Raw genomic sequence first — 52,550 nt, forward strand, 5'->3', positions numbered from 1 at the left:
GGGCATGACGAAGCGCGAGTTCCTGGAGCGCCACTCCGAGCCGACGTCCGTCCGCTTCCACGTCATGGACCTGGACGACTTCCTGATCGAGCCGCTGCCGAACCATCTCTTCACCCGGGACACCTCGGCCTGGATCTACGACGGTGTGTCCATCAACGCGATGCGCTGGCCGGCCCGGCAGCGCGAGACCGTCCACTTCGAGGCGATCTACAAGCACCATCCGCTCTTCAAGAGCCCGCAGGCGGGTGCCTTCCACCACTGGTCGGAGGGCCAGCACGACTACCCCTCCACCATCGAGGGCGGCGACGTCCTGGTCATCGGGAACGGCGCCGTCCTGATCGGGATGAGCGAGCGCACCACCCCGCAGGCCGTGGAGATGCTCGCCCGCGGGCTCTTCGAGGCAGGCTCGGCCACCACCATCGTGGCACTCGACATGCCCAAGCACCGGGCGTTCATGCACCTCGACACCGTGATGACCATGGTCGATGGCGAGACCTTCACGCAGTACGCCGGGCTCGGCATGCTCCGCTCGTACACCATCGAACCGGGCGTCGGCGAGCGCGAGTTGAAGGTCACCGACCACCCTCCGGAGCACATGCACCGGGCCATAGCGGCCGCGCTGGGCCTCGACGGCATCCGGGTGCTGACCGCCGTCCAGGACGTGCACGCGGCGCAGCGCGAGCAGTGGGACGACGGCTGCAATGTGCTGGCGGTCGAGCCCGGCGTCGTCGTGGCCTACGAGCGCAACGTCACCACCAACACCCACCTGCGCAAGGAGGGCATCGAGGTCATCGAGATCAAGGGCAGCGAACTGGGCAGGGGACGGGGTGGCCCCCGGTGCATGAGCTGCCCGGTCGAACGCGACGCTGTATAGTGATGCGTTCATACGCATATACTTCCATCACTCGCCCCGCATGCATACGCGACCGACCCAGGAGCAGCCACCATGGCGACAGACCTCGTAGGCCGCCACCTCCTCAAGGAGCTGGACTTCACCGCCGAGGAGTTCCGCGGCCTGATCGACCTCGCCGCCGAGCTCAAGGCCGCCAAGAAGGCCGGCACCGAGGTGCCGCGGCTGCGCGGCAAGAACATCGCGCTGATCTTCGAGAAGACCTCCACCCGCACGCGCTGCTCGTTCGAGGTCGCCGCCGCCGACCAGGGTGCGTCGACGACGTACCTCGACCCCTCCGGCTCGCAGATGGGGCACAAGGAGTCGGTGAAGGACACGGCGCGGGTGCTGGGCCGGATGTTCGACGGGATCGAGTACCGCGGGGACAGTCAGGCCGCCGTCGAGGAGCTGGCCGCGTACGCCGGCGTCCCCGTCTTCAACGGGCTCACCGACGACTGGCACCCCACCCAGATGCTCGCCGACGTACTCACCATGACCGAGCACTGCGCCAAGCCCCTGGAGCGGATGGCTTTCGCCTATCTGGGTGACGCCCGCTTCAACATGGGCAACTCCTACCTGGTCACCGGCGCCCTGCTCGGCATGGACGTACGCATCGTCGCGCCCAAGGCGTACTGGCCGGCCGAGGAGATCGTCGCGCAGGCCCGCAAGGCCGCCGAACTGAGCGGCGCGCGCGTCACCCTCACCGAGGACGTCGCCGAAGGCGTCCTGGGCGCCGACTTCGTCGCCACCGACGTCTGGGTGTCGATGGGGGAGCCCAAGGAGGTCTGGGGCGAGCGCATCGAGGCCCTCGCTCCGTACGCCGTGACCATGGACGTACTGCGCGCCACCGGAAACGCGGACGTGAAGTTCCTGCACTGCCTGCCGGCCTTCCACGACCTCGGCACCAAGGTCGGCCGCGAGATCCACGAGCGGTACGGCCTCACGGAACTGGAAGTCACCGACGAGGTCTTCGAATCGGCGCACTCGGTCGTCTTCGACGAGGCCGAGAACCGCATGCACACGATCAAGGCGGTGCTGGTCGCCACCCTGGCGGGGGGCGGCGGCGACGCCGAGTAGCTCCGCCCCGTCGGTACGGGGCGGGCCGCGGTCGTGCGCCTCGGTCTGGTGGCCGGTCTCGGGCGCCCCCCCGTGGCGGTGTCCGCGCGAGCCTCGGTCGCCGGATGACCGCGATGGTGTGCGGCAAAGGCGACGCGCCACGAGCGGGGGACACCGCATCCTGCGGCGTAATGCATGCCTCGGCCGGTATCGCGTCCTCATGACGACAGTCACATAGGGGTGATACCTTCGAGTGGCAGGCACCTGCCGCACGGTTGAAGGAGGCCCCGCCCCCATGAGCCCCTTTCCCAGCTCAGCACCGCGCACGCAGCAGTGGCACCACCTGCGGCTGACCATCGAGGACGGCGTCGCCACCGTCACCCTCGCCCGGCCGGAGAAACTCAACGCCCTCACCTTCGGCGCGTACGCCGATCTGCGCGACCTCCTCGCCGAGCTGGCCCGCGAGCGCGCCGTGCGCGCCCTCGTCCTCGGCGGCGAGGGCCGCGGGTTCTGCTCCGGCGGCGACGTCGACGAGATCATCGGCGCCACACTCGCCATGGACACCGCCCAGCTCCTCGACTTCAACCGGATGACCGGGCAGGTCGTACGGGCGCTGCGCGAATGCCCCTTCCCCGTGATCGCCGCCGTGCACGGGGTGGCCGCGGGCGCGGGCGCCGTCCTGGCCCTCGCCGCCGACTTCCGGATCGCCGACCCCTCCGCCCGCTTCGCCTTCCTCTTCACCAAGGTCGGCCTGTCGGGCGGCGACATGGGCGCGGCGTATCTGCTGCCGCGTGTCGTCGGGCTCGGGCACGCGACGAGGCTGCTGATGCTCGGCGAGCCGGTGCGGGCCCCCGAGGCGGAGCGGATCGGCCTGATCAGCGAGATGACGGACGAGGGGCTGGCCGACGCCCGCGCCGCCGAGCTGGCCCGCCGCCTGGCCGACGGCCCGGCCCTGGCGTACGCCCAGACGAAAGCGCTGCTCACCGCCGAGCTCGACATGCCGCTCGCCGCGGCCGTCGAACTGGACGCCGCCACGCAGGCGCTGCTGATGAACGGCGACGACTACGCGGAGTTCCACGCGGCGTTCACCGAGAAGCGCGTCCCGAAGTGGCGGGGGCGTTAGCGATGCGGCGCACGCACGGACAGGACCCCGAACAGGACCCCGAACAGGGCCCCGAACCGGGCCCCGATCAAAACACCGGACAGGGCCTCGATTCCCGGCAGCCCGGCGAGTCTCCGCAGGTCTCCCGGCCGTTGCGGGTCGCGGTTGTCGGTGGTGGGCCGGGTGGGCTCTACGCCGCCGCGCTTCTCAAACGGCTCGATCCCGCACGCGAGATAACCGTCTGGGAACGAGGCGCCCCCGATGACACCTTCGGCTTCGGGGTCGTCCTCTCCGACGAGACCCTCGGCGGCATCCAGCACGCCGACCCCGTCGTCTACCGCGCGCTCCAGGAGGAGTTCGTGCGGTGGGACGACATCGACATCGTCCACCGCGGCCTGACCCTGACCTCCGGCGGCCACGGTTTCGCCGCCCTCGGCCGCCGCCGGCTCCTGGAGGTCCTGCACGAGCGCTGCCGCTCGCTCGGCGTCGGCCTGCGCGTCCGCGAGGAAGCACCGCCCGCCGCCGAGCTCTCCGCGGCGTACGACCTCGTCATCGCCGCCGACGGCGTGCACAGCCTCACCCGCGCGGCGTACGCCGATGTCTTCGGCCCCCGCATCACCACTCACCGCTGCCGCTACATCTGGCTCGCCGCCGACTTCGCCTTCGACGCCTTCCGCTTCGAGATCGCGGAGACCGAACACGGCGTCATGCAACTGCACGGCTACCCCTACGCGAAGAACGCGTCGACCGTCATCGTCGAGATGCGCGAGGAGGTGTGGCGGGCCGCCGGTCTCGACCGCTGCGACGAGACCGAATCGACCGAGCGCTGCGCCAGAATCTTCGCCGACGCGCTGGGCGGGCGGGCCCTGCGCGGCAACGCTGTGTCTTCTGGGGGGATGCCCCCCAGGCCCCCCTCGTCCTGGATCGCGTTCCGTACCGTCGTCAACGACCGCTGGAGTTACGGCAATACGGTCCTGCTCGGTGACGCCGCCCACACCGCCCACTTCTCCATCGGCTCGGGAACCAAGCTCGCCGTCGAGGACGCCCTGGCGCTGGCCGCGTGCATCGAGGAGCAGCCCGGCCTGCCGGCCGCCCTCGCCGCGTACGAGAGTGAGCGCCGCCCCGTAGTAGCGTCCACGCAGCGCGCGGCCGCCGCCAGCCTGCGCTGGTTCGAGGAGCTCGCCACGTATCTCGACCAGCCGCCACGGCAGTTCGCCTTCAACCTGCTCACCCGGAGCCGACGCGTCACCCACGACAACCTGCGGCTGCGCGACCCCGGTTTCACCGGCGCCGTCGAGGAGGAGTTCGGCTGCCCGTCCGGTACGCCGCCGATGTTCACTCCCTTCCGGCTGCGCGGCCTGACCCTGCGCAACCGGGTCGTTGTCTCACCCATGGACATGTACTCGGCGGTCGACGGCGTACCCGGTGACTTCCACCTCGTCCACCTGGGCGCACGTGCCCTCGGGGGAGCGGGGCTGGTCATGACCGAGATGGTGTGCGTCAGTCCGGAGGGCCGCATCACCCCCGGCTGCGCCGGCCTCTACTCCGCCGAACAGGCCGCCGCGTGGCGTCGGGTGACTGATTTCGTCCACGAACAGTCACCGGGTGCGGCCGTCGGTGTGCAGCTCGGGCACTCGGGGCGCAAGGGCTCGACGCGGCTGATGTGGGACGGCATCGACCAGCCGCTGGAGGACGGGAACTGGCCCGTCGCGGCCGCGTCCGCGCTGCCGTACCGGGCCGGCGTCAACCAGGTGCCGCGCGAGCTCGACGTGGACGGACTCGCCCGTATCCGCGAACAGTTCGTGTCGGCGGCGAGGCGCGCGGCCGACTGCGGCTTCGACCTCCTCGAACTGCACTGCGCACACGGCTACTTGCTCTCCGGCTTCCTCTCCCCTCTCACCAACCAACGGACGGATGGCTACGGCGGTTCCCTCGCCGGGCGGCTGCGGTTCCCCCTGGAGGTCTTCGACGCGGTACGCGGCGTCTGGCCGGACGACAGGCCAATGACCGTCCGGATCTCGGCCACGGACTGGGCGCAGGGCGGTACGACGGTCGAGGACGCGATCGAGATCGCGCGCGCGTTCGCCGCGCGCGGGGCCGACGCGATCGACGTGTCGACCGGGCAGGTCGTCGCGGACGAGGCGCCTGAGTACGGGCGTTCCTACCAGGCGCCGTACGCGGACCGCATCCGTAACGTGCTGGGTGTGCCGGTGATCGCGGTGGGTGCGATCTCGTCCTGGGACGACGTGAATTCGCTGCTGCTGGCGGGGCGTGCGGATCTTTGCGCGCTGGCGCGTCCGCACCTGTACGACCCGCACTGGACGCTGCACGCGGCGGCCGAGCAGGGGTACGCGGGACCGGGGGCGCGGTGGCCCCTCCCCTACCGCGCGGGGAGCCGCACGCCCCCGACGGGGCAGACCGACGCGCCGAAGCCGCGGCTCAGTCTGGGGTGAGAGGGCCGGCCCTGCGGGACTTTTCCCCACCCCGCCCCTTCCCACTGTGACACTTCGCGGCCCCGCCACGTGAGCGGCGCTGCCCCGAACCCCGGTCCAAGCGCCGGACAGGCTGCAAGGGGTAGGTGGGGTGGGGAAATGGTCCGCCGGAGGCGGCCCCTGTCGGTTACCCCGTCGGTGCGATTTCCACCCGGTCCGCCACCGCGTGGTAGCCGATGCGCTGGTACACGCCGTTGCTCGTCGGGTTCGCGAGGTCGGTGAAGAGCAGTACCTCATCCGCCCCCGCATCCCGCGCAGCTCCGCTCACCGCCGCCGTGACCGCCGCCGCGTACCCGCGCCCCCGCCACCGCGGCGGCGTATAGACCGGCGCCACCCGCACCGTGCCCGCTGCCGGGCGGGAGACGCCTGCCATCGACACCGGGACGCCGTCGTGCTCCCACAGCGTCAGGCCGCCGTACGCGATACGGTCCTCGACCGCCCGCCCGGCGCCGGGGCCGGGATGACCGGCCTCCCGGCGGAAAGCGTCCACCCACTCCGTCAACAGCACCCGGTCGGCCGTAGTCGCCACTCGCGCGCGGCCCGGCGGCGCGGGGTCCGGCGGGGTCAACTCGGCGAGTCTGTACAGGCGTTGCTCGGTCACGGTCGTGGCTTCCACGCCCGTACGCCGCCACTCCGCCGCCAGCGCCCGCGCCGTGCCCCGCTCCGCGCTGACCGCCGGGCCGCCGAGCCCGACGCACGCCTGGGCCAGCGGCCCCACCGCCTCCGCCGGTACGGTCCCCACCAGCACCGCATGCGGCGGCGTCCACAGCAGCGCCCCCTCCACGCCGCCGTCCGCGCCACGCCACCAGCCGTACCGCGGGGTGCCTTCGCCGTACGCGTCGCGGCCACGCCGCCGCAGCGTGTCTGCGACGGTCAGCAGCAGCGTGTTCTCCACGGGCCGCGCGGCGACGGCGGCGCCCGCGGCGGCCAGGTACTCGTCGAGGTCTTCGGTGAACGTCCAGGTGAAGTTGCGGGTCATGCCACATGCTGCCGCGCGGTGTCCGACCCCGTCACCCGGATTTCCGTACGAACTCCGCCCCCGCGTCCCGCAACCGCGCGTGGAGGTCGGCGAACACCGCCGCCGAGCGTGCGCCGGGCCAGTCCGACGGCAGCAGCTCGGTCGGCAGGCCGGGATCGGCGTACGGGAGGCGGCGCCAGGAGTCGAGCGCCAGGAGGTAGTCCCGGTAGGCGTGCTCCGGGTCCGGCGGCGGTGGGCCGCCGGGCCCCGCCCCAAGCTTCTCCCGCGCCACCCAGGACCGCAGCACCGGCTCGTGCAGGTCGAGGAACTGCTCGTGCTGCTTGGCGATCGCCGTCAGGTCCCACCAGCGCGCCACCGCCTCCTGTGTCGCCGCGAAGCCGAGGTGCTCCCCGCGGAACAGATCGACGTACGGGGAGAGCTGGAGGCGCTCCATCGTGTGGCGGGTCTCCTCGTACAGCCGCGCGGGCGCGATCCATACGCCCGGCGCCGCCGACCCGAAGCCGAGGCGGGCGAGGCGGGAGCGCAGTACGTGCCGCTTGGCGCGTTCGGACTCGGGGACCGAGAAGACCGCGATCACCCAGCCGTCGGACAGACGTGGTGCGGGGTGTTCGTAGATGCGGCGGTCGCCGTCGTCGAGGAGCTGCTGGGCGTCGTCGGACAGCGCGTACCCGGCGGCGCCCTCCGGCGTACGGGCGGCGACGAGCAGGCCGCGGCGTTTGAGCCGGGACACCGACGAGCGCACCGACGGCGCGTCGACTCCGACGGCGGCCAGCAGCCGGATGAGCTCGGCCACCGGCATGGGCTCCCCGCCTCCGCCGGGAGTGCGTCCGTACGCGCCGTAGAGGGAGACGATCAGGGAACGGGGGGTGTGCTGCTCGGCCACGTGATCACTCTACGGCCGTCACTCCGCGCCCGCCCGCAGCCGGAAGCGCTGGAGCTTGCCGGTCGGCGTGCGGGGGAGGGCGTCGAGGAAGACGATGTCGCGCGGGCACTTGTACGGCGCCAGCTCGGCCTTGACGAAGTCGCGCAGCAGGGCCGTGGTCGCCTCGCCACGCACCACCCCGTCGCGCAGCACGGCGTACGCCACGACGACCTGGCCACGCAGTGCGTCGGGCCGGCCCACGACCGCCGCCTCCACCACGTCCGGATGGCGCAGCAGCGCCTCCTCGACCTCGGGGCCCGCGATGTTGTACCCCGCCGAGATGATCATGTCGTCGGCGCGGGCGACGTAGCGGAAGTACCCGTCGGGGTCGCGCACGTACGTGTCGCCGGTGAGGTTCCAGCCGCCGCGCGCGTACTGCGTCTGACGGTCGTCCGCGAGGTAGCGGCAGCCCACCGGACCGCGCACCGCCAGCAGCCCGGGCTCGCCGTCGGGCACCGGCCGGCCCGACGCGTCGACCACCCGCGCCTCCCAGCCCGGCACGGGCACCCCCGTGGTCCCCGGCCTGACCGCCTCGTCCGCCGCCGAGATGAAGATGTGCAGCAGCTCGGTCGCGCCGATGCCGTTGATGAGGCGTAACCCGGTGCGCTCGTACCAGGCCTGCCAGGTCGCGGCGGGCAGATTCTCACCCGCCGAGACGCAGCGGCGCAGGGCGCTCAGGTCGTACCCGCCCAGGTCGTCCAGCATCGCGCGGTACGCCGTCGGCGCGGTGAAGAGCACCGACACCCGGTGCCGGGCCACGGCGGGAAGCAGCTGCTTGGGTCCCGCCTGTTCGAGCAGCAGCGCCGACGCGCCCGCCCGCATCGGGAAGATCACCAGGCCGCCCAGCCCGAAGGTGAAACCCAGCGGTGGACTGCCCGTGAACACGTCGTCGGGCTCCGGTTTGAGCACATGGCGCGAGAAGGTGTCGGCTATGGCCAGCACGTCCCGGTGGAAGTGCATGCAGCCCTTGGGGCGCCCCGTCGTCCCCGAGGTGAAGGCGATCAGCGCGACATCGTCGGCGGACGTCTGCACGGCGGCGTATCGCGACGGCTTGCCGGCCGCCGCCCGCAGCAGGTCGTCGGGTGCGTCACCGCCGTACGCCGTGATGTGCAGGCCCGGCACCTCGGCCTTCACGAGGTCGTCGACGGCCCGTACGTCGCACAGGGCGTGGCCGACCCGCGCGATCTCGCACATGGTCGCCAGCTCGGACGCCCGCTGCTGCGCCAGCACCGTCACCGCCACCGCGCCCGCCTTCATCACCGCGAGCCAGCAGGCCGCCAGCCAGGGTGTGGTGGGCCCGCGCAGCAGGACGCGGTTGCCGGGAACGACGCCCAGGTCGGTGGTGAGGACGTGCGCGATGCGGTCGGCGCGGCCGAGCAGTTCGCCGTACGTCCAGACCTCACCGGCAGCGGTACGGAAGACGGGCCGGTCGGGGCCGAAGCGTTCGACCGTACGGTCCAAGAGCTCCGCCCCGCAGTTGAGCCGGTCGGGATAGCGCAGCTCCGGACGGTCCAAGAGCAGCTGCGGCCACTGATGAGCGGGCGGAAGCTGGTCGCGGGGAAAGGTATCGATGTGCGCTGAGGTCTTCAGCTCCATGACGGGATCGCCCCCTTGTCGCCTCTTGAGCGTATCGTTTGGGTGACGGCAGTCAACGGTTCGCGATAAGAGCGGGGTGCGAGGACATGACGGGATTCGCGCTGGACCCTCAACAGCAGGCGTGGTGCGAGCGACTTCGCACCCTGGCTGCGGACCATCTGCGCCCTCTCGCCGAGAAGGGGGAACGGGGCAGGGTGAACCGCCCGTTGGTCGCCGCCCTCGGGGAACACGGGCTGATTGCCCGTCTGTTCGACTCGGGGGCCCTGGACCTGTGCCTGATGCGTGAATCGCTCGCCCGTGCCTGCACCGAGGCCGAGACCGCCCTCGCCCTGCAAGGGCTCGGAGCAAGTCCCGTGGCCAGGGCGGGCACCGGCGAACAGCGGGCGCGGTGGCTGCCCGAGGTGACCGCGGGGCGTGCGATCGCCGCCTTCGCGCTCAGTGAGCCGGGCGCGGGATCGGACGCCGCGGCGCTGGCGCTCAAGACCGTACCGGAGGGTGACGGATGGCGCCTGTCCGGTGAGAAGCTCTGGATCTCCAACGCGCCGGAGGCCGACTTCTACACCGTGTTCGCCCTGACCACCGAGGGCGCGGGGGCCCGCGGCGTCACCGCGTTCCTGGTCCCCGCCGGCCGCCCCGGCCTGACCGGCACACCGCTCGACATGCTCTCGCCGCACCCCATCGGCGCGCTCGCCTTCGACGGCGTACCCGTCACCCGCGCCGATGTGATCGGCGAGGTGGACCGCGGCTTCCGCGTCGCGATGGATACCCTCAACCTCTTCCGCCCCAGCGTCGGCGCCTTCGCCGTCGGCATGGCGCAGGCCGCCCTCGACGCCGCCCTCGATCACACCGCGAACCGCACCGCCTTCGGCGGGCTGCTCAAGGACCTCCAGTCGGTGGCCCACCAGGTCGCCGAGATGGCGACCCGCACGGAGGCCGCGCGCCTGCTCGTGTACGCCGCCGCCTCCGCGTACGACGCCGGCGCACCCGGTGTCCCGCGCCGCGCGGCGATGGCCAAACTCTTCGCCACCGAGACCGCCCAGTACGTCGTCGACGCCGCGGTCCAGCTGCACGGCGCCCGCGCCCTCCAGCGCGGCCACCTGCTCGAACACCTCTACCGCGAGGTGCGGGCGCCCCGCATCTACGAAGGCGCCACCGAGGTCCAGCGCACGATCATCGCGAAGGAGCTGTACCGATGAGCACGCACCGACCGCACCAGTTGCACCGTGTCAACCCGGCCGAGCTCTCCCCGCCCAGCGGCTTCTCGCACGCGGTCACCGCCACCGGCTCGCAACTGGTCTTCCTGGCGGGGCAGACCGCGCTCGACACGGACGGCAAGGTCGTCGGGGACACGCTCCCCGCCCAGTTCGAGAAGGCGCTCAGCAACCTCCTCACGGCGCTGCACGCCGCCGGGGGCGCCCCCGTCGACCTGGCCCGCGTCACCGTCTACGCCACCGATGTCGCCGAATACCGCGCCCACGCTCCCGAACTCGGCCGCATCTGGAGCCGGCTGGCGGGCCGCGACTACCCCGCCATGGCGGTGATCGGCGCGGTCCGCCTCTGGGACGAGCAGGCCATGGTCGAGCTGGACGGCGTGGCCGTGCTGCCCTGACTGGCGAACTCCTGGAACTCCTCCAGTCGTTGCTCGGAGCACCGGCCGTACGGCTATAGCCTCGCTCCCAGTCGAGAGGGAGGAACGACATGCCCGAGATCGAACTCACCGCGGGGACCATCGCCTACGAGGACACCGGCGGACCGGGCCCAGCCGTCGTCCTCCTCCACGGCCTGGTCCACGACGCGACGGTGTGGCGCAAGGTCGTCGCCGGCCTGCGCGCGGACCACCGCGTGATCGCTCCGACCCTGCCGTACGGCGCGCACCGCACACCCATGCGCCCGGACGTCCCGCTCACGCCGGACTCGGTCAATGACCTCGTCGCGGAGTTCCTCGACCGACTCGATCTGGCGGACGTCATCCTCGTCGAGAATGACTGCGGGCGGGCTCAGACCGTCGCGGCCAAGCACCCCGGACGGCTCGCCGGGCTCGTCCTCACGTCCTGCGAAGCCTTCGACAACTACCCGCCCGGCGTACCCGGCAAGTTGATCGCCCTCGCCTGCAAGGTGCCGGGCGGGATCACCGTCCTCGCCCGTACGCTCGCCCTGCGGCCGCTGCGCCGCCTGCCTGTGGGGCTCGGTGCGCTCACCAAGCGGCCCGTACCCGACGAGATCCTTGACGGCTGGCTGAGGCCGCTCCTGACCGATCCCGCCATCCGCGCCGACTTCCGCCGCTACAACCAGGGCGTACGCAGGACGGAGCTGCTCGAAGCGGTCGACGGAATGCGGAAGTTCGACAAGCCGGCCCCGGTGGTGTGGGCGACGGAGGACCGCATGATGCCGCGTGCCCATGGCCGCAGGCTGGCCGACGTACTGCCGCAGGGACGGCTCGTCGAGATCGAGGACAGCTGCACGCTGATCGCCGAGGACCAGCCAGAGGCGCTGTGCGCGGTCCTGCGGGACTTCATCGCCGAAACGCGCTGAATCCTCCCCTCCGCCGGGCACGGCCGGGTCCGGCGGAGGGAAGGTACGCCGGCGGCTACTTCTTCCCGCTCGCGAGCTTCCCGAAGGTCAGCCCCGTGCCCGCCAGATCCGCTCTGATTCCCTCGCGCTCCACGGTGATGGCGCGCAGTCTGAGATCGCCCGGTGTCCTGGGCAGCCGGAAGGACAGCGACAGCTGCTCGGACAGCTCCGGCGGCCGCAGGTTCAGCAGCGCGCCGATCAGGTCGGGGTCGATGCCGGCCTTCTCCAGCAGCCAGGGGTGGTCCATGACCACGTCGACCAGGTTGAGCTTCATCAGCCGCTGTACGAAACGCGGCGACCCCGTGAGTGCGTTCAGGTCCTTCTCGCTGCGCAGTGCCCGCTCGACCCACTCCTGCGGTACGCCGAGCCGGTCGACCACCGCCGGAACCGCCAGCAGCGCCTTGATGTGCGCGCCTTCACGGCTGATCCGGGCGGCGGCGTCGGGGTGCAGCCGCAGGCCCGAGTGCGCGCGGTCCCTGCCCGGCCGGTAGGTGACAAGGCCCGGTATGTCGAGCCGCATGTGATCGACGGTGGTGGACACCGCCTGGTCGCCGTCGCGGCGTATGTGCGCCAGGGCCTGTACGCGGACCTCGGTGCCGGCGACGGGCAGGGAGCCCGCCACCCGGACCTGGCTGTCGCCGTCCTTGGTGAACGTCGCTTGCGAGGCGCCCAGTTCACGGCCCAGGTCGTCGAAGGACAGCAGTACGTCACCGTCCACGCTGCCGATGACAGCGCCCTGGACCGACGACGGGAGGCTGCCGACGACACGTATGTCCTTGGCGGTGGCCCGTACTTCGGCGAGGGAGACCCGGGCGGCTGCGACGTCGGGAACGCTCACCTCGACCTCGTCGAGGCGCCGGCCGGCGACCTGGGTGAGGAAGGGGAAGCCGTGGATCTCGACCTCGGGCGCCGCCGCGAGCCCGAGCGACTGCTGGAGCGTCTCCTCGGCCTTGTCCTGCGCGTACAGCACCGCGAAGCGGTCGCAGGCCAGCAGGAGGGAGGCGCACACCAGGCCGGTGACAGCCAGTTTCAGTACGACGGGGACAGCGGCCAGCCGGCTCCGGCCGCGGTGGTTGGGCGGCTTCCAGTCGTCGGCATCGTCGGCGTCGTCGGTGATTTCGGCGTCACCGTTCCGGATTCCGGAGGCGAGTCCGAGACCCAGCGGGTCGTCGTCGCCGACGGCCTGCGGGTGGTCGTCACCATCGGCCCAGTCCGGCTCCGGTGGGGCGAGCAGGGCCAGTTCGTCGTAGGGATTGGGCGGATGTGAGGCTATGCGTGTGGGGGGTCGCATCGGATCATCCCACCATGCGAACCGCCCTCGAACGCAAGCTCGATGGACGCTACCTCCATATTTGGCCATGTATATGGCCGGGATCGAGAGACTTCCGATGAACAGCGCCTGGTTCGAACGCCCCAGCCTGGCCGGTCGTTACGTGCGACTGGAGCCGCTGACCACCGACCACGCCGAAGGGCTCTTCGAGGCGCTCAAGGACCCCTCCGTCTGGACATGGCTGTCCAAGAAGCAGCCCGCCGACGCCGCCGGGATGCGGACGATCATCGAGGGGCTGCTGGCGAAACAGGAGCGGGGCGACAGCGTCGCGCTCGCGCAGATCGACGTCGCGACCGGGGAGGTGGCCGGTTCCACCTCGTACTACGAGATCGAGCCCACCGACCGGGGCATCGCCATCGGCTCGACCTGGCTCGGCAGCCGGTTCCAGCGCACCGGCGTCAACACCGAGGCCAAGCTGCTGCTCCTGGGCCGCGCCTTCGACGACCTCGGCGCCCGACGCGTCACCTGGCACACCGACCACCGCAACGAGCGCTCGCAGCGGGCCATCGAACGCCTCGGCGCGCAGCGCGAGGGCGTACTGCGCTGCCACCGGACCAGGCCGGACGGCACCATGCGCGACACCGTCGTCTACTCGATGCTCGCCGACGAGTGGCCGGCCGCCCGGGACGCGCTGCGCGCACGGCTGGAACGGGCCGCGGGGGACGCGGGGCCTGCGGGGTCTGCGGGCGGCGCGGTCAGGTCTTGATCGACTGGTGGCGGGCGTACCCCCGTTTTACGGTCGTCTAGTGGGCGGAACCGTCCACGAGACCGTCTCGCGGGGGCGCGGTGCGCCATGACGACTTCGCAACCGAGATCCAGTGCGCGGATCAACGCCGGGGACAAGGGCGGCGGGAACGGCATGGCGCTTTTCGTCATCGCCTCGTGCCAGCTGATGGTGGTCCTCGACATCACCATCGTGAACATCGCTCTGCCCCACATCCAGAGCTCGCTGGACTTTTCCACCACCGGCCTCTCCTGGGTCGTCAACGCCTACACACTCACCTTCGGCGGCCTGCTGCTCCTCGGCGGCCGTTTCGGCGACATCCTCGGCCGCCGCCGGGTCTTCGTCTTCGGCGTACTGCTCTTCGTCCTGGCCTCGCTGCTCGGCGGTCTGGCCCAGAACTCCGGCCAGCTCCTCGCGGCGCGCGCCCTCCAGGGCGTCGGCGGCGCCATAGCCTCACCGACCGCCCTCGCCCTGATCACCACCACCTTCACCGAAGGCCCGGCGCGCAACCGGGCCTTCGGCGTCTTCGCCGCGGTCTCCGCGGGCGGCGGCGCGATCGGCCTGCTGGCGGGCGGCATGCTCGTCGAATGGCTCGACTGGCGCTGGGTCTTCTATGTGAACGTGCCGATCGGACTGCTGATGGTCCTCGCCACACCCCGCTACATCAAGGAGTCCGAGCGCCATCCCGGCCACTTCGACCTGACCGGTGCGCTGACCTCGACCCTCGGCATGGTGGCTCTGGTCTACGGCTTCATCCGCGCCGCGCAGGAAGGCTGGAGCGACGCGCTCACCCTCGCGTCGTTCGGCGCCGCGGTGCTGCTCCTGGCCGCCTTCGTCCTGACCGAGCGGCGCTCGAAGCAGCCGATCACCCCGCTGCACATGTTCGCGGACCGCAACCGCGCGGGCACGTACGGCGTCATGCTGAGCCTGGCCGCCGCGATCTTCGGCATGTTCTTCTTCCTCACGCTCTTCGTGCAGAACGTGCTGGACTTCAGCCCGCTCCAAGCCGGTCTCGCCTTCCTGCCGGTCAGCGCGGTCATCGCGGTGGGCGCGGGCATAGCCTCCCAGCTGCTGCCCAGGTACGGCCCGAAGCCCTTCATCGTGACCGGCGCGCTCCTCGCCGCGGCGGGCCTGTCCTGGCTGACCCTGACCGACATCCATTCGACGTATCTGGGCAGCATTCTGGGACCGATGCTGGTCTTCAGCCTCGGCATGGGCATGCAGTTCGTCTCGCTGACGCTGATGGCGGTCTCCGGGGTGGCCAGGCACGAGACCGGCGCCGCGTCCGGGCTGCTCAACGCCACGCAGCAGGTGGGCGGTTCGCTCGGTCTGTCCATCCTGGTCACCGTCTTCGGTACGGCCAGCCGCCACGAGGCCGAGGATCAGATCCCGGGTTTCATGGCCCGGGCCACCCCGGCGGAACGACAGATTTTCGAACGGAGCGGCCAACTCCCGCCGCCCTGGGGCGACGAGGTACTCACCTCCGGAGTCTCGGCCGCGTTCATCGTGGCGGCCGTCTTCACGGTGATCGCGGCGGTGATCGCCCTCCTCGCCATCCAGGTACGCCCGTCCGACCTCGAACGTCTCCAGGGCGGAGGCATTCCGGGCCACTGAACGTCACTTGCAGGCGGCCCTGAGGTCCTTCCGGTGCCCGGCAACCCAGGTGGCGAAGTCCTGCAGTTCGGGATTGAGGGCGCGCAGAGCCGCCAGATCCCTGGCCGCGGTGATGCGGCTCTCGCAGTCGGCGTAGTACTGGAACATGTTGCCTGATTCCTCGGCGCCGGGGAATCCGAGTGCGCGGAAGGCGTCCGGAGTCAGCGGGCGGTACGCCACCGGCTCGCCGACAGCCTCCGTGAGGATCTCGGCCATGTGGGCGATGGGCAGATGCTCGCCCGCGATGCTGACAGTGGCGCTGACCATGTCGCCGCCGTGCTTGAGGACGGCCAGTGCGATCTTGCCGATGTCGTCCACGGCAATACCGGCCAGCCTGCGGTCCCCCATCGGCAGGGACAGCTGCAGGACACCGTCCTTGCCGCGCTGCGGGGCGGCCGTGGAGAGAAGATTCTCCCAGAAGAACGTGCTCTTCAAAATGGTGGTGGGTACGCCCGCATCGCTGAAGTAGCTGTCCGCCTCGGCCTTTGCGTCGAAGTGCGGGACCTTGTAGGACCCCTGGAGCGTGGGCATACGGTCGTCGTCGAGTGGGATGCATTCGCGAGTGTCGTCCAGGCTGGACCAGACCGCGTGCTGCACTCCGACATGCCCGGCAGCACGCGCTGCCGCGGCCGCTTGAGTCTTCTCCCTTTCTCCGGACAGGTGCTCCCAGAAGTTCGTCATGACGAAGGCGCCGTAGGCGCCCTCCAGCGCCGGCCCCAGGCTCGACTCGTCGTCGAGATCGGCCCGCACCACCTCCGCCCCGAGCCGCTCCAGTTCCCTGGACGCGTCCGAAGCGGGGTTACGGGTGAGGGCTCGTACGGCGAAATCACCGTCCGGCTCTGACAGAACTGCCCGGGCCAGTCCGCCGCCCTGCGATCCGGTCGCACCGAACACCGCAATGATCTTCTTCTCGGCCATGACACCTCTTCCGCCGCGCTAAGTGATCTATTGCGCACGTACTGTTGCCGACCCTACGGTGAGCCGTTGGACCGCACAGGCGGTGAGCAGCCACACGGGTGTCAGCGCCGGCCTCCCGACGAACTCGTGCAGCACGCCTGACCGGCTCCGCCGCCTACAGGTCATGAGCGAGGAACCCGATCCTGCCTGCGGCTCGCAGCCAGTCCCGGGCCTCGATCAGGGCCGCCATCTTCTCGGCCTCGGTGAGACCTTCCCAGGACGGTGCGGTACCCCTGTGCCACACGGACTCATGGACGACCTGTTGGTGTGCCTTCGCGAGTGCGAGTACGCGCGGGTCCTCAAGTGCGACATCCTCCATTGCCCTGCTCCTTTCAGTGGGCGCGGATGCGGATGCGGTGAGGCGAGGGACCAGTGGACCAGTTCATCAGGCACCGTCAGGCGCCTGATCGAGGGTGAACAGACCCCCCTCGGGATCGCACAGGGTGATCTGCTGCCGGTGGCCGCCCCATTCGGCTCCCGACGCGATGCTTGCGCCGTGCTCAAGGGCTGTGGCCTTCGCTGCTTCCAGGTCAGGAACCTTGAAGTGAACCAGCCAGCGCGGCCTCAGCTGCGGCCTTCTCGCTGCTTCCTCGACCGGTCCGCTGTTCAGCCGGGCCACAGGCTGACCGCCCTGCCGCAGGACGACCTGATCGTCCTCGTACCAGACCTCACGGTCTCCGGCGCCCGCGTTCACCCAGTCCAGGACCTCCCCGTAGAACAAAGCCGCGTCGAACGCGTTCCTCGTGTGCAGCTCCACCCACGCCGGAGCCATGCCCTCGCCGAGACGCCACCCGGAAAGGACCTGGCCCTGCCAGACACCGAAGGAGGCACCTTCCAGGTCCGCGACCAGAGCCGCCCGTCCGCGCGGCGGAAAGGCGACCGGCCCAACCCCGACCGTGCCCCCGCGCTCGCGGACGCGGGCGACAGCCACATCGGCATCGGCGACCGAGAAGTACACCGTCCACGCCACAGGCAGGCCAAGCTCCCCAGCCATCGCTCCGATGCCGGCCACGGCGACGCCATCCACCTCGGCCACGGAAAACGCCCGCCCGAAACCGCCCTGGCGAAACGTCCACCCCATCACGGGACCGTAGAAGCGCTCGGCGGTCTTCAGATCGCGTGCCATCAGACTCAGCCAGCACGGCCCGCCGGGGGTGTCTTCCGCCAGCACCACGGCCGTACTCCTCTCCTGTCCGCCCCACACGTCCCAGCATCGAGTACCCCTCTGAACGGGGCAAACGGGGCCAGAAGGGATGAGCGGCAGTGAAGAGATCACTCCGGCGCGGAGGGCGGCCTCAGGAGGGGCGAGGCCAGAGGACGAACGGAGGCCATTAGGGGAGAATGTCTACATGTAGGGAACGGCTTTTCCAGCGCGTGAGCTTTCTCCATGAAGCGGGTGGCTGCCATGGGACACGAGTCGGAAGAGCGCGTGTTCGCGCAGATAGAGCGTCGACTCACCAGTGACGACCCTGAGCTGGCCGCCCGCATGAGCGACCTCAACGAGCAGTTCCCCGAGGGGCATCCCACTGAGCGGTCGCGGTGGAACTGGCGGAAGCGGACCGTACTGACTGTGATCATCCTTGCCGTTGTGGGACTCCTCCTGACCGTGGCCCTCAGCACATCGCCTGCTGAAGCCCCGCCGCCGCCCAGTGGCCTCACCCATCCGGTGCTCACGCGAGCACCAACGTAAAGTGTCAGGGCCGCTCAGATGTCGCGGAAGAGACCAGCGAGCGCCGTGACCTGCCGTGATGGGTGCGTGGTGGCCGCTGAGCTGCGCGAATGGACTTTCGGTTGTTTCACGCTCGTGCCGGTTGATGGGGCCGGAAGTCCCAGAAAAGTCCCAGAGGACTCCCACAGCTGACGGACGCCCTTGCGGCTTTATGGGGGGGTGAGGCAGCGCGGCGTGGGCTGGAGACCGTTCATCGCTGGTCCGCCTGACCGAACGGCAGTGTGAACTCCTTTAATCCTTGTCGACGAGGGCGCTGGAACCTGGATGTCGAGTGACTGGCGTTCGGCCGATGCCTTGCGGGATCGTTGGCTCCTGATGATCGACGACGACTCTGCGGTCGCCGGCGGCGGTGAGCCGGCGGAGCCTGCCAAGCCTCGGTCGCCCTATAGCGAGCGGCCCGTCGCGCGTGCCCGGCGGGCGAAGGCGCAGGAACTGATCGAGCGGCTCGTCGCCGAGGGGCGCGTCCGGATCGCTGATCCCGATGACGACGAGGTCACGGAGTGGCGGCGCGTCGTCAATTACGCGAAGCGTCACGGCCTGGAGCCGGCGGGCAAGCGCATCGAGAAGGTCCCGTATGGCGGGCCGGGGCTGGAGCTGTTCCTTGCGGAGGGCCCGCATCCCAACGCGCGGAGTCAGCGGCCGAAGGCGGCCGGGGGACTGGTTCCTGTCCCCGCACGACTGGGGCACCTGCATCCGGTGGTGGCTGCGCTCAGAAACGACGAGAGTCGGCTGGTGATGCCGTCTGCGCTGCGCCGTAGGTCGCTTCTGCTGTTGCAGGGTCTGGCGGCTGAGGCGGTACGGCGAGGGTATGAGGTGCGGAAGGCACGGTCGTCCTTCTTCCCGCGCGAGGGCGGAGTGGACGTCGCTGTCGACGGCTTCGCGTATATCGTCACCATCAGGCAGGAGTTCCCGGAGTCCACGGATCCGGAGCGCTCCGCACATCTCGTCGTGGAGCTTGCCCATGGTCTGACCGGTCGGCCCGGTCGCTGGCGGGATCGGAAGAGCCGGACGCTTGAAGAAGCCTTGGGCGTGATCGTTGGAGAGATCGAGGCACGAGCTGTCGAGGACGCTCGGCGCCGGCGGGATGAACAGCAGGCCAGGGCAGAACGCGAACTTCGTTGGCAAGCAGCCATGGACGTGGCGAAGGAACAAGCTGTTCGCGAACAACTTGCCCAGGTGCTACGCGACGAGGCCGGGTACTGGCAAGAGGCCGCTGCCCTCAGTGCGTACTGCATGGCATTGGAACGTCGTATCGGCGAGTTGGGCGGCGCCGTGGACGACTCGGCTCTGGACTCGGCTCGACGCTGGTCGGAGTGGGCAAGGGGGTACGTTAGGTCGATAGACCCCTTGAGCGGGCTTCCAGAGATGCCGCACACGCGTGAACCCACGCCGGAGGAGCTCAAGCCGCACCTCAGGGGATGGAGCCCTTACGGACCGGAACGGCGTGGCTGAGGGTGACGTAGTGCGCGTTATGGGCGGTGTAGGCGTTACGGGCGATATCTTGACGCTGAAATGACGCTCATTTGACGCTCGTGATCTTACTTACTGACGGTAAGCCAGGTCGGTGGGCGGGCCGGGGCTCTGCTGAGAGTCGATCGGACCGGGACTTGTCGAGGGCTTTGGGGAGCCTGTCAGCTGCGTCGGCACAGCTGATGCCGGAGTCTTGCCATTCGTCAGCGTGAGCCTGGACGACTTCGTCATGAAGTTCTCTGCCTGGTGGCGCTGACCTGCAGATTTGTGGTTCTACGGGCCCCTGGCCTGCGTGGATGCGTCTTTCAGTGTCTTTCAGATTCGTGCTGCGTTATGCAGCCGATTCTCCCCACGCGCTCCCCAAGCCTTCGAATACTCCCCAGATTCTCCCCAGAGGTGCCAGTGCCGCGAGCACTGTGACATGGGGAGGGCGGTTCTTCCTGTGGCTGTACGACCAGCACGTTGAGTGATCACGGCGCGCCGTGGCCGCCCCCGTCAGAAGGTGACTGAGTTGAGTTTGCGGGGCAGACGCTGGCGGTTGTCGGCCCCCACATGGCACAGGTCATAACGACCGTCCAAGGGCGTCCAGCTGATCCAGGACACGGGCATAATGCCAGGTCAGGGCCTCATAGTCCGGCGGAGTCCGCACAGTCGGTGAGACCCGTGTGAGAGCGCGTGAGACGACGAAGCCCCGCCGGAATGGATGCTCCGGCGGGGCTTCGTCGCGCAGCGGGCTACGGCGGCGTGCAGTATCCGGCGTGGCCACCGTTGTACTCCGGTTCTCCGGTTTCGAGCACGCGGAGCAGGGACGCGGTACCGACACGTGTCGTACGGACGATGCGCAGTACGCGGCACGGAAACTCCCCGCGACGAACGAGGTCGTAGCCCTTCGCCCGCGAGAACCGCAACGCCTTGGAGGCGTCCTCCACGCTCCCTGTTCCGTCCCAGGTGGCGCGGATGCGCCTTGGACTGTACCGGGGGCCCTGCAACTCGTTGGTCGTGCTGTGCATTTCGGATTCTTCAGTCCTTTCAAGGTGGCACTGATTACGTGCAGCCGATAGGTTTTGAAACTGCGGAAGCGCGTTGCTCTAGCCTGTGGTGGATCAGTGGACCGCGGTGCGGGGCCGGAACTGGTCAGAACAGCCGGTGACGTAAGCGAGGCCATGTGGCATCGTGCGCTGAGGCGCGATGCCGATATGCAGGCCGACCCAATGCTGATCGACCTCGTTCCCGGCTTCACCTAGGACATGACGAGGCTGGGCCACCACGGCACCGGTGACCTGGAGATCCGACTCCGTACCCCAAGAGGTATGGACCGTCCCCCGGACCGTTTCCACAGGAGCTATGGAAGCGCGAAGCGCTGCCGATGCGCGTTGAGTGGAATTAATGGCTGTCTCGGCGATGCCTTTCGGCGTACGGGCAGGAAGTGGCGGTGGCCCATGAAATGATCCGCAGGATCGCCGGTTTGGCTAACCGGCGATCCCACGCTATGTTGTTCCGCTTCGCAGGGACCGCATTCATCTGATCCTTGTGCCTATGTGTCCGCTCATGTGGCCGGCTGTTGCCGGAGCTGGCCAAGGCAGGCTCGACCTCTCGAGCGGCGTGATCCCGGGAGCCTGCCACTCGGGGGCGTGCGCGGGGTGGTGGTAGCCGGTGGTGGCTCGAAGACGGCCCGGGCCGTGACGGCCGGGTCGCGAGCGGTGAAGTCGCCGTTGGTGACACCGTCGGCGATGATGCCGCGCAGCTGCTCGATCAGGTCGGCTACGTGGTCGGCGGCCGCGCTGCTGTGCTCGGCCGCCAGAACCCGGTAGGTGGCGAAGAGTTTGGGGTCTTCGGATGTCATGGCCCGCTTGAGATCAACAAGACACCCGACCGGTGCGGCCCGCAGGAGGCGTCGGCGTGCGTCCACGCCCCTCGCGGCGTCCGCGGGATGCCAGACAGCACGGGACCGAAGTCGATGCCCTGGCAGGCGCGGTGCGGCGACCCCGCGCTGATGGCCGTCATGTGTGGTGGCAGGAGGCGTATGGGTTCCTGGCTCGGTACCACCGCTGCTCTCTTTGACACTGGCGCCCAACTATGCGCGGCCAATGAGATTTTGACGCACGACTCTTGACCGCGCAGACAGGAGCAAGCGAGCATCGGCTGGCCGGAGAGCGCTCTCCCTCCTCTCCGCCCCCCGACTCAGGAGAACGTCTCATGCTCGCTCCGCCCACCAGCCTGCTGGTGCCGCGCAGACCTTCGCCCTCATACAGGCGAGGAATGGCAGGCGCGGTCGTTACCGCTCTGGTCGCGACACTTCTGCTGTTCGTCCCCACCGGCTCAGCCGAGGCCGCCCCCGTGCTGCTGTCGCAGGGCAAGCCCGTGACCGCGTCCAGCCAGGAGCATTACGGCACCCCGGCCACCGCGGCCGTCGACGGTGAGAACGGCACGCGCTGGTCCAGCACCGCTTCCGACCCGCAGTGGATACGGGTCGACCTCGGTGCCACCGCATCCATCAACCAGATAGTCCTGCGCTGGGAGAACGCGTACGCGAAGGCGTACCGCATCGAGTTCTCCGGTGACGGCGCCACCTGGTCGACCGCGTACAGCACCACCACGAGCGCCGGCGGCACGGAGACGCTGAACGTCTCCGGCACCGCGCGCTATGTCCGCATGTACGGGACCGCGCGTGCCACCGGCTACGGCTACTCGCTCTGGGAGTTCCAGGTGTACGGCACCGCCGGCGCCGGCGGCGGCGGCCCCGGCCCGGTCACCCCCGGTGGCGACCTCGGTCCCAACGTCCACGTCTTCGACCCGTCCACGCCGGGCATCCAGGCCAAGCTGGACGAGGTCTTCAAGAAGCAGGAGTCGGCGCAGTTCGGCACCGACCGCCACGCCTTCTTCTTCAAGCCGGGCACCTACAACAACCTCAACGCCCAGATCGGCTTCTACACCTCCATCGCGGGACTCGGCCTGCGGCCCGACGACACCACCATCAACGGTGATGTGACCGTGGACGCCGGCTGGTTCAACGGCAACGCGACGCAGAACTTCTGGCGCTCGGCGGAGAACCTGGCCCTGAACCCGGTCAGCGGGACCAACCGCTGGGCCGTCTCCCAGGCGGCGTCCTTCCGTCGCATGCATGTCAAGGGCGGGTTGAACCTCGCGCCGAACGGCTACGGCTGGGCGAGCGGCGGCTACATCGCCGACAGCAAGGTCGACGGGCAGATCGGCAACTACTCGCAGCAGCAGTGGTACACCCGCGACAGTGCCATCGGCGGCTGGTCCAACTCCGTCTGGAACCAGACGTTCTCCGGCGTCGAGGGCGCCCCCGCCACCAGCTTCCCCGAGCCCCGCTACACCACGCTCGACACCACCCCGATCTCCCGTGAGAAGCCGTTCCTGTACCTGGACGGCAACGAGTACAAGGTCTTCGTCCCGGCCAAGCGCACCAACGCGCGCGGCACCACTTGGGCGAACGGCACCCCGCAGGGCAGTTCCCTCTCGTTGAACCAGTTCTACGTCGTCAAGCCCGGCGCCACCGCGGCCACCATCAATGCCGCCCTCGCGCAGGGCCTGCACCTGCTCTTCACGCCCGGCATCTACCACGTCGACCAGACGATCAACGTCAACCGCGCCAACACGGTCGTGCTGGGCCTCGGCTTGGCCACGATCATCCCCGACAACGGCGTCACGGCCATGCGCGTCGCCGACGTCGACGGCGTGAAACTGGCCGGCTTCCTCATCGACGCCGGCCCCGTCAACTCGCCCACGCTGCTCGAAGTCGGCCCGCAGGGAGCGTCGGCGGACCACGCCGCCAACCCCACCACGGTCCAGGACGTCTACATCCGCATCGGCGGCGCCGGGCCCGGCAAGGCCACCACCAGCATCGTCGTCAACAGCGACGACACGATCATCGACCACACCTGGGTGTGGCGCGCCGACCACGGCGACGGCGTCGGGTGGGAGACCAACCGCGCCGACTACGGCGTACGCGTCAACGGCGACGACGTCCTGGCCACCGGCCTGTTCGTCGAGCACTTCAACAAGTACGACGTCGAGTGGTACGGCGAGCGGGGCCGGACGATCTTCTACCAGAACGAGAAGGCGTACGACGCGCCCAACCAGGCCGCCATCCAGAACGGCGACACGAAGGGGTACGCCGCCTACCGGGTCGACGACTCCGTCACCACCCACGAGGCGTGGGGTCTGGGCAGCTACTGCAACTACAACGTGGACCCGACGATCCGGCAGGACCACGGCTTCAAGGCACCGGTCAAGCCCGGGGTGAAGTTCCACAGCCTGCTGGTGGTGTCACTGGGCGGTATGGGCCACTACAACCACGTCATCAACAACACCGGCGCGTCCACCGTGCCCGCGGGCACCTCCACCGTCCCCTCTACCGTGGTTTCCTACCCCTGACGCGCTGATCGGACCATCCCGATCGGTGCACGTGTGACCTGACGGTCGCGAGGGGCTCGGTTTCCTCCTCCCCGAGGACGCCGGGCCCCGCACGATTGCCCATGCTGAACGCACCGCCCGCGCGAGCCACCACTCCGGGTTGCCGGCGCGTTGTACTGCTCGCGTCAGTGTCCAGGCGTCCTTGTGCGACGCCGGGAGCGCGTGGTGAAAGCCGCGCACCGCCTGGTACTCCGCGGTCGGCCTGCGGTGTCGTACGCGTCGGCGAGCGCGCGGCAACGCGTCCGGCCATGTGTAGCGATGCTGCCTCTACCTGACGTGTCAGTGGACGTGGCGCCTTGCAGTTGTACAGCGGTCTCGTCGGCCGGAATCTCGCGCGGTGCCATCGCGACGCTGACGGCCGGCTGCGGCTTCCCTGGAGACGGCTGAGCCGTCAGTCGCCCATGCGCGTGATGTCACTGCTCACTTCTTCATGGCGGCCGCGACAGTAGCGGCATGCGGACAGTGATGTGAAGGGTGTCTCGACCGCTGTGCCGGATGAACCCCGCCTGATTCACGGACTTCTCGTGCCCGAAACCGCCGTGCAATCAAAAGAGTTGGCTTCCGAAACGTTGACAGGCTCACGTCCACAGGTCAGTCTGCTTGGAGAGCGCTCTCCGAGCCGGCCGCCGCAAGCCGGCGCCTGTACTCCCCTCTTCCGCCAGGAGCCGCAGTGTTGAGATCCCCTGTCCTCTCCGGCCGCCCATGGGCCGGAGCACTACTCGTCACGCTTGGCGCCCTGTTGGCGTCATCCCTCTCTCTTGCGACCGCCCCGAGCGCCGGAGCCGCCGACACGCTGCTGTCGCAGGGCAAGCGCGCCACTGCTTCTTCACAGGAAGGGGATGGCCTCTCCGCCTCCGCGGCTGTCGACGGCAATCTGACCGGAACCCGCTGGGCCAGCCAGTGGAGTGACCCCCAGTGGATCCAGGTCGACCTGGGCGAGAAGGCGAACCTCAGCCGTGTCGTGCTCACCTGGGAGGCAGCGTACGGCAAGGCGTACGAGATCCAGGCGTCCGACAACGGCACCGACTGGAGGACTCTGAAGGCCGTCACGCAAGGCGACGGCGGCACCGACGAGATCGCCGTCTCCGGCTCCGGCCGCTACGTGCGCATGCTGGGCACAGCCCGCTCCGGTGGTTACGGGTACTCGCTGTGGGAGTTCCAGGTCTACGGCTCCGTCGGCGACACCACGCCGCCGGCCAGCGGGGGAGCGGTCAAGGTGACCGGCTCCCAGGGCAACTGGCAGCTGCAGGCGGGCGGCCAGCCCTACACCGTCAAGGGCCTCACCTGGGGCCCGTCCGTCGCCGACGCCCCGAAGTACATGCCCGACGTCAAGTCGATGGGCGTCAACACCATCCGCACCTGGGGCACGGACGGCTCGACCAAGCCCCTGCTCGACACCGCGGCCGCGAACGGCATCCGCGTCGTCAACGGCTTCTGGCTGCAGCCCGGCGGCGGCCCCGGCAGCGGCGGCTGCGCCAACTACGTCACGGACACGACGTACAAGAACACCATGCTCACCGAGATCGCCAAGTGGGTCGACACCTACAAGAGCCACCCCGCCACGCTGATGTGGAACGTCGGCAACGAGTCGGTGCTCGGCCTGCAGAACTGCTACAGCGGCACCGAACTGGAGACGCAGCGCAACGCGTACACCACGTTCGTCAACGACGTCGCGAAGAAGATCCACTCTATCGACGCCGACCACCCCGTCACCTCCACCGACGCCTGGACGGGCGCCTGGCCGTACTACAAGCGCAACGCCCCCGACCTCGACCTGTACTCGATGAACTCCTACGGCGACATCTGCAACGTCCAGGAGGACTGGGAGGCGGGCGGCTACACCAAGCCGTACATCATCACCGAGGGCGGACCGGCCGGTGAGTGGGAGGTGCCGGACGACGCCAACGGCGTCCCGGACGAGCCCACCGACGTGCAGAAGGCCAAGGGTTACACCCAGGCGTGGGACTGCGTCACCGGCCACCGGGGCGTGGCGCTCGGCGCGACGCTCTTCCACTACGGCACCGAGCACGACTTCGGCGGCGTCTGGTTCAACGTCCTGTCCGGCGGGCTCAAGAGGCTGTCGTACTACGCCGTGAAGCAGGCGTACGCGGGCTCCACCGCCGGTGACAACACCCCGCCCGTGATCACGAACATGGCGGTCTCACCGGCCTCGGCCGCACCGGCCGGTGGTGAGTTCACCGTCCGCGCCGATGTCCGTGACCCGGACAACGACCCGCTCAACTACAAAATTTTCCTCAGCGGCAACTACGCCAACGGCGACAAGGGCCTGGTCGAGGCCAAGTGGCGGGCCACCGGCAACGGAACCTTCGCCGTCACCGCACCCGAGAAGCTCGGCGTGTGGAAGGTCTACATCGAGGCCACGGACGGCAAGGGCAACGCCGGCATCGAGACCAAGTCGGTCAAGGTGGTCGCCCCGCCCGTCACCGGAACCAACGTGGCCCTGAACAAGCCCACCACCGCCTCCTCCTACCAGGCCCAGTACGGTGACTGCCCGTGCACGCCCGCCAAGGCTACGGATGGCAACACGAGCACCCGCTGGGCCAGCGACTGGAGCGACCCGCAGTGGATCCGGGTCGACCTCGGAGCGCCGACCGCCATCCGCAAGCTCCAGCTGGTCTGGGACCCGGCCTACGCAAAGTCCTACGAGGTCCAGGTCTCGGGCGACGGCACCAACTGGCGCCCGGTGCACTCCACCACCACCGGAAACGGTGACATCGACACCATCGACGTGACGGCGACCGCCCGCCACGTGCGACTGCACCTGACCGCGCGCGGCACCGGCTGGGGCTACTCGCTCCACGAGTTCGGTATCTACAGCTGACCCGCATTCACGGCGAGCGGGGCCGTCCTGTCAAGGGGCGGCCCCGCCACAGCCGGCTTCCGGCAGTACGCCCGTCGCGCAGTGCCGACGGCGAGGCGGCCACCCCCACTCCCGCAAGGAGGTCTCCATGAAGCGGAGTTCCAGGAGTTTTTCCGCGCTACTCGTCTGCACGGCCCTCGTCACCACGGTCTTCGGTATCGGGTCGATCACCGCGGCCGCTGATCCGGCCCCTGCCGCCGCCGGCCCGTCGGTGTCCGCCCATGCGGGCCACACCATGGCGGCGTCCGCGGTGCCCTCCGGAGACGACGCGGACGGTGACGGCTACATACCGGCGAACCCGCCCGTGACGGGCGTGACCCCGTCCGACCGGGAGCCGACGCCGCGCTACTTCCACGAGTTCCAGGCCAACTGCGCGGTGACGCACACCGCGCCGGACGACCCGATCGTCTTCCCGGCGCAGCCCGGGAAGTCCCACGACCACACGTTCATGGGCAACACGACGACGAACGCCAACAGCACCACGGCGTCGCTGTACGGCGGCAATACCACGTGCAAGGCGCCCGGCGACTCCTCGGCGTACTGGCTGCCCTCCCTCTACAAGGGCGACAAGAAGATTCTCCCGATCGGCCCGCAGGTCATCTACTACAAGGCCGGCGTCACCGATTACACCAGCGTCCGGCCCTTCCCCAAGGGCCTGCGGTACGTGGTCGGTAATCCCCTGCAGAGCGCCCAGGACTTCCGCAGCCACCCGGGCTGGGTCGAAGGGTGGGAATGCGGCGAAAGCTTCAAGAACGTCGACTTCCCGCAGAACTGCCCGGCCGGATCGCAGCTGAACCTCCGCATGCAGGCTCCGAGCTGTTGGAACGGCCTGCACCTCGACACCCCGGACCACAAAGCGCACATGGCTTATCCGATCGTCAAAGCGGGCACCAACAACAACGTCTGCCCGGCGAGCCACCCCGTGGCGCTGCCCATGATCGAGTTCAAGATGGCATGGCCGGTGGACGGCGACATGTCACAAGTAAGGCTGGCCAGCGGACGCGGGTACTCGTTCCACTACGACTTCTTCAACGCGTGGAACGAGCCGACGCTCAAGGCCCTCGTCGACCACTGCATCGTCGGCGGCCTCCAGTGCGACCCACGCGGCTACGACCAGGCGCACCCGCAGGAGGGTGCGGCTCTGGGTCCTGACTACCGGCTGCCCTGATCTCGGCCCCACCTGCCGCCCGAGCCCGTTCCGCACCTTCCTGACGAGGAGCGGAACGGGCTCGGCCCATATTCCCGACCTGGGGCTGTCGCGTAGCGGAACTGCCGCGGTGGGCTTGCCGTGTGGTTGGGGGGCGAGACTCACGTGGCTCGGCCACCGACACGGGAAAAGGTCTACGCCGAGTCGCGAACCACCAGCTGCGGTTCGAAGATTACCGAGGTGGGCTCGGTGCGGGTTCCCTCGATGTGCTCCTGAAGAAGTCGCGCCATCGTGGCCGCCATCTCCTCCATCGGCTGCCGGACCGTGGTCAGCGGCGGTCGGCAGGTGGTCGCCGTCACGGAGTCGTCGAAGCCGACCACCGCCACATCGTCCGGCACCCGCTTACCGTGCTCCCGCAACGTCTGGCAGGCTCCCTGCGCCATCAGGTCGTTGGCCGCGAACACGCCGTCGGTGTTGGGGTGCTCGATCAGCAGGCGAGCCATCGCCGCCGCACCGCTGTCGAGCGTGAACCCGCCCTCGGCGATGGGGAGGTAGGGGTGGCCGTGGCGCGCCATGGTGTCACGGAAACCGGCCAACCGGTCCTGGGCCGCGGGCAGGTCCAGGGGCCCCGTAATGGTCACGATACGCCGACAGCCACGTTCGAGCAGGCGCTCGGCCGCCAGTCGTCCACCGTCTTGGTGGGCGAGGTCGACGTAGCTGACCGGAACCACCGAGGCCGGACGCGCGAACAGCACGCAGGGCAGGTTCTCGGCGGCGAGCAGAGCCGGCAGCGGATCCTCGGCGTGCGTGGAGAAGATCAGCGCACCGTCCGCGCTGCTCTGCCGCAGGTACGCGAGGACCTGTCGCCGCGCGGACTCGGACTCGGCGAACATCAGTACCGGATGCATCGACCTCGGACGCAGGTAACCGACGACTCCGCTGACCACCCGTCCGAAGAAGGGGTCCGCGAACACGCGGGTCGCGAACGCGGTCTGCTCGCCCTCGGAGTCGTCGTCGCCCGCGCCGGAAACGACCAGAGCGATCGTCTCTGCGCGCCGGGTCACCAGCGAGCGTGCAGCACGGTTCGGCGTGTAGCCCGTCCGTTCGATCGCGCTCCGTACCACGTCCTGAATCGCGGGATCGACGTTCCGTATGCCGTTGATGACGCGGGAGACGGTGGCGCGCGAGACACCCGCCTCCCGGGCGACATCCTCCAGAGTCGGCAGTTGTCTGGTCATGGCCGTACTCTAGCGGCTGGCAACGGGGCTGGTAGAGCGCTCTCCCTCCTCCGGGCCGGGCTCAGCGACGTTGTAGTAGCGGTCAGCGGCAACTCTCCCGCCGATCGGCCGGCGAGTACCTGCCATACGCCGGATTCGGTGCGCCATGCTCCGTCCGCCTCGGACCAGTGCCGCAGGGCGTGAGCAGGCACCCGGATCGCCGCGGCCACCCGCTCGCCCGGATCCGCTTCCACGGCCGCGTATCCCGCGAGCCACCGCACCGGGCGTTCCACCGCCGAGCCCGGTTTCGCGAGGTAGACCTGGACCACCTCCCGGCCGCGCCGGCCCCCGGTGTTGCGAATCCGCACGCGGGCAGTGAGGGAACCGTCGGCAGGTACGACCTCGGGGAGATCGAGGCGTTCGTATTCCCACGTGGTGTAGCCGAGGCCGTGCCCGAACCAGTAGGCAGGCGTACGGCCCGCACGCAGCCAGGCGCGGTAGCCGATGTGCAATCCCTCGGCGTACTCCAGTACGCCGTCCTCGGGTGCGGTGTCGGTGACCGGCACGTCACTGAGGGCGGCACCCCAGGTGGTCGGCAGCCGTCCACCCGGTTCGGCCCGTCCGAACAGCACGTCGGCCAGGCCGGTGCCCGCTTCCTGGCCGGGGAACCAGGACAGCAGCACCGCTCCAGCCTCCTCACGCCACGGCAGCTCCACCGGGCCGCCGGCGTTGACAACCACCACGGTGCGCGGGTTCGCGGCCGCCACGGCACGTACGAGCTCGTCCTGATGGCCGGGGAGCGCGAGATCGGTGCGGTCGTGGCCCTCGGACTCGCTGTTCTCCGTGGTGCCGACGAAGACGACCGCCGCGTCGGAATTCCGCGCGGCCTCGGCCGCCTCGGCGATCGCGGAGGCGGGGTCCGGTACGGGCGGGCCGGCGGTGACCAGGATGGCGCGGCCCGTGTCGGGGGCCAGTTCCCGGCTCGCCACGATGTGTACGGCGTGTGCGTCCGTGAGCCGTACACGGCCGTACTGGCACGGCGGATTGACATGGACGACGGCCGGGTCGTCGGTTTCCCGGGGAAACGTGCCGTCGATGACGGGGCGGCCGTCCACCGTGAGGCTCATACGGCCGAAGCCTCCGACGCCGAACGTCCACTCGCCGTCCGTCGCGGGCTCCAGGAGGGCACTGATTTCAACGCGGTGCGCACCCGGCGGCACGAACGGTTCCATCTGGCGGCCGGAGAAGCGGTGCTCGGCATGGAGTTCATGCCCCTCGGCGTCCAGAACGCGGACCAGGAGACCGGGTGTGCCGCTGCGAGGGTCTCGGCACGTCGCTCGGTCCAGCGGTGGGGGAGCGGCGCCGAGAGCGGGACCCGGGGCGTGGGCGACACGGGTACCCTCCCCCAGCGCGCTGCGGATCCCTTCCCATGGCGAGACGACATGGTGGGGGAAGACACCGGCGCTGCCGCCGCCCTGCACCCGCGGCTGGGTGGCGTGTGCCCCGATCACCGCTACGGTGCGCAGGGTGGCGGGTTCCAAGGGCAGCACACCGTCGTTGCGCAGCAGGACCGACCCGGCGGCGACAGCCCGGCGCAGCAGTTCCCGGTCGTCGCCAGGCCGGGCCGGCCCCGTCCGGTCGGGCCTGGCCACTCCGAGTACTCCGACCCGATCGGCGAGTCGGAGGATCCGGCGGACCTTGTCGTCGACGGTTTCCAGCGGCACGGTTTCCTCGCGCACAGCCTGTACCAATGCGTCTCCCCAGGGGCTTTCCGGTCCCGGCATCGCGAGGTCGTGGGCCGCGAACGCGGTGGCCACCGTGGAACGCACCGCGCCCCAGTCGGACACGACGACCCCGTCGAATCCCCACTCGCCCTTGAGCGGCTCCGCCAGCAGCGGGTTCTCCGTCATCGTGGCGCCGTTGACGCCGTTGTAGCCGGCCATGACGAGCCACACACCGGCTGCCACGGCGGCTTCGAACGGCGCGAGGTACACCTCCCGCAGAACGCGTTCGGCGACGCGGACGTCCACAGTGAGCCGCTCGGTCTCGGAGTCGTTGGCGACGTAGTGCTTGGCGGTCGCGGCGACGCCGTGCGCCTGGATGCCGCGGATCAGTGCGGCACCGGTCCGGCCGGTCAGCTCCGGATCTTCGGCGAAGCACTCGAAGTGGCGGCCGCCCAGCGGTGAACGGTGCAGATTGAGCGTCGGCGCCAGGACCACGTGCACCCCCTTGCGCCTCGCCTCGGTCGCGAGCAGGCTCCCGAGTCGCTCTACGAGGTCTTCCTCCCACATCGCCGCCAGAGCGGTCGGCGAGGGCAGCAACATCGAGGTAGTTCGTTCGTCCCAGGCTTCTCCGCGCACTCCCACAGGGCCGTCCGAGGACGTCATCTCTCCCATCCCGACAGCGGGTTCAGGGCGTGTGCGCCATGTGGTGGACCCCGTGAGGAGCCGTGCTTTCTGCCCCAGATCCAGCTTGTCGAGCAGTCGCGCGCGTTCTTCTTCGGTCATCCTGCTTGCCTCCTCGGCCGCCCAACATGGGAGAGCGCTCTCCAAAGATTCGGACGAGACTGGGCTCCTGTCAATGCGGAGTAGTCCGACCCGCAGGCGGCGGTGGCTGGATTCACCCAGCGCCGCGTGCCTTGCTTGCCCTCGTGCATGACACCCGTGCGCGGCCGCTCTCGGCGATGTCACCGTGGAACCACACCGGCGTCCTTGTCGGCTGGGTGTCAATTCCGGTGTCTGCCAACTCGGTCCTACGGCGCCCACAACGTCTTGGGGTACAGCTCGGCGAGAGCCGGGCAGCCGTCGCACACAGCGAAAGCGGAGCACTCCTCCCGCCATGGAGGAACAGCAGGTCGACGCGCCCGACGCAACGAGACCGGTGTCGGTGCGAGCGTGTCGGTGACGCCGGTGCCGGGCCACAACGGGGTCCGGCACCTTCTGCCCGAGCCGGCTGCCGGTGTGAGCCGACAGGCATCTGGAGGCCCTGTCCGGCCACCGAGTGGATCAGCGTGTGACGTCGAGCGGTGCTTGGCGCAGGCGTGTGATCGCGGCGAACAGACCGCTCCGGGCGCGTTCGGCGAGGGGAGCCCGCGCTTCAGGGGCGTACCCGCGGGGGGCCGCCTCGACCAGCGATCAGCTATGGGGCGTGGATTCGTCCTCAGCGTGCGGCCCTGGTGATCGAGGAAATCTACCTCGCGGTGAGTACACCGATCCGGTCGACCTCTCGCAACAGCCCCAGCCGACCGAGCCCCCCGGCCCTTGGCAGCCTGCTTGCCGTACGAGCCCGTGGCCGGAGCCGCCGGCCTGCCGGGCCTTCGCGAATGGACACGGCGTAACCCGCACACTGGAAAGGCGTCGGGAGCGCAGGGCCGGAGATCTCCGCGTTGACGACAACGTTGTTCGGGTGGCGCTGGGTGGCGGTTTGCCCTTTGAGGGGTCGCGGCGCGGAAGCCGGTCCATACGCCGGTTCGCGATTGCCAGGGGAAAGCGAGGGTGGAGGCCACGGAGCCGGCGGGTGCGGGGCCGGGAGCGGCCATGCGTCCCGGGCCCGCCCATGTTCCAGTTGGTCAGGACGCGTCACCGGCGCGGCCACCGCGGTGAGCGCGGATGATGTCCCTGTAACGGTGGCCGCTGGCCTTGATCGTGCGGTGCTGCGTCTTGTAGTCGACGTGGACCAGGCCGAAGCGCTTGTCGTAGCCATAGGCCCACTCGAAGTTGTCGAGCAGTGACCAGGCGAAGTAGCCGGCCAGCGCTGCACCCTTGCGGGCGGCGCGGGCGCATGCGGCCAGGTGCTCCTCCAGGTACAGGGTGCGCTCCTTGTCGTCGATGCTGCCGTCGGCACGGATGACGTCCGGGTAGGCGGAGCCGTTCTCCGTGACGTACAGCCGGCGCGCACCGTACTCGTCGGTGAGGCGGAGCAGCAATGACTCGATGCCTCCGGCGTCGATCTCCCAATCCATGCCGGTGCGCGGCACTCCGAACCGGCGGATCTGCCGGGCGAAGGGGGCGGGGCCGGTCGGATCGTCGGTGACGACCGCGGGGAAGTAGTAGTTGAGCCCGAGCCAGTCCAGTGGTGCCGCGATGGTTTCCAGGTCGCCGGCCTGCTCCGGAAGCTCGACACCGTAGACATCGAGCATGTCGGCGGGGAAGCCCCGCCCGTGTACGGGGTCGAGCCACCAGCGGTTGGTGTGGCCGTCCATGCGCCGGGCCGCGGCGATGTCCTCGTTCCGGTCGCTGGCCGGTGCCACGGTGGACAGGTTGTTGACGATGCCAACGTGGGAGCCGGGTGCGGCGGCCCGTATCGCCTGGGTGGCCAGGCCGTGGCCGAGGAGGAGGTGGTAGGAGGCGCGCACAGCGGCGGTGAGGTCGGTCAGGCCGGGGGCCATCTTCCCTTCCAGGTGGCCGATCCAGGCCGAGCAGAGTGGCTCGTTGAGCGTGGCCCAGTGCTGGACGCGGTCGCCGAGCCGCTCCGCGACGGCGGACGCGTACGCGGCGAGATGGTACGCGGTGTCCCGCTCGGGCCAGCCGCCGCGGTCCTGGAGGCCCTGGGGCAGGTCCCAGTGGTAGACGGTCACGGACGGGGTGATGCCCGCCTCCAGCAGGCCGTCGACGAGCTGGTCGTAATAGTCGAGCCCCTTGGGGTTGACCGGGCCGTCACCACCCGGGACGACGCGCGGCCAGGCGACGGACAGCCGGTAGGCGTTCGTGCCCAGCTGCTTCATCAGCGCGATGTCCTCGCGCCAGCGGTGGTAGTGGTCACAGGCGGTGTCACCGTGGTCGTCGTTGTCGATCTTGCCGGGGGTGTGCGAGAAGGTGTCCCAGATCGACGGGGAGCGGCCGTCCTCGGCGACCGCCCCCTCGATCTGGTACGCCGAGGTGGCGGTCCCCCAGGCGAAGTCCTCGGGGAAGGCGGCAAGGTCGGTGAACTCGGTCACGGACGTCCTTTCGAATGAGGCTGAGTAAACAGGGAAGAAGTCGGTCACTTGACCGCACCGGCCGTGAGCCCGGTTACCAAGTACCGTTGGAGCAGGAGGAATCCGGCGACCACGGGGACGCTGACGACGAGCGAGGCGGCCATGATCTGGTTCCAGTACACGTCGTTCTGCGTCGAGTAGCCCTGAAGGCCGACGGCGAGTGTGCGCGTGGCGTCGTTGGTCATGACGGAGGCGAAGAGGACCTCTCCCCAGGCGGTCATGAACGCGTACACCGCGACGGCGACGATCCCGGGGATCGCGGCCGGCACGACCACCCGGAAGAGGGCCTTCAGGGGTCCGCAGCCGTCGACCAGAGCGGCCTCGTCCAACTCTCTGGGTACGGAGTCGAAGTAGCCGATGAGCATCCAGATGGAGAACGGCAGCGAGAACGTGAGATAGGTGAGGATCAGTCCGACGCGCGAGCCGAACAGGGCGACGCCGGTCGCGTTCCCGATGTTGACGAAGATGAGGAACAGCGGCAGCAGGAAGAGGATGCCGGGGAACATCTGGGTGGAGAGCACGGAGACGGTGAACAGGCGCTTGCCGCGGAACCGGTACCGGCTGACGGCGTATGCGGCGAAGACCGCGATGACCACGGAGCAGACGGTGGCCGCGCCGGCCACGATCAGGGAGTTCATGAAGTACTTCGCCAGCGGCACGGTTTCCCAGATGTCGAAGTACGGCCGGATGGTCAGCCCGCTCGGCATCCACCGGAACTCGCTCGACACGTCTTCGAGCGGTTTGAGTGAGCTGGAGACCATGACGTAGACGGGCAGCAGTACGAAGCCCGACAGCAGCGTCAGGAAGATCCGGCGCGACCACACAAAGGAACGCGGCGCCGCCATGGGCGATCTGCGCACGGCCGGCTTGTGCGGGGGAGAGCTATGCATCAGTGACCTTCCTCCCACGCGTGGTGAAGAAGAGGTAGACGCCCGTCACCAGCAGCAGGAAGAGCAGCAGCAGTACGGACATGGCCGCACCGGTACCGAAGTTCCAGGTGGCGAAGGACGACTGGTAGATGTGGATGGAGATGAGGTTCGCCGCCTCCGGCGCCGCCTTGCCGAACAGCACGAACGGCGTGTTGAAGTCGTTGAACGTCCACAGGAACAGCACCAGGACCAGCACTTGGTTGACGGGGCGCAGCGACGGAAGAGTGATCTTGCGGATCTGCTGCCAGACGCCGGCGCCGTCCAGGGCGGCCGCCTCGTACATCTCGCGAGAAATGTTCTGCAGTCCGGCCATGACGATGAGGAAGGCGAAGGGCCACCCCTTCCACACGGAGACGATGAGCAGCGCGTAGAAACTGTTGTCGCCGATGAGCCAGAACGAGGGGCTGTCGGTGAGCCCGAGCTGGTCATGGATGACGTGATTGATCAGGCCGTTGTCACGCTGGAACATGAACGCCCAGGTGATGACGGCGGCGTAGACGGGCAGCGCGTAGGGCACCAGGAACAAGGCCCGCAGGATGCCTCGGCCTTTGAACGTCTCCTGCATGTAGACCGCGGCGGTCGTGCCGAGCAGCCAGCACAGGCCGACGGACAGGGCGGTGAACAGGCAGGTGGTGACGAAGGACTGAAGCAGCGCCTCACCTGCCGGCCCGTCGAAGTCGACGGCGACCCGGAAATTGTCGAGCCCGCGCCACGGCGCGGCACCCCAGTCGCGCAGGTAGAACTGCGTGAGCTCCTTGAAGCTCATAAGGATGCCGATGACGATCGGCAGGAGGTGGATCAGGATTTCCAGCAGCAGCGCGGGGAGCAGCAGCAGATAGGGCAGTGCGGTGCGGCGGACCCGCCCGGGGCGGCGCGGACCACGCGCTGCCCCGGGGGCGTTCTTCCGCACGGCCGGCTCCTTGATCTCCGGGATGGCGGTCGCGTTCATAGGAGTGTCACTCACTGCTTGGGCATCTGCTGCTGGGCCTTGGTGAGTTCGGCCTTGACCGACTCGGTGGTCACCGCGCCGCCGCCCGCGGCGGTGGCGAAGAGGTTCTTCACCGCGGTGCCGACGACCGTCTCGAACTGCGACTCGTTGGGCACCTGCGGGAGCGGGGCGGCGCTGGTGGCGAGGGTGTCGCGCAGTACCTTCAGCTCGGGGCGGTCGAAGGCCGGGTCGCTCTGCGCAGCCTTTACCGGCGGGATCGAGCCGTAGGTCTTGCAGAGGATCTTCTGCTCCTCGTCGCTGGTCATGAACTCCACGAACTTCATGGCACCGTCGGCGTTCTTGGTGTTCTTGAACACCGCCATGTTGATGCCCGAGACCATGGAGTTGAGGTTCCTGCCCTGGCCCGGCGCGCCCGACTGCACCGGCACGGGAGCGACGCCCCACTTGCTGGCGTCCATGCCCTGGGACTTGAAGGTGGAAGCGGCGGCCTGCCACAGCACCATGGCCGTCTTGCTCTTGGCGAAGTCGCTCAGCGACTGGTTCTGCGCGTACTCGGCGTTGCCGGGCGCGATGATCTTGTGCGTGGCCATGAGGTCCACGTACTGCTTCACGGCGGCGACGGCGCCGTCGGAGGTGAAGTCCGGCTTGCCCTGGGCGTCGAAGAAGTCGGCTCCGTGCTGCTTGGCGAGCACGAACACCTGGTGGATGTTGTTGGACAGGTTGGAGCCCTCGGCTCCCAAGGCCCACTTGCCGTCCTTGGACAGCTTCTTGCCGGTGGCGACCATCTCGTCCCAGGTGGCCGGCGGCTTGGTGATGCCGGCCTCCGCGAACATTTTCTTGTTGTAGTAGAGCGCGTACGACATCGAGTACAGGGGCACGGCGGCCGGGTCCTGCCCCTGGGCGCCGGTGGAGCCGAGCGCGGATTCCTCGAAGCGGTCCCGCCCGCCGATCTTCTCGAAGTTCTTGTCGTCCCAGGACAGCAGCGCACCGGTGGACTGGAGGGACGCGGACCAGGTGTTGCCGATGTTGAGGACGTCGGGGCCCTGCCCGGACGTAGTGGCAGTCATGATCCGGTTCAGCAGGTCCGACCACGGCACGACCTCGAGCTTGACCTTGATGCCGGTCCGCTCCTCGAACTTCTTCAACTCCGGCTCTAGGGCCTTCTTGTCCGCCTCGATGTTCGGACCCTGGTTGGAGGCCCAGTACGTGAGGGTCTTCGGTGACTCGTTGGAGCCACCGTCGGCGGACGAACCGCCACCGCACGCGGTGGCGGTGGCGAGCAGGGAGATGACGACCGCACCGATGGCTGCTGCTCGGGTTCTGCGCATGGCTCCAGGTGCCCCTTTCTGGAGGACGGGATGTGCCGAGGGGGGAGGCCGACGGTCAGTGGCTTCAACGTCTGAATGCCCACACGGCTTAATTTAGGACGTGAGTTAAGCTGTCGTAACCGGTACCGTCAAGGTCTGGCGCGGGACAGACTTCCGCGATACCGCATGCCGGAAGGGCGAGACATGGCAGGAAGAGCGGGACGTACGGTCTATGACCTGCGGCGGAGCAATCGCGCCGCCGTATTGCAACGGCTGTACTTCGACGGCCCCATGAGCCGCCAGGAACTCGGTCCCGCCACCGGACTCAGCTCAGGCACCATCAGCAACGTCGTCGGGGAGCTCATCGCGGACGGCCTGGTCGAGGAGGCCGGCAGCATCGACTCCGACGGCGGGCGCCCCCGCATCCTGCTGCGCATCACGCCCGGCAGCGGCTGCATGATCGGCGTCGACGTCGGGGAGACCCGGGTTCGGGTGGAGCTCTTCGACCTCACGCTGACCGAACTGGCCCGCGTGGAGAAGCCCATGACCGGCGACGGCTACGACGTCGGCCTAGTCGTCGCCCACATCCGCGATGGCATCGAGGAGGCGCTACGCCGCACCGGGACCACTGCTCAGAGCCTTGTGGGCGTCGGCATCGGCGTTCCTGGCATCGTGGCTTCGACGGCCGAGCACGGTGCGGTGGTCCACGGCCAGACCATCGGCTGGGACGCGGTGCCGCTGGAGGAACTGCTCAGGGACTCCTGCCACTTGCCGGGCTCGGTTCCCATTCTCATCGAAAACGGCGCCAGAACCCTGGGGCAGGCGGAGATGTGGTTCGGCGCCGGCCGCGGCTCCCAGAGCGCGGCGGTCGTCCTCTTCGGATCGGGTGTGGGGGCCTGCCTCGTCACGGACGTGGCGCAGCAGGGCAGGGCCCTGGAGTGGGGACACCTCACCGTCCAGGTCGGCGGCCGTCGCTGCCGCTGCGGCGCGTCGGGCTGCCTGGAGGCGTACGCGGGAGCGGCCGCTCTGCTGAAGCGTTGGCGGGAGGCGGGCGGGCGTCCCCCGACGGGCGCGGACGAGGAGACCGCACTCGCCGCCCTTGTCTCAGCGGCGTACCCGGACGACGGCGGCGACACCGACCCGGTGGCAAGCGAGGTGCTGCGGGAGACCGCCGAGTACTTCGGGGCGGGACTTTCCGGCCTCATCAACCTCTTCCAGCCGGAACGGGTCCTCGTCGGCGGGTGGGCCGGTCTCCAGCTGGGGGCCCGGTTCCTCGCCGACGTACGCGAGCACGCTGCCGCGTACTCGATGACCTATCCGGCCGAGCGAGCCACCATCGGCCTCGGCGCGCTGGGCCCGGACGCCGTCACCGTCGGCGCGGCGACCCTGCCCCTCGCCGGTTTTCTCGATGCCGGCGGCAGGAGGGAGCAGCCGGTACGTGAAATGGCGCTTCCCGCATGGCAGTCGGCCTTGCAGGGACGCGTGCTGAACTGAGCATCTCTGTTGCTGCGTCGGGAGGTCATCGGGGGTGTACCGCCCAGGGGACACGAGTCCTTGACAAGAGCTGCTCGCGCCGGAAGGTTTGGAGAGCGCTCTCCTTGTGATTCCTGGTTCGTGGAGAGGGGAGCGGTGTGACGGCGGGGCCGTGGTCGGGACCCAACCGCGGCTGACCGTGGCGCAGGGCCACGTCGCCTGTGCCGCGGCAGGGCACGGAACACCGGAGGCGCCGTAACCGCAGTGCACGAGCAGCGAGCGAGCCGTGGTGTGGCCGGGTGCTCTGAGGCGGCAGGAGGGGGCGGTATAGCGCCGAACGTCATGGGTCGGTACCGGTCCGCAGCGGATGCCCTTCACCAGTCGGCCGCCGGGCTCGGCCTCCTTCCCCGTTCCGTGCTCGGCCGCCTGGCCGCCGGAGCGGACGCGCCTCCGGCGCCAGGCGGATCCCGGCTACCCGGCCTCGGTCTTCTTCAGGTTCGGCCCCGCGCTTGGCGGCGGCTGGCACCAGGCCCTCAGGAGGCCGCAGTGAGGCTCCCGGCGGGAACGGGGTTCGTCCCGAGCCCATCTGGCGGGAGCCTCACCGCCCGTACGCCCGATCTCCGGCTTCCTCAACCGGGCCTGGTTTCACCGCCGACCCGGCGCGGTTCAGCTCGCGGGCACCGTGTCCTCGAAGGGGGTGCCGGCTGAACGATACGCCGCGACCTTGGCGCTGACCTGGGTGGGGGTGAGGACCTGGTCCTTGACGTGCAGGACGTAGTCGACTTGCTCCTGGTAGGCGCGTGGGGTGGTGGACGTCTGGCCGTTGAGGTCGATCAGCCACTGGTTGAAGTTGATCGACATGGGGCGCTCGGGCAGGTAGGCGGCGTCGTGGGCGCCGAACAGCTGTCCGTCGATGTAGTACTTGATGGTGCTGTCATCGATGGTCAGGACGAGGTCGTGCCAGCCGGCGTGGCTCTGGCGGCTCTCGGTGTGCTGGTTGACCGCCTGCCACGGCTCGGGGTTGTAGGTTTCCCAGGAGGTGGCGTACAGGATGTTGGACGGCTCGCCCCAGCCGCCGTTGGGCAGGTACTCGAAGTCGTACTCGGCGTAGTCGTCGGCCATGGGTGCCTTGAGGTCGTTGATGGTGAAGAACGTCTGGACCAGGTGGTCGCCGTCGGGGCCGGAGACGGGGGCGTCGTTGAACTTCACGCGGGCCGCGTAGGTGCCGTTCTTGAATTTGGTCGCCTTGGTGAGCACCTCGGTGTGCTCGGTGCCGGAGGCCGTGCCGTTGGTGGAGGTCTCCATGGTCATGACGGTGTTGCCGCCGCTGCTGGCGAAGGTGACGTTGGACGGGTCCCAGGTGGCGCCGGGAACGCCGGGGCCGCCGGAGTTGGAACGGACCGACCAGCCGTGGGCGGAGATCGCGGGGTCGGTGTGCGAGTTGTAGCTGAAGTCGTCCCACAGGGTGCCGGAGCCGCCCGGCGGCGGTGTGGTGGGGGGCGGGGTGGTCGGCGGGTCGGTGGGCGTGTTGCCCGCGGGGGCGGTGCCCCAGACCAGGGAGCCGGCGCGGGTGGCGGTGACCTTGGTCCAGTCGCCGTAGGAGGTCTGGGTGGCGCTGAAGGAGTAGTCGTCGCTCTGCCGCAGTGTCTGCCAGTTGGCCTGGTAGAACCGCAGTTGCATGTCGCCGGTGTCGGCGCCCGGGGCGAGGGAGCCGGCGCCGGAGGTGAAGCCGATCTCCAGGTAGCGGTCGGCGGTGTCGGTGGGGTTGGCGGGGGTGCCGAAGGTGCCGGTGATGTTGGCGCAACCCTTGACCGCCCAGGAGCAGCTGAAGCGGTAGCCGGCGCTCGCCGAGTCGGCCTTGAAGTAGTAGCGGAGTTTGACCTCGCTGAGCGGCAGGGCGGTGGTGCCGGAGTTCTTCACCTTGAACCAGGGCTCGCTCTGGTCGGCGGTGGCGCCGGTGGCGCTGGTGCGGTACTGCACCGTCAGCCCGCCGGCGGCGCTGGCGGTGCCGGGCAGGGCGGCCAGGGCGGTGGCGCCCAGGGCCGTGGCGACGGCGGCCGCGGCGGCGGTGTGCAGACGGGCGCGGCGTTGCCCGGCCGGCCGGTTCTCCTTGCTGGTCACAGTGGTTTCCTCTCCCTGTGTGATCGGGTGGATGTCATGCGGAGGGCGCTGTACTAGCGGGCGCCGCAGCCGTGCGCGGCGCGGTGAGGGGGTGGTGGTGGACGCCGAGGGCGTCCAGCCGTGGGAGGTGCGCGGTGAGCCGGACGGTGAAGTCCGGCCAGCTGGTGGGTCCGGTCCAGGCCCGGTCGGCGAGTGCGCACAGGCGTGGGTAGGCGAGGCGGTCCAGGTCGGCGGCGGTGGGGGCGAACTCCGTCCAAATCTGCGCCTGGGTGCCCAGGACCCGGCCGCCGCCTGTGTCGGGCGCCTGTGCTGCGGGGTCGCCGCCGTGGACGGCGCGCAGGTCGACGGTCGGGCCGGGCTGGGCGGGCGGCCCGTTCGGGTCGTCGTCCTGGGCGTAGTCGAGGTAGGTGGTGCGGTGGTGGGTGAGGACGACGTCGTGGCCGCGGCGCAGGGCGTCGGCGGCGTGGGCGGGGTCGCGCCAGCTCATCACCGTGAACCCGGGCGGGAGCAGGGTTCCGTCCTCTGCCCAGCCGACGGGGCGGCGGCCGTGTTCCATCAGATAGGCGCCCGTCCGGCCCAGGAGCCAGCCGTGGAGCGCCGCGGGCCCGGGCAGTTGCTCCGCGGCGGCGCGGGCGCGGGCGGTAGGGCTGTGCTCCCACTCGGTGGTGGGGCACTCGTCCCCTCCGAGGTGGACGTAGGGGGAGGGGAAGACCTCCATCACCTCGGCGAGAACGGCGCGGCAGAAGTCGAGCACCTCGTCGTGGACGCCGAGGATGGTGTCGCACACGCCCCAGCGGGTCCATACGTCGAGCTGGCGACTGGGGTGGTTGCCGAGGTGGGGGTAGGTGGCGAGGGCGGCGCGGACATGGCCGGGCATCCCGATCTCCGGGACCACGCACACGCCGCGCTGTGCCGCGTAGGCGACGAGGCCGGTGAGTTCGGCGCGGGTGTACGCGCCGCCGTGCGGGCGGCCGTCGAAGTGGGTGGAGCCGTCGGGGCCGACCATCGACTCCGCCCGGTGGGCGCCGACCGTGGTGAGGCGGGGGTGGGAGGCGACGGGCATCCGCCAACCCTGGTCGTCGGTGAGGTGCAGGTGGAGGACGTTGAGTTTGTGCAGGGCGAGCAGATCGATGTGGCGGCGCAGGGTGGGGGCGTCGTGGAAGTGGCGGGCGACGTCGATCATCAGGCCGCGCCAGGAGTGGCGGGGGACGTCGGTGATCTCTACGCAGGGCAGTTCCCAGCGGTCGCGGCGGACGGCGGCCGGCGCCAGGACGAGTGCCTCGGGTGGCAGGAGCTGGCGGAGGGTCTGGACGCCGTGGAGCAGACCCGTGGGCTGGGCGGCGCGCAGCAGGACGGAGCGCGGGGAGACGGTGAGTCCGTACCCCTCCTGTCCGAGGCCGCGGAGTCCTGGATCGACGGTGAGGGTGACGGTGCCGGACGGCGAGGGGGTCAGGGGCAGGCCGGTGGCGGGGGCGAGGAAGGCGCGCAGCAGGTCGGCGGCGCTCTCGGCTCCGGGGGTGGCGCGGATGGTGGTGGTGGTGTCGAGGGTGAAGTGGCCGGAGCGCGAGGAGAGCCGGGTGGGCCGGGGCAGGAGGGCCTGTTCGGGACGGAGTAAGGACACGGGTGGGCGGCCTTCCGGGTGAGGGCGCGGACGGGTGCGGTGCGCCGGCGTCTCCCCGCGCGGCGGGGGCGTGGGGTCTTCAGCCCTTGACGGCGCCGGTGGCGAGGCCGGAGGTGACGTGGCGCTGGAGTGCCAGGAAGACGACGAGGGCGGGGAGTGCGAAGAGGGTGGAGGCGGCCATGGTGGCTCCCCAGTCGGTACCGAAGGTGTTCTGGAAGGAGGACAGCCACACCGGCAGCGTGCGCTGGTCCTGATTCTTGATGATCAGGAAGTTGGCGTAGGCGAACTCGTTCCAGGCGGTGATGAAGCCGAAGAGCGAGGTGGCCATCAGGCCGGGGGCGAGCAGGGGGAAGGCAACCCGGCGGAAGGCGCCGAACCGGGTGCAGCCGTCCACCTGCGCGGCCTCCTCCAGCTCCGGCGGGATGGTGGCGATGAAGCCGCGCAGCACGATCACGGTGAACGGGAGCGTGACCATGAAGTAGACCAGGGTGAGGGTGACGAGCCGGTCGAGCATGTCGGTGTCGCGGGCGATGATGTAGAGCGGGATGATCAGCGACTCCCACGGCGCCATCTGGGCGATGAAGACGGCGAGGACGAACTGCCGGCGCCCGCGCCACCGCATGCGGGCGACGGCGAACGCCGCGCCCAGGGCGACGACCAGGGAGAGCAGGACCGCGCCGGCGGTGACCAGAAGGCTGTTGCGCCAGAACTGGGCGAAGCCGTCGGCCTCCACGGCGGTGCCGAAGTGTTCCAGGGTCCAGGTATGCGGGAAGAGCTGTGGACTGGCGGACTGGATGTCGCGGGATGGTTTGAAGGCGGTGGTGACCATCCAGTAGACGGGGAAGAGGCAGACCAGTACGGTCAGGCCGGCCGCCATGTGGAGCGGGAGGCGGCGCAGTCGGCGGACGGAGCGTACCCGGATGCCGGTACGGCTGACGCTGCTCAAATCTCGTTCTCCTGACGGAACATCTGGCGGAAGTACAGGACCAGCACCCCCGACATGAGGACGACTGTGACCATTGAGGCTGCCGAGCCGAGGTCGTAGCGTTGGCTGGAGAGGGCGGTCTGCACCGCGTACACCGGCAGGATGGTGGTCGCTTCGCCGGGGCCGCCCTTGGTCATCACCCAGATCTGCACGAATGCCTTGAAGGTCCAGATCACCTCAAGGCAGAGCACGAGCATCACGATCGGCCGGATCATCGGGAAGGTGACCGACCTGAGGATGCGGAAGGCGTCGGCGCCGTCGATGCGCGCGGATTCGTGGAGTTCGGCGGGGATGGTGGTGAGCGCCGAGTACAGGGTGATGGCGGCGAACGGCACCGACTGCCACACCACGAGGATGACGAGGATGGCGAAGGCCGCGGTGCCGTGGGCGAACCAGGGGTACCGCGCGTAGGAGTCGAAACCCAGTGAGGTCAGCGCCCAGTTGACGACGCCGAACTCGGAGTGGAAGAGCCACTGGAAGACGGTGGTGGCCGCCACTACTGGCATCGCCCAGGCCAGGACGAGGGAGCTGAGCACGACGGTCCGCCAGATTCGGCCGAGCCGCTCGGTCATCAGCGCGACGAGCAGGGCGATCAGCATGATGAGGACGACATTGACGGCCATGAAGAGGAACGTGCGGCGCACCACCGTCCAGAAGCGCGGATCGGTCAGCAGTGTCTGGTAGTTGGCGAAGCCGACGAACCTGGCGTTCCCGGTGATGAGTTCACGCAGGCGGAAGTCCTGCAAGGAGATCAGGACGGCGCGGGCGAGAGGGTAGAGCAGCAGATAGAGCATGCCCAGGACGGCAGGGGCGACCAGCAGGTACGGCCAGGGCCCGCCGCGGTCGCGGGAGGTGCGGCGGGCGGTCGGCGGGACGGAGGTCCGGTGCGGCCGGTGGCGGGCAGAGCGGGGGACGACACGTTCACGGATGGCCGGCACGGCTCCTCCTCTCGTACGGGGCGGCTGCGGGCAGTGCGGAGGGCTGAGGGCGGACCGGCGATCGTTCCGGCCGGAATCGGCAGTCCGGGCGGCGGGCGGCGGACCGGACTCCGGCGCTCCGGGGTCAGGATGCGCTGTTCATCGCCCGGGTCATCTCCTCGGACGCTTTTGCGGCTTCCTGCTTCATGTCGCGGCCGGTGAGGGCGGCGGTCATGTAGTCCTTGATCGGATTTTCCGCCTCGACAGCGGCCCAGCCCGGGGTATTGGGCGTGGCGCGGCCTTCGGCGGCACCGACGGCCATCGCGGCGGCGCCGGGATCGGAGGCGACGGCGGAGGCGAGGGAGGTCTTGTTCGGTACGTAGCTCATGGCGAGGGCGAGCCTCTTCTGCCAGGCATCGCCGGTCAGTTCCTTGACGAAGGTGTAGGCGGCGTCCTGGTGCCGGGAAGCGGCCGGGATCACCAGATCTGAACCGCCGGTGAAGACCGCGCCGGGCTTGTCGGCGGTCTTGCCGGGGATGGGAAAGAAACCGAGCGTGTCCTTGAGTGCGGGGTTCTGCTCGGCGATGACGTTGGCGCCGCCGGGAACAGAGATGATCTGCGCGACCTTGCCCTTGGCCATGACCTCGGCCTGCGGCGGGTTGGCCTCGTCGGCGTCCTTGGGGCCCTTGCCGAGCGTCTGGAGCTTCTTGTAGAACTCCATGCCGGCCAGCGCCTCGGGGGCGTCGAGGGCGCCAGTCCACTTCCCGCCCTTCTGGACGGCGAGGTCGCCGCCCTCGTCCCAGATGAAGCCGGCGAGGGCGTACCAGGTCTGGCCGGTGAGGTAGATGCCCTGCTGAAAGTCCTTGTTCAGCTTCTCCGTCGCGGCGATCCACTGGTCCCGGGTCTTGATGGCAGTCGGGTCGACGCCGGCCTGCTGGAAGAGGTCCTTGCGGTAGACCACCACGCGGTTGGCGGCGTAGAACGGGATGCCGTACTGCTTGCCCTGCCAGGCGCCGGGTTCGGCCAGCCCCTTGAGCCAGGCGTCACCTCCGAGGTCGGCCTTCTTGTCGGTGAGGTCGAGCAGTCCGCCGCTCTGGGCGTACTGGGCGACCTGGGTGTTGCCGATCTCGATGACGTCGGGCGCGTCGTTGCTGGCCAGAGCGGCGGTGACCTTCTGGCCGATGCCGTCCCACTCCTGGATCTGGATCTTCAGGTCGATGTCGGGATGGGTTTTGGCGAAACCTGCGGTGAACTCATTCTGGAAGGTGGCGGAGACGCTGTCACGCATGAGCCAGACGGTCAGCTCGGACCTGCCGCCGCCCGAGCCGTCACCGGCCTTGTCGTCGGAGCCGCCGGAGCAGCCACTGAGGGCGACGGTCACAGTGAGGACGGACGCACCGGCGAGCAAGCGGAACTTCACGGTTCACCTCGGAAGACCTTGTGGGTGGCGCGGAGCAGGGAAGCAACGACCCGGCTACCTGACCAGTCGGCTACTGGACAGCTCACCTGTTGATGGTGGAAGAAAATGGCATGGACCAATGAGGCCGTCAAGCCCCTGAAGCACAGCCGATTCCTCTCGGCACGGACAGAGATATGCTTCTGCCATGCTTGACCAGCAGACGTAAACTGGTTCTGACCAGTGCGGTGTTGAGGAAAGCACAGCGGCGACTGGTCACGTGTACACGCCGCATGGGCGGCTGGAAAGGGGACGACGCAGATGGGCGACGCAGAGCCAGGCACGCTGCGGCCGACCGGCGACGCCGCGGTGACGGAGGAGCCGACCGCCGCGCCACAGCCCCGGGACATCGGACCGGAGGGCGGCCGCCCCGGCGGCGTGCTCAAACGGGAGCGGGTCCGCGACGCCGTACTGGAGATGGTCGAAGAACGCTGTCCGGGGGACGCGATCCCCTCGGAGCGGACACTGTGCGCGCAACTCGGGGTGTCCCGCCCAACCCTGCGGGCGGCCGTCGACGATCTGGTCACCGCCGGTGTTCTCGTCCGCGAACACGGCCGGGGTGTGTTCGTCGCCCCGGACAAGATCACCCAGGAGCTGGTGCCAGGCCACCACTCGCTCCGCGTGCCGCAGGCGTCGGGGGCCTGGTCGAGTCGACTGCTGGAGTTCACCACGGTACCGGCGGGCGCCCGGGTGGGCCGCAGGCTGCGGCTCTCGCCTGCCGCGGCCATCGTCTACGTGGCGCGGCTGCGGTTGGTGGACGGCTCCCCGATGGCGATCGAGCACCTGCACATCCCGGCCGCCCTCGTGCCCGGCCTCACCGCCCGTGAACTCGAGGACGGCGACCTCTACGAGCATTTGCGCAAGCACCACGGCGTCCATGTCAGCGAAGCGACACAGGCGATCGAGCCCACCGTGGTCACCCGCACCGAGGCAGAGGTACTCGACGTGCCGGAGCTCTCCCCGGCGCTCCTCTTCGAGCGCCTGACCACCGACGCCGACGGGCGTCCGGTGGAGTACGTCCACTCGCTCTACCGCGGTGACCGCTACCGCATCGTCTCCCGCCTGACACTCAGGACCGACACGGCGCCCGTACCACCGCCCACCGGACACCACCCGGGCATCCCGCCAGGCGACTTCACCTACGGCGACCCGGTCGTCGCGTCAACGCTGGGAGACGTGCAGGGAGAGCGGTGAACCGCCCGTGCTTCCGGCATTGGCATTCGCCCTGCTGTGGCCGGGCGGCGGAGAACACCAGCAGCCCGTGTCCCCCTGCTGGGTGCGGTGGGTAGTTGCGCGGACCGTGGCACTGGCAGGGACCGCGTCATGGAGCCGGCCTCCCTCTTTGCCCTGGGTGCGCAGCAGGGACAGGCTACGGGCCGGGGTGACGTGCTCACTCTGCGGGTCGTCGATTCCCTGGGGGACGTCGAAGCGGACCTTTGGCTCACCGCCATCTCGGTAACTGTGAGCACCGCTCCTGTATCACGAAGTGACCGACGACGGTTTGACAGGGAGGCCAGACCAAGGAGTGTGAAGGTGCGGGGAACGGGTGAAGTCAGTGCCGATCAAAGTGGGAACGGCCTGGCCGGAGATACCTGCTGGGTAGCCACCGCCCGCGCAGTTCCTGATGTGCTCGGTGCGGCGTGTAGGCGCGCGCAGGTTTGCGGACCTGGCCCTCACGGACCGGAGCAACTGATCGTTTCAGAATGCCGTCCGACGGAGATGCCGGAAGCCCACGTGGAAACGACCAGGCCACTGCCGTACGCGCCGTCCTGGAGGTCACTCCCCGCCTGACCCAGGCCCCGGTCACCGCCACTCGCTGACAACGGCCCCGGCCGCACCGAACATACCGGCTCCCGCGCCCCCGGCGTCCTGCGCACCGACCGGGTGCGACCGCGGACTGGGCCACGTCGTCGTCGGCACCACCGACTTCCACGCCACGACCGCACACCGGGGTAGGTGCCGAAGTACGCCTGGTGGTAGCGGGAGTCGTCGGGGCGTTCCCAAATCGGAGCGGCATCGAGGGCCTGGGCCGGGTGACCACGAGCTCACCGACCTCCCCGATGACGGATCGGCCCTGACTGTCGAACGCTTCCAGTGCGACTCCGAGCAGCGGGGCGGAGATCTCGCCGGGCCACACGGGTGTGGCGGGCGTGCTGCCGGCGAAGTCGCTGACGATGTCGGTGCCGCCGCTGGTGGAGGCGACCTGGACTCGTGGTCCCACGTGGTCATGGCCCCAGTGGCGCGCCCCGGTGGGCAGGGGCGCGCCGGTGGAGCCGAGGACGCGCAGCGCGGACAGGTAGCTGCCGCTGGTACCACCCTCGTCATGCCGGCCCGGTCGCATCACGGAGAAGGCTCTCGCGGACTTCTCGGCAGCTGGTGCGCTCGACCCGGGTCATGTCCAAGGAACTCGGCCACTCGACGCACCGGGACAAGACGTAGTACCCGTGCCGGACACCCGGCCGGCGATCCGACCGTCCGGAGTCCGGCGCACGATCCACTGCCTCGTCCGGCGCAGGGTGGGAGCGCGCTCACCTCATCACGATCCGGTCCGTGTCGAGCGAGGGGTCGATGAGGACCTTGGCATGGACCTCGGGGGCAGCCAGGGCGGTGAACGCCGAGGCGACGCCCGTCAGCCCGACCCGTCCGGTGATGAGGTGGGGGGCGTTCAGAGTGCCGCCGGCGAGGGCGTGGAGGGTGTTCCGGAACTCCAGCGGCGTGTATCCGACGGCGAATCGCAGGTCGCGTTCCTTGTTCACCGCGAGCGATGGACGGTTCGTGTCGAGGCCCATGCAGACTCCGACGACGACGCGCGAGTGCAGGGGCGCGGCGGCCAGGATGCCGTCGATCATGCCGGGCACCCCGACGCATTCGAAGACCACGGGGAGCTTGGGGCGGGTCGCGCCCACCGCTTCCAGGGCCCGCCAGGCGGCCTACCACGGCAAGGGCATGCGGGCCAGACTCTCGACCGCGTCGATGCCCGCGTTGTACTCGTCGGGCATGGTGGTCATGGAACCGTGCCCGGCCGAAGAGCCTTCCCAGGGCGATTCGACCGCAGGGTCGACCACGGCGTCGGCGCCGCACTTCCTCGCGAGCTCCCGGCGACCGGCGGAGTAGTCGCTGGTTATCACGGTGGCGACGCCGCGGGCTTTGAGCACGGACACGACGGCGAGGCCCACCGGGCCGCAGCCGAGCCGCTCCGGTTGGAGCCGGGGCGGCCCGACGTCGGGGTTGTGACCTCGCGCAGCAGCGCGTGTCCGGTCGCCCCGCGCTGTCTCAGGAGCGGGCTGCCGCGGCGGCGGTGATCCAGTTTCTGAACTCGACGGCGAAGTGCCGCATGTGGTGCTCCAGGACCTCTTCCGGGCACGAGGCGGGCATGTAGACCGTCAGGTGCGAGGCGAAACCGTCCTCGGTGTCGCCGAACTGGATGAGCACCCGCCCGACGACGGTGCCGTCTTCGAGGAAGAGGTTCGAGGACATCTTGTACGGAAACTGCGACTCCGGGAGGACTTCGTCCGCGTCCGCGGCCCATGCGGTCGCCTCGGCGCCCCATCCGCCCATGTAGAAGGAGCAGACGTGGGGGCCGATGTTCTCCACCACGTGGGGCGTTCCGTCGGCCCGGTTGGTCATCACGTAGTGCTCGGGGTGCGCCGCGAGGAGCACGGCCTCGTCGCCGGCGAATGCCCTTTCCATCCAGGCCAGGAAAGAGTCTGCCTTCAGGCCCTGCGTCGTGAGGACGGTCGTGCCCCCGGTGAAGCGGCCGTCGGAGTCGAGGGCGCTCTGCCGCAGGAAGGCGTTGCCTTCCTCGATGTCCGCGGCCAGCAGGTCGAGCAGGCCCTGGCGGCCCAGCCGCTCCCTGAAGCGGTTCACGGCGCGGCGTGCATAGAACAGCTCGAAGTCGTCGATGCTCCCCGGGCCGGTAGGCCCTGCCGTGAGCGTCACGGCCACGGGCGCGGCGGTCGGGTTGTCGGTCATGGTCGAACCTCCAGGGCAGAATGTGAATACAAATTCGCATTCACATTTCGAGGGTAGCCGGAGGAGGGCACCACTTGTCAAAGGAACCTGCTGAGACCGCTGCCGATACCATGCGAGACATGACCCACGCGGCCGACCGCCCCCTGCGCTACCGGGAGCCCCGGCAGGCGCGCAGCGCCGCGACCCTGGCTCGCGTCCTGCGGGCGGCCGAGGAGATCGCGTCCTCGGCCGGTCTGGAGGAGATGACGATCACCAGCGTCGCGAAACGCGCCGGTGTCTCGGTGGGCACGATCTACCGCCGCTTCGAAGACAAAGAACAGCTGATCACCGCCCTCACCGAGCGGATGCTGGAACGACGCGAGGAGTGCGTGGCCGAGCAGCTGCGCATGGCCGAGCCGTCGCTTCCCGGCGTCATGGACGCCTACACGCACGCCCTACTGCGGTCCTTCGCCGACAGCAGCAATGTGTTCCCCGAGCTGCTGCGCGCGCGGGGGACCCACGCCTTGGATCGCGGGGCCCACACCATCACCGCAATCCACCGCCTCCTGCTCGAAGCGGCAGCCCCCTACGCCGACCAGATCCGACGCTCCGACCCCCAGAGGGCACTGGACACCGCGGCCCGCTCCATCCTCGGCGCCTGCTTCCACAACTCCCTGCGCCCCGACCGTCCCACCAGCGAGGCGGCCATACGCCGTTACGCGGATGAGCTCAGCGACATGGCGATCGCCTATCTGCTCACCGCCGACGGCCGCCGCACCGCTCGCACCTAACCGCAGGCGGGGCCAAGGCGCCTGGCACCGTCCGGGGCTGTTCAGCGGTACAGGTCTTCGTCGAGCCTGCGGTACAGCAACAGGAGGGCTTTGACGTCGGCCACATTGGCCAGCTGGTGAAGCAGGGTACGGATCGCCGGGGCCTCCTCGCGGTCGCACCCCCGCGCATCCACGGCCTGACCGGGGTGCCCGTCAACCCCCTCGCCGTCTTCTGAACCCACCCCGGGACGGGGCGACGGCGGCTCCAGAGGGGCATCGTGTCAGGCCGTGAGCCAGCAATCAGTGATAGTGGTTGAAGCAGGCCGTGTCCTGTCGGCCGCTGCGCGTGTTGGTGGGGTGACGCGTGCACTGGCTCGCCCTCCACGCGGGTTGGTGCGGTCCGTGGCTCCATTCCCGCCCCGCGCCGGGGCCTCGTCACACTGCTTCAGTGCGCCAAGGTCCGGATCTCCCCGAGCGGTCAGAGCCTTCGTGCTGCCGCTTGGGTCAGCGGGCAGGGCGCCACGTGGTCGTGACGGTGTGGCCGGTGGCGGTGGTGATCTCGTCGCGGGAAATGAAGCCGACGCTTTCGTAGCGGGCGATGTTCGCGGGGTTGGACGATTCCAGGTAGGAGGGGGCACCGAGGGCGTCGATGCGGGCGAGGCTCTCGGCGAGCAAGCCCATGCCCAGTCCTTTGCCGCGGTGGTCGTCGTGGACGCCGAGCAGGGTGAGGTAGTAGCAGGGCTCGCCGGGGTGGGCCGCCTCCAACTGGTCGTAAATCGCCAGGATCGCTTTGGCCACCTCCGTGCCGGCGGACTGCGCCAGCAGATCCTCCAGGCCACTTTCCTCTTCCGGGGTGAGCTCGGTGCCGCCCGGCGGGATCCACACGGCCGCGGCTTCGAGGCCGGGCGTGACGAGTGTCCAGGGGTAGCGCAGTGCGGAGGTGACGTACAGGCGCCACATGGCCGCCGCCTGCTCGGCGCGCTGCTGTTCGTCGGGGAAGGCCGGGCCCCACAGCGGGTCGTGGAAGAAGGCGGTGGTCATCGTGGAGACGATGGCATCGGTGTCCGCGTGGGTGGCGACCCGGGGAGCGGGGCGGTATGTGCTGGTCATCGCCGTACCGTAGCCGCGCGGGGCGGCCGGGCGCTCGACGGATTTCGTTCACTTCGGATGGCGGTTACTTCAGTTCGATTTCGACGAAGGCCAGAGGTGCTGACGTTGACGACTTCGTGTTCGCCGCCGGCGGGGCGTGCATAGGACTCACCTGCCCGCAACTGCGAGAGGTGACCGTGCGTCGGGAGCGATCACGTCAGTTCGCCCGTCGGTGACGGGCACGACGACGTAGTCGTACTCGTGCACGTGACGGCCGGTGCTCTCTCCCGGCTCGAAGTCTCAGCGGGCGACCCGTACCCGCTCGTCCTCGTGCTGCAAGGTGGCGCGGGCGGTGGTCGTCATGGCCAATCTCCTCATCGTCAATTGCCGCATCAGCGCTCAGGTGGGAACATCCAGGTGGCAGGCTAGCTTGATCTTTAACCTGTGCGGCGTGGTCGTGGGGTGGTTAACTTCTTCGTTCGCTGTTTCGCTGCCGGTTTTTTGCGGGGTGTGTGCACGTCGTGGCGGGGTGTGGGCCGGGTGTTCTTTTGGCCCGGTGGCCGTTCTTCCTGTGGCTGTACGACCAGCACGTTGAGTGATCACGGCGCGCCGTGGCCGCCCCCGTCAGAGGCTGACTGAGTTGAGTTGCGGGGCAGACGCTGGCGGTTGTCGGCCCCACATGGCACAGGTCATAACGACCGTCCAAGGACGTCCACCAAGTCCAGGGCGCGGGCATAACACCAGGTCAGGGCCTCATAGTCCGGCGGAATCCGCACAGTCGGTGAGACCCGTGTGAGAGCGCGTGAGACAGCGAAGCCCCGCCGGAACGCGGCGGATTCCAGGGGTCGTTGC

The 52,550-nt window shown here is 69.4% G+C and carries 42 protein-coding genes and 1 pseudogene (1 of these 43 cut by a window edge); 17 read left to right on the top strand and 26 right to left on the bottom strand.

All coding sequences use genetic code 11. The annotated features are described in order from the left end of the window. The 4 genes from J7E91_RS21190 to J7E91_RS21205 form a co-directional block, all read left to right on the top strand. Positions 1-874 carry the 3' portion of an arginine deiminase gene (locus J7E91_RS21190; protein WP_214907124.1) on the top strand. It extends 359 nt beyond the left edge of the window, so only the last 874 of its 1,233 coding nucleotides appear in the window; its start codon lies off the left edge, out of view; the stop codon is at positions 872-874. 72 nt (positions 875-946) lie between these two features. Then, positions 947-1,966 carry an ornithine carbamoyltransferase gene (gene argF / locus J7E91_RS21195; protein ID WP_214907127.1) on the top strand — a complete coding sequence of 340 codons (1,020 nt, stop codon included), beginning with the start codon at positions 947-949 and terminating at the stop codon, positions 1,964-1,966. 274 nt (positions 1,967-2,240) lie between these two features. After that, positions 2,241-3,068 (top strand): enoyl-CoA hydratase family protein, encoded by an 828-nt coding sequence (locus tag J7E91_RS21200; protein ID WP_214907128.1) that lies wholly within the window; start codon positions 2,241-2,243, stop codon positions 3,066-3,068. 2 nt (positions 3,069-3,070) lie between these two features. After that, the gene (locus J7E91_RS21205; RefSeq protein WP_214907130.1) at positions 3,071-5,500 is read left to right on the top strand and encodes a bifunctional salicylyl-CoA 5-hydroxylase/oxidoreductase; all 2,430 of its coding nucleotides are present in this window, start codon (positions 3,071-3,073) and stop codon (positions 5,498-5,500) included. A 166-nt stretch (positions 5,501-5,666) separates the two neighbouring features. Here the strand turns inward: J7E91_RS21205 and J7E91_RS21210 are convergent, their stop codons facing one another. Genes J7E91_RS21210 through J7E91_RS21220 form a run of 3 tightly spaced genes read right to left on the bottom strand, consistent with a single transcriptional unit; the run spans position 5,667 to position 9,036 of the window. Continuing rightward, a complete protein-coding gene (locus tag J7E91_RS21210) occupies positions 5,667-6,518 on the bottom strand; it encodes a GNAT family N-acetyltransferase (protein ID WP_214907136.1) in 852 nt (283 codons plus the stop codon). Between the two features lie 31 nt (positions 6,519-6,549). Next, positions 6,550-7,401: a PaaX family transcriptional regulator C-terminal domain-containing protein gene (locus J7E91_RS21215; RefSeq protein ID WP_214907138.1), complete on the bottom strand. Its 852-nt coding sequence runs from the start codon at positions 7,399-7,401 to the stop codon at positions 6,550-6,552. Between the two features lie 18 nt (positions 7,402-7,419). Beyond that, the gene (locus tag J7E91_RS21220; protein ID WP_214907140.1) at positions 7,420-9,036 is read right to left on the bottom strand and encodes an AMP-binding protein; all 1,617 of its coding nucleotides are present in this window, start codon (positions 9,034-9,036) and stop codon (positions 7,420-7,422) included. 86 nt (positions 9,037-9,122) lie between these two features. Between J7E91_RS21220 and J7E91_RS21225 the strand changes: the two genes are divergently transcribed. The 3 genes from J7E91_RS21225 (at position 9,123) to J7E91_RS21235 (ending at position 11,568) form a co-directional block, all read left to right on the top strand. Next, positions 9,123-10,232, top strand: a complete 1,110-nt coding sequence (locus J7E91_RS21225) for an acyl-CoA dehydrogenase family protein (protein WP_214907142.1) — start codon at positions 9,123-9,125, stop codon at positions 10,230-10,232. Further along, a complete protein-coding gene (locus J7E91_RS21230; RefSeq protein WP_214907144.1) occupies positions 10,229-10,645 on the top strand; it encodes a RidA family protein in 417 nt (138 codons plus the stop codon). The genes J7E91_RS21225 and J7E91_RS21230 overlap by 4 nt, the downstream gene beginning before the upstream one ends. 89 nt (positions 10,646-10,734) lie before the next feature. Continuing rightward, a complete protein-coding gene (locus J7E91_RS21235; protein WP_214907145.1) occupies positions 10,735-11,568 on the top strand; it encodes an alpha/beta fold hydrolase in 834 nt (277 codons plus the stop codon). A 55-nt stretch (positions 11,569-11,623) separates the two neighbouring features. Here J7E91_RS21235 and J7E91_RS21240 read toward each other — a convergent pair whose 3' ends face one another. Beyond that, positions 11,624-12,898 (bottom strand): DUF2993 domain-containing protein, encoded by a 1,275-nt coding sequence (locus J7E91_RS21240; protein WP_214907147.1) that lies wholly within the window; start codon positions 12,896-12,898, stop codon positions 11,624-11,626. A 97-nt stretch (positions 12,899-12,995) separates the two neighbouring features. Here J7E91_RS21240 and J7E91_RS21245 point away from each other — a divergent pair, with 97 nt between their 5' ends. Both J7E91_RS21245 and J7E91_RS21250 read left to right on the top strand, forming a co-directional pair. Continuing rightward, the gene (locus J7E91_RS21245; RefSeq protein ID WP_214907149.1) at positions 12,996-13,643 is read left to right on the top strand and encodes a GNAT family N-acetyltransferase; all 648 of its coding nucleotides are present in this window, start codon (positions 12,996-12,998) and stop codon (positions 13,641-13,643) included. A gap of 87 nt (positions 13,644-13,730) precedes the next feature. Continuing rightward, positions 13,731-15,275, top strand: a complete 1,545-nt coding sequence (locus J7E91_RS21250) for an MFS transporter (protein WP_374224753.1) — start codon at positions 13,731-13,733, stop codon at positions 15,273-15,275. A 3-nt stretch (positions 15,276-15,278) separates the two neighbouring features. On the opposite strand, the gene J7E91_RS21255 is transcribed toward J7E91_RS21250, so the two are convergent. The 3 genes from J7E91_RS21255 to J7E91_RS21265 all read right to left on the bottom strand — a co-directional run bounded on the left by J7E91_RS21255 (position 15,279) and on the right by J7E91_RS21265 (position 17,445). Continuing rightward, complete coding sequence (locus tag J7E91_RS21255; protein ID WP_214907151.1) at positions 15,279-16,232, bottom strand: NmrA/HSCARG family protein; 954 nt, start codon at positions 16,230-16,232, stop codon at positions 15,279-15,281. A gap of 154 nt (positions 16,233-16,386) precedes the next feature. Next, positions 16,387-16,590: a hypothetical protein gene (locus J7E91_RS21260; protein WP_214907153.1), complete on the bottom strand. Its 204-nt coding sequence runs from the start codon at positions 16,588-16,590 to the stop codon at positions 16,387-16,389. Positions 16,591-16,656: 66 nt separating this feature from the next. Then, positions 16,657-17,445: a VOC family protein gene (locus tag J7E91_RS21265; RefSeq protein WP_308376859.1), complete on the bottom strand. Its 789-nt coding sequence runs from the start codon at positions 17,443-17,445 to the stop codon at positions 16,657-16,659. Positions 17,446-17,676: 231 nt separating this feature from the next. On the opposite strand from J7E91_RS21265, the gene J7E91_RS21270 reads away from it, so the two are divergent. Beyond that, positions 17,677-17,961: a DUF3040 domain-containing protein gene (locus J7E91_RS21270; RefSeq protein WP_214907155.1), complete on the top strand. Its 285-nt coding sequence runs from the start codon at positions 17,677-17,679 to the stop codon at positions 17,959-17,961. Between the two features lie 354 nt (positions 17,962-18,315). Then, the gene (locus J7E91_RS21275) at positions 18,316-19,452 is read left to right on the top strand and encodes a hypothetical protein (protein ID WP_251016021.1); all 1,137 of its coding nucleotides are present in this window, start codon (positions 18,316-18,318) and stop codon (positions 19,450-19,452) included. Between the two features lie 752 nt (positions 19,453-20,204). Here the strand turns inward: J7E91_RS21275 and J7E91_RS21280 are convergent. Then, the gene (locus J7E91_RS21280) at positions 20,205-20,480 is read right to left on the bottom strand and encodes a helix-turn-helix domain-containing protein (protein ID WP_251016022.1); all 276 of its coding nucleotides are present in this window, start codon (positions 20,478-20,480) and stop codon (positions 20,205-20,207) included. Positions 20,481-21,016: 536 nt separating this feature from the next. Next, complete coding sequence (locus J7E91_RS21285) at positions 21,017-21,313, bottom strand: hypothetical protein (RefSeq protein WP_214907157.1); 297 nt, start codon at positions 21,311-21,313, stop codon at positions 21,017-21,019. Between the two features lie 416 nt (positions 21,314-21,729). Here J7E91_RS21285 and J7E91_RS21290 point away from each other — a divergent pair, with 416 nt between their 5' ends. From J7E91_RS21290 to J7E91_RS21300, 3 genes are all read left to right on the top strand, one after another. Continuing rightward, positions 21,730-23,871: a discoidin domain-containing protein gene (locus J7E91_RS21290; RefSeq protein WP_251016023.1), complete on the top strand. Its 2,142-nt coding sequence runs from the start codon at positions 21,730-21,732 to the stop codon at positions 23,869-23,871. Positions 23,872-24,580: 709 nt separating this feature from the next. Beyond that, positions 24,581-26,752, top strand: a complete 2,172-nt coding sequence (locus J7E91_RS21295; RefSeq protein ID WP_214907166.1) for a discoidin domain-containing protein — start codon at positions 24,581-24,583, stop codon at positions 26,750-26,752. A 127-nt stretch (positions 26,753-26,879) separates the two neighbouring features. Further along, complete coding sequence (locus J7E91_RS21300; RefSeq protein ID WP_214907168.1) at positions 26,880-27,959, top strand: DUF1996 domain-containing protein; 1,080 nt, start codon at positions 26,880-26,882, stop codon at positions 27,957-27,959. Positions 27,960-28,132: 173 nt separating this feature from the next. Here J7E91_RS21300 and J7E91_RS21305 read toward each other — a convergent pair whose 3' ends face one another. The 6 genes from J7E91_RS21305 to J7E91_RS21330 all read right to left on the bottom strand — a co-directional run bounded on the left by J7E91_RS21305 (position 28,133) and on the right by J7E91_RS21330 (position 37,336). Continuing rightward, the gene (locus J7E91_RS21305) at positions 28,133-29,176 is read right to left on the bottom strand and encodes a LacI family DNA-binding transcriptional regulator (protein WP_214907170.1); all 1,044 of its coding nucleotides are present in this window, start codon (positions 29,174-29,176) and stop codon (positions 28,133-28,135) included. Then, the gene (locus tag J7E91_RS21310) at positions 29,173-31,662 is read right to left on the bottom strand and encodes a glycoside hydrolase family 3 C-terminal domain-containing protein (RefSeq protein WP_214907172.1); all 2,490 of its coding nucleotides are present in this window, start codon (positions 31,660-31,662) and stop codon (positions 29,173-29,175) included. Before J7E91_RS21310 ends, J7E91_RS21305 begins: the two co-directional genes overlap by 4 nt. A gap of 1,061 nt (positions 31,663-32,723) precedes the next feature. After that, positions 32,724-34,091, bottom strand: a complete 1,368-nt coding sequence (locus J7E91_RS21315) for a GH1 family beta-glucosidase (RefSeq protein WP_214907174.1) — start codon at positions 34,089-34,091, stop codon at positions 32,724-32,726. Between the two features lie 44 nt (positions 34,092-34,135). Beyond that, positions 34,136-34,975, bottom strand: coding sequence for a carbohydrate ABC transporter permease (locus J7E91_RS21320; RefSeq protein WP_214907239.1), 840 nt, complete (start codon positions 34,973-34,975; stop codon positions 34,136-34,138). Between the two features lie 37 nt (positions 34,976-35,012). Then, the gene (locus tag J7E91_RS21325) at positions 35,013-36,008 is read right to left on the bottom strand and encodes a carbohydrate ABC transporter permease (RefSeq protein WP_214907242.1); all 996 of its coding nucleotides are present in this window, start codon (positions 36,006-36,008) and stop codon (positions 35,013-35,015) included. Between the two features lie 11 nt (positions 36,009-36,019). After that, on the bottom strand, positions 36,020-37,336 hold the full coding sequence (locus tag J7E91_RS21330; RefSeq protein WP_214907175.1) for a sugar ABC transporter substrate-binding protein: 1,317 nt from the start codon (positions 37,334-37,336) through the stop codon (positions 36,020-36,022). Positions 37,337-37,519: 183 nt separating this feature from the next. Between J7E91_RS21330 and J7E91_RS21335 the strand changes: the two genes are divergently transcribed. Then, positions 37,520-38,809: an ROK family transcriptional regulator gene (locus J7E91_RS21335; RefSeq protein ID WP_214907177.1), complete on the top strand. Its 1,290-nt coding sequence runs from the start codon at positions 37,520-37,522 to the stop codon at positions 38,807-38,809. Positions 38,810-39,454: 645 nt separating this feature from the next. Here J7E91_RS21335 and J7E91_RS21340 read toward each other — a convergent pair. The 5 genes from J7E91_RS21340 to J7E91_RS21360 form a co-directional block, all read right to left on the bottom strand. Next, positions 39,455-40,909: a cellulose binding domain-containing protein gene (locus J7E91_RS21340; RefSeq protein WP_308376864.1), complete on the bottom strand. Its 1,455-nt coding sequence runs from the start codon at positions 40,907-40,909 to the stop codon at positions 39,455-39,457. A gap of 34 nt (positions 40,910-40,943) precedes the next feature. Next, positions 40,944-42,530 carry a beta-N-acetylhexosaminidase gene (locus tag J7E91_RS21345; RefSeq protein WP_214907179.1) on the bottom strand — a complete coding sequence of 529 codons (1,587 nt, stop codon included), beginning with the start codon at positions 42,528-42,530 and terminating at the stop codon, positions 40,944-40,946. Positions 42,531-42,609: 79 nt separating this feature from the next. Next, positions 42,610-43,407, bottom strand: coding sequence for a carbohydrate ABC transporter permease (locus J7E91_RS21350; RefSeq protein ID WP_214907246.1), 798 nt, complete (start codon positions 43,405-43,407; stop codon positions 42,610-42,612). A gap of 65 nt (positions 43,408-43,472) precedes the next feature. Next, positions 43,473-44,453: a carbohydrate ABC transporter permease gene (locus tag J7E91_RS21355; protein ID WP_214907181.1), complete on the bottom strand. Its 981-nt coding sequence runs from the start codon at positions 44,451-44,453 to the stop codon at positions 43,473-43,475. Between the two features lie 124 nt (positions 44,454-44,577). Further along, complete coding sequence (locus J7E91_RS21360; protein ID WP_214907182.1) at positions 44,578-45,852, bottom strand: extracellular solute-binding protein; 1,275 nt, start codon at positions 45,850-45,852, stop codon at positions 44,578-44,580. A gap of 297 nt (positions 45,853-46,149) precedes the next feature. Here J7E91_RS21360 and J7E91_RS21365 point away from each other — a divergent pair, with 297 nt between their 5' ends. After that, positions 46,150-47,082 carry a GntR family transcriptional regulator gene (locus J7E91_RS21365; protein WP_214907184.1) on the top strand — a complete coding sequence of 311 codons (933 nt, stop codon included), beginning with the start codon at positions 46,150-46,152 and terminating at the stop codon, positions 47,080-47,082. 725 nt (positions 47,083-47,807) lie between these two features. Here the strand turns inward: J7E91_RS21365 and J7E91_RS36135 are convergent. The 4 genes and pseudogenes from J7E91_RS36135 to J7E91_RS21380 all read right to left on the bottom strand — a co-directional run. Continuing rightward, positions 47,808-48,184: pseudogene (locus tag J7E91_RS36135) on the bottom strand (acetoacetate--CoA ligase); the annotation flags it as partial. 232 nt (positions 48,185-48,416) lie between these two features. Beyond that, entirely contained in the window at positions 48,417-48,794 is a 378-nt protein-coding gene (locus tag J7E91_RS21370; RefSeq protein WP_214907186.1) for a hypothetical protein, read from the bottom strand. A gap of 24 nt (positions 48,795-48,818) precedes the next feature. Then, complete coding sequence (locus J7E91_RS21375) at positions 48,819-49,064, bottom strand: zinc-binding dehydrogenase (RefSeq protein WP_308376865.1); 246 nt, start codon at positions 49,062-49,064, stop codon at positions 48,819-48,821. A gap of 97 nt (positions 49,065-49,161) precedes the next feature. After that, positions 49,162-49,860: a hypothetical protein gene (locus J7E91_RS21380; RefSeq protein WP_214907190.1), complete on the bottom strand. Its 699-nt coding sequence runs from the start codon at positions 49,858-49,860 to the stop codon at positions 49,162-49,164. Positions 49,861-49,979: 119 nt separating this feature from the next. Here J7E91_RS21380 and J7E91_RS21385 point away from each other — a divergent pair, with 119 nt between their 5' ends. Then, a complete protein-coding gene (locus tag J7E91_RS21385) occupies positions 49,980-50,630 on the top strand; it encodes a TetR/AcrR family transcriptional regulator (protein ID WP_251016025.1) in 651 nt (216 codons plus the stop codon). Positions 50,631-50,671: 41 nt separating this feature from the next. Here J7E91_RS21385 and J7E91_RS21390 read toward each other — a convergent pair whose 3' ends face one another. Both J7E91_RS21390 and J7E91_RS21395 read right to left on the bottom strand, forming a co-directional pair. Further along, entirely contained in the window at positions 50,672-50,851 is a 180-nt protein-coding gene (locus tag J7E91_RS21390; protein WP_214907194.1) for a hypothetical protein, read from the bottom strand. A gap of 262 nt (positions 50,852-51,113) precedes the next feature. Next, entirely contained in the window at positions 51,114-51,719 is a 606-nt protein-coding gene (locus J7E91_RS21395; protein WP_214907196.1) for a GNAT family N-acetyltransferase, read from the bottom strand. Positions 51,720-52,550: the final 831 nt, after the last annotated feature.

This window comes from Streptomyces sp. ISL-99 (genome assembly GCF_018614005.1).
Taxonomy (GTDB): domain Bacteria; phylum Actinomycetota; class Actinomycetes; order Streptomycetales; family Streptomycetaceae; genus Streptomyces; species Streptomyces flavidovirens.

Coding starts and splice junctions, on each gene's coding strand:
- argF (WP_214907127.1), top strand. CDS start 947: ATGGCGACAGACCTCGTAGGCCGCCACCTCCTCAAGGAGCTGGACTTC.
- J7E91_RS21200 (WP_214907128.1), top strand. CDS start 2,241: ATGAGCCCCTTTCCCAGCTCAGCACCGCGCACGCAGCAGTGGCACCAC.
- J7E91_RS21205 (WP_214907130.1), top strand. CDS start 3,071: ATGCGGCGCACGCACGGACAGGACCCCGAACAGGACCCCGAACAGGGC.
- J7E91_RS21210 (WP_214907136.1), bottom strand. CDS start 6,518: ATGACCCGCAACTTCACCTGGACGTTCACCGAAGACCTCGACGAGTAC.
- J7E91_RS21220 (WP_214907140.1), bottom strand. CDS start 9,036: ATGGAGCTGAAGACCTCAGCGCACATCGATACCTTTCCCCGCGACCAG.
- J7E91_RS21225 (WP_214907142.1), top strand. CDS start 9,123: ATGACGGGATTCGCGCTGGACCCTCAACAGCAGGCGTGGTGCGAGCGA.
- J7E91_RS21230 (WP_214907144.1), top strand. CDS start 10,229: ATGAGCACGCACCGACCGCACCAGTTGCACCGTGTCAACCCGGCCGAG.
- J7E91_RS21235 (WP_214907145.1), top strand. CDS start 10,735: ATGCCCGAGATCGAACTCACCGCGGGGACCATCGCCTACGAGGACACC.
- J7E91_RS21240 (WP_214907147.1), bottom strand. CDS start 12,898: ATGCGACCCCCCACACGCATAGCCTCACATCCGCCCAATCCCTACGAC.
- J7E91_RS21245 (WP_214907149.1), top strand. CDS start 12,996: ATGAACAGCGCCTGGTTCGAACGCCCCAGCCTGGCCGGTCGTTACGTG.
- J7E91_RS21250 (WP_374224753.1), top strand. CDS start 13,731: ATGACGACTTCGCAACCGAGATCCAGTGCGCGGATCAACGCCGGGGAC.
- J7E91_RS21255 (WP_214907151.1), bottom strand. CDS start 16,232: ATGGCCGAGAAGAAGATCATTGCGGTGTTCGGTGCGACCGGATCGCAG.
- J7E91_RS21260 (WP_214907153.1), bottom strand. CDS start 16,590: ATGGAGGATGTCGCACTTGAGGACCCGCGCGTACTCGCACTCGCGAAG.
- J7E91_RS21270 (WP_214907155.1), top strand. CDS start 17,677: ATGGGACACGAGTCGGAAGAGCGCGTGTTCGCGCAGATAGAGCGTCGA.
- J7E91_RS21275 (WP_251016021.1), top strand. CDS start 18,316: ATGATCGACGACGACTCTGCGGTCGCCGGCGGCGGTGAGCCGGCGGAG.
- J7E91_RS21280 (WP_251016022.1), bottom strand. CDS start 20,480: ATGCACAGCACGACCAACGAGTTGCAGGGCCCCCGGTACAGTCCAAGG.
- J7E91_RS21285 (WP_214907157.1), bottom strand. CDS start 21,313: ATGACATCCGAAGACCCCAAACTCTTCGCCACCTACCGGGTTCTGGCG.
- J7E91_RS21290 (WP_251016023.1), top strand. CDS start 21,730: ATGGCAGGCGCGGTCGTTACCGCTCTGGTCGCGACACTTCTGCTGTTC.
- J7E91_RS21300 (WP_214907168.1), top strand. CDS start 26,880: ATGAAGCGGAGTTCCAGGAGTTTTTCCGCGCTACTCGTCTGCACGGCC.
- J7E91_RS21305 (WP_214907170.1), bottom strand. CDS start 29,176: ATGACCAGACAACTGCCGACTCTGGAGGATGTCGCCCGGGAGGCGGGT.
- J7E91_RS21310 (WP_214907172.1), bottom strand. CDS start 31,662: ATGACCGAAGAAGAACGCGCGCGACTGCTCGACAAGCTGGATCTGGGG.
- J7E91_RS21320 (WP_214907239.1), bottom strand. CDS start 34,975: ATGGCGGCGCCGCGTTCCTTTGTGTGGTCGCGCCGGATCTTCCTGACG.
- J7E91_RS21325 (WP_214907242.1), bottom strand. CDS start 36,008: ATGAACGCGACCGCCATCCCGGAGATCAAGGAGCCGGCCGTGCGGAAG.
- J7E91_RS21330 (WP_214907175.1), bottom strand. CDS start 37,336: ATGCGCAGAACCCGAGCAGCAGCCATCGGTGCGGTCGTCATCTCCCTG.
- J7E91_RS21335 (WP_214907177.1), top strand. CDS start 37,520: ATGGCAGGAAGAGCGGGACGTACGGTCTATGACCTGCGGCGGAGCAAT.
- J7E91_RS21350 (WP_214907246.1), bottom strand. CDS start 43,407: ATGGCGGCCGGCCTGACCGTACTGGTCTGCCTCTTCCCCGTCTACTGG.
- J7E91_RS21365 (WP_214907184.1), top strand. CDS start 46,150: ATGGGCGACGCAGAGCCAGGCACGCTGCGGCCGACCGGCGACGCCGCG.
- J7E91_RS21380 (WP_214907190.1), bottom strand. CDS start 49,860: ATGACCGACAACCCGACCGCCGCGCCCGTGGCCGTGACGCTCACGGCA.
- J7E91_RS21385 (WP_251016025.1), top strand. CDS start 49,980: ATGACCCACGCGGCCGACCGCCCCCTGCGCTACCGGGAGCCCCGGCAG.
- J7E91_RS21395 (WP_214907196.1), bottom strand. CDS start 51,719: ATGACCAGCACATACCGCCCCGCTCCCCGGGTCGCCACCCACGCGGAC.